Source organism: Methylobacterium nodulans ORS 2060 (genome assembly GCF_000022085.1).
Taxonomy (GTDB): domain Bacteria; phylum Pseudomonadota; class Alphaproteobacteria; order Rhizobiales; family Beijerinckiaceae; genus Methylobacterium; species Methylobacterium nodulans.
In genome coordinates this window covers 833,327-890,459 of sequence record NC_011894.1, presented here as the reverse complement: position 1 = coordinate 890,459, position 57,133 = coordinate 833,327, and the positions used below count along the sequence as shown (strand labels likewise).

Annotated in this window: 50 protein-coding genes, 1 pseudogene and 1 CRISPR repeat array (2 of these 52 cut by a window edge); of the genes and pseudogenes, 24 read left to right on the top strand and 27 right to left on the bottom strand. The window is 69.3% G+C overall.

Features of this window, described 5'->3' with window-relative positions; translation table 11 throughout:
• The 7 genes from acuR to MNOD_RS03900 all read left to right on the top strand — a co-directional run.
• Positions 1–106, top strand: partial view of an acrylate utilization transcriptional regulator AcuR gene (acuR, locus tag MNOD_RS03925; protein ID WP_015927543.1) — the 3' portion only. Its footprint begins 539 nt before the window's first position; 106 of the gene's 645 nt are visible here — the last part of the coding sequence; its start codon lies off the left edge, out of view; it ends in the stop codon at positions 104–106.
• Between the two features lie 24 nt (positions 107–130).
• The gene (gene acuI, locus MNOD_RS03920; RefSeq protein WP_015927542.1) at positions 131–1,114 is read left to right on the top strand and encodes an acrylyl-CoA reductase (NADPH); all 984 of its coding nucleotides are present in this window, start codon (positions 131–133) and stop codon (positions 1,112–1,114) included.
• A 192-nt stretch (positions 1,115–1,306) separates the two neighbouring features.
• Positions 1,307–2,515, top strand: a complete 1,209-nt coding sequence (locus MNOD_RS03915) for an ABC transporter substrate-binding protein (protein WP_015927541.1) — start codon at positions 1,307–1,309, stop codon at positions 2,513–2,515.
• A 185-nt stretch (positions 2,516–2,700) separates the two neighbouring features.
• Positions 2,701–3,522: an enoyl-CoA hydratase/isomerase family protein gene (locus MNOD_RS03910; RefSeq protein ID WP_015927540.1), complete on the top strand. Its 822-nt coding sequence runs from the start codon at positions 2,701–2,703 to the stop codon at positions 3,520–3,522.
• Positions 3,519–4,928 (top strand): class I adenylate-forming enzyme family protein, encoded by a 1,410-nt coding sequence (locus MNOD_RS03905; RefSeq protein ID WP_015927539.1) that lies wholly within the window; start codon positions 3,519–3,521, stop codon positions 4,926–4,928. The genes MNOD_RS03910 and MNOD_RS03905 overlap by 4 nt, the downstream gene beginning before the upstream one ends.
• Before the next feature lie 164 nt (positions 4,929–5,092).
• Positions 5,093–5,221: a hypothetical protein gene (locus MNOD_RS49875; protein WP_015927538.1), complete on the top strand. Its 129-nt coding sequence runs from the start codon at positions 5,093–5,095 to the stop codon at positions 5,219–5,221.
• A 3-nt stretch (positions 5,222–5,224) separates the two neighbouring features.
• Complete coding sequence (locus MNOD_RS03900; protein ID WP_015927537.1) at positions 5,225–6,472, top strand: MFS transporter; 1,248 nt, start codon at positions 5,225–5,227, stop codon at positions 6,470–6,472.
• 271 nt (positions 6,473–6,743) lie between these two features.
• Here the strand turns inward: MNOD_RS03900 and cueR are convergent, their stop codons facing one another.
• Positions 6,744–7,172 carry a Cu(I)-responsive transcriptional regulator gene (gene cueR, locus MNOD_RS03895; protein WP_015927536.1) on the bottom strand — a complete coding sequence of 143 codons (429 nt, stop codon included), beginning with the start codon at positions 7,170–7,172 and terminating at the stop codon, positions 6,744–6,746.
• Between the two features lie 81 nt (positions 7,173–7,253).
• Between cueR and MNOD_RS03890 the strand changes: the two genes are divergently transcribed.
• Positions 7,254–9,725 carry a heavy metal translocating P-type ATPase gene (locus MNOD_RS03890; RefSeq protein ID WP_015927535.1) on the top strand — a complete coding sequence of 824 codons (2,472 nt, stop codon included), beginning with the start codon at positions 7,254–7,256 and terminating at the stop codon, positions 9,723–9,725.
• A gap of 212 nt (positions 9,726–9,937) precedes the next feature.
• On the opposite strand, the gene MNOD_RS03885 is transcribed toward MNOD_RS03890, so the two are convergent.
• Complete coding sequence (locus MNOD_RS03885; RefSeq protein WP_015927534.1) at positions 9,938–11,803, bottom strand: M10 family metallopeptidase C-terminal domain-containing protein; 1,866 nt, start codon at positions 11,801–11,803, stop codon at positions 9,938–9,940.
• Positions 11,804–13,149: 1,346 nt separating this feature from the next.
• Here MNOD_RS03885 and MNOD_RS47900 point away from each other — a divergent pair.
• From MNOD_RS47900 to cas2, 11 genes are all read left to right on the top strand, one after another.
• Positions 13,150–15,159 carry a DNA/RNA non-specific endonuclease gene (locus tag MNOD_RS47900; protein ID WP_015927533.1) on the top strand — a complete coding sequence of 670 codons (2,010 nt, stop codon included), beginning with the start codon at positions 13,150–13,152 and terminating at the stop codon, positions 15,157–15,159.
• A 177-nt stretch (positions 15,160–15,336) separates the two neighbouring features.
• Positions 15,337–18,195 carry a lysozyme family protein gene (locus MNOD_RS41225; protein WP_015927532.1) on the top strand — a complete coding sequence of 953 codons (2,859 nt, stop codon included), beginning with the start codon at positions 15,337–15,339 and terminating at the stop codon, positions 18,193–18,195.
• A 105-nt stretch (positions 18,196–18,300) separates the two neighbouring features.
• Complete coding sequence (locus tag MNOD_RS46035; RefSeq protein WP_157091374.1) at positions 18,301–18,486, top strand: hypothetical protein; 186 nt, start codon at positions 18,301–18,303, stop codon at positions 18,484–18,486.
• A 265-nt stretch (positions 18,487–18,751) separates the two neighbouring features.
• Entirely contained in the window at positions 18,752–19,342 is a 591-nt protein-coding gene (locus MNOD_RS46030) for a Cas5 family CRISPR-associated protein (protein WP_198157578.1), read from the top strand.
• Positions 19,332–21,461 (top strand): hypothetical protein, encoded by a 2,130-nt coding sequence (locus MNOD_RS47895; protein WP_015927530.1) that lies wholly within the window; start codon positions 19,332–19,334, stop codon positions 21,459–21,461. The genes MNOD_RS46030 and MNOD_RS47895 overlap by 11 nt, the downstream gene beginning before the upstream one ends.
• Positions 21,430–22,314, top strand: coding sequence for a type I CRISPR-associated protein Cas7 (locus MNOD_RS03865; protein ID WP_198157577.1), 885 nt, complete (start codon positions 21,430–21,432; stop codon positions 22,312–22,314). The genes MNOD_RS47895 and MNOD_RS03865 overlap by 32 nt, the downstream gene beginning before the upstream one ends.
• Before the next feature lie 97 nt (positions 22,315–22,411).
• A complete protein-coding gene (locus MNOD_RS03860; RefSeq protein ID WP_050783273.1) occupies positions 22,412–24,562 on the top strand; it encodes a DEAD/DEAH box helicase in 2,151 nt (716 codons plus the stop codon).
• Entirely contained in the window at positions 24,555–25,184 is a 630-nt protein-coding gene (cas4, locus tag MNOD_RS03855) for a CRISPR-associated protein Cas4 (protein ID WP_015927527.1), read from the top strand. The genes MNOD_RS03860 and cas4 overlap by 8 nt, the downstream gene beginning before the upstream one ends.
• 4 nt (positions 25,185–25,188) lie before the next feature.
• Complete coding sequence (gene cas1, locus MNOD_RS03850; protein ID WP_244424657.1) at positions 25,189–25,941, top strand: CRISPR-associated endonuclease Cas1; 753 nt, start codon at positions 25,189–25,191, stop codon at positions 25,939–25,941.
• Positions 25,941–26,231: a CRISPR-associated endonuclease Cas1 gene (locus MNOD_RS48745; RefSeq protein ID WP_244424656.1), complete on the top strand. Its 291-nt coding sequence runs from the start codon at positions 25,941–25,943 to the stop codon at positions 26,229–26,231. The genes cas1 and MNOD_RS48745 overlap by 1 nt, the downstream gene beginning before the upstream one ends.
• A gap of 37 nt (positions 26,232–26,268) precedes the next feature.
• A complete protein-coding gene (gene cas2 / locus MNOD_RS03845; RefSeq protein WP_015927526.1) occupies positions 26,269–26,559 on the top strand; it encodes a CRISPR-associated endonuclease Cas2 in 291 nt (96 codons plus the stop codon).
• A gap of 180 nt (positions 26,560–26,739) precedes the next feature.
• Positions 26,740–27,490: direct repeats of the CRISPR family, unit length 31 nt; unit sequence GTCGCCCCCTCACGGGGGCGCGGATTGAAAC.
• Positions 27,491–27,689: 199 nt separating this feature from the next.
• On the opposite strand, the gene MNOD_RS03840 is transcribed toward cas2, so the two are convergent.
• Positions 27,690–28,847: a YncE family protein gene (locus tag MNOD_RS03840; RefSeq protein ID WP_015927525.1), complete on the bottom strand. Its 1,158-nt coding sequence runs from the start codon at positions 28,845–28,847 to the stop codon at positions 27,690–27,692.
• Positions 28,848–29,248: 401 nt separating this feature from the next.
• Between MNOD_RS03840 and MNOD_RS03835 the strand changes: the two genes are divergently transcribed.
• Entirely contained in the window at positions 29,249–29,656 is a 408-nt protein-coding gene (locus MNOD_RS03835) for an MgtC/SapB family protein (protein WP_050783272.1), read from the top strand.
• A 122-nt stretch (positions 29,657–29,778) separates the two neighbouring features.
• Here MNOD_RS03835 and MNOD_RS03830 read toward each other — a convergent pair whose 3' ends face one another.
• The 11 genes and pseudogenes from MNOD_RS03830 to MNOD_RS50270 form a co-directional block, all read right to left on the bottom strand.
• On the bottom strand, positions 29,779–31,113 hold the full coding sequence (locus MNOD_RS03830; RefSeq protein WP_012631034.1) for an IS1182-like element ISMno38 family transposase: 1,335 nt from the start codon (positions 31,111–31,113) through the stop codon (positions 29,779–29,781).
• Between the two features lie 56 nt (positions 31,114–31,169).
• Positions 31,170–31,994 carry an anti-sigma factor family protein gene (locus tag MNOD_RS03825; protein ID WP_015927523.1) on the bottom strand — a complete coding sequence of 275 codons (825 nt, stop codon included), beginning with the start codon at positions 31,992–31,994 and terminating at the stop codon, positions 31,170–31,172.
• Positions 31,991–32,590, bottom strand: coding sequence for a sigma-70 family RNA polymerase sigma factor (locus MNOD_RS03820; protein WP_015927522.1), 600 nt, complete (start codon positions 32,588–32,590; stop codon positions 31,991–31,993). Before MNOD_RS03820 ends, MNOD_RS03825 begins: the two co-directional genes overlap by 4 nt.
• The gene (locus MNOD_RS03815) at positions 32,590–32,832 is read right to left on the bottom strand and encodes a hypothetical protein (protein WP_043748000.1); all 243 of its coding nucleotides are present in this window, start codon (positions 32,830–32,832) and stop codon (positions 32,590–32,592) included. The genes MNOD_RS03820 and MNOD_RS03815 overlap by 1 nt, the downstream gene beginning before the upstream one ends.
• On the bottom strand, positions 32,829–33,239 hold the full coding sequence (locus tag MNOD_RS03810; protein WP_015927520.1) for a cupredoxin domain-containing protein: 411 nt from the start codon (positions 33,237–33,239) through the stop codon (positions 32,829–32,831). The genes MNOD_RS03815 and MNOD_RS03810 overlap by 4 nt, the downstream gene beginning before the upstream one ends.
• 18 nt (positions 33,240–33,257) lie before the next feature.
• Positions 33,258–34,220 (bottom strand): metallophosphoesterase family protein, encoded by a 963-nt coding sequence (locus MNOD_RS03805; RefSeq protein WP_015927519.1) that lies wholly within the window; start codon positions 34,218–34,220, stop codon positions 33,258–33,260.
• 116 nt (positions 34,221–34,336) lie between these two features.
• A complete protein-coding gene (locus MNOD_RS03800) occupies positions 34,337–35,047 on the bottom strand; it encodes a DUF2270 domain-containing protein (protein WP_015927518.1) in 711 nt (236 codons plus the stop codon).
• Positions 35,048–35,115: 68 nt separating this feature from the next.
• Positions 35,116–35,610, bottom strand: a complete 495-nt coding sequence (locus MNOD_RS03795; protein WP_015927517.1) for an HD domain-containing protein — start codon at positions 35,608–35,610, stop codon at positions 35,116–35,118.
• A gap of 437 nt (positions 35,611–36,047) precedes the next feature.
• Positions 36,048–37,601, bottom strand: a complete 1,554-nt coding sequence (hpnR, locus tag MNOD_RS03790) for a hopanoid C-3 methylase HpnR (RefSeq protein WP_015927516.1) — start codon at positions 37,599–37,601, stop codon at positions 36,048–36,050.
• A 235-nt stretch (positions 37,602–37,836) separates the two neighbouring features.
• Entirely contained in the window at positions 37,837–38,235 is a 399-nt protein-coding gene (locus MNOD_RS03785; protein ID WP_015927515.1) for a hypothetical protein, read from the bottom strand.
• Positions 38,236–38,771: 536 nt separating this feature from the next.
• Positions 38,772–39,374 (bottom strand): annotated as a pseudogene (locus MNOD_RS50270) (AAA family ATPase); the annotation flags it as partial.
• A 1,843-nt stretch (positions 39,375–41,217) separates the two neighbouring features.
• On the opposite strand from MNOD_RS50270, the gene MNOD_RS03770 reads away from it, so the two are divergent.
• Positions 41,218–41,574: a hypothetical protein gene (locus MNOD_RS03770; protein ID WP_043747994.1), complete on the top strand. Its 357-nt coding sequence runs from the start codon at positions 41,218–41,220 to the stop codon at positions 41,572–41,574.
• On the top strand, positions 41,571–42,929 hold the full coding sequence (locus MNOD_RS03765) for a UDP-glucose dehydrogenase family protein (protein WP_015927511.1): 1,359 nt from the start codon (positions 41,571–41,573) through the stop codon (positions 42,927–42,929). The genes MNOD_RS03770 and MNOD_RS03765 overlap by 4 nt, the downstream gene beginning before the upstream one ends.
• 123 nt (positions 42,930–43,052) lie before the next feature.
• Here the strand turns inward: MNOD_RS03765 and MNOD_RS03760 are convergent, their stop codons facing one another.
• Entirely contained in the window at positions 43,053–44,186 is a 1,134-nt protein-coding gene (locus tag MNOD_RS03760; RefSeq protein ID WP_083786299.1) for an acyltransferase family protein, read from the bottom strand.
• Positions 44,187–44,309: 123 nt separating this feature from the next.
• Between MNOD_RS03760 and MNOD_RS03755 the strand changes: the two genes are divergently transcribed.
• Together MNOD_RS03755 and MNOD_RS03750 are read left to right on the top strand one after the other, a co-directional pair.
• Entirely contained in the window at positions 44,310–44,789 is a 480-nt protein-coding gene (locus tag MNOD_RS03755) for a histidine kinase (protein ID WP_043747992.1), read from the top strand.
• Positions 44,786–45,475: a response regulator gene (locus MNOD_RS03750; protein ID WP_015927509.1), complete on the top strand. Its 690-nt coding sequence runs from the start codon at positions 44,786–44,788 to the stop codon at positions 45,473–45,475. Before MNOD_RS03755 ends, MNOD_RS03750 begins: the two co-directional genes overlap by 4 nt.
• 148 nt (positions 45,476–45,623) lie before the next feature.
• Here the strand turns inward: MNOD_RS03750 and MNOD_RS03745 are convergent, their stop codons facing one another.
• The 12 genes from MNOD_RS03745 to MNOD_RS03690 all read right to left on the bottom strand — a co-directional run.
• Positions 45,624–46,562, bottom strand: a complete 939-nt coding sequence (locus tag MNOD_RS03745) for an alpha/beta fold hydrolase (protein WP_015927508.1) — start codon at positions 46,560–46,562, stop codon at positions 45,624–45,626.
• A gap of 15 nt (positions 46,563–46,577) precedes the next feature.
• Complete coding sequence (locus MNOD_RS03740) at positions 46,578–49,004, bottom strand: PAS domain-containing protein (RefSeq protein ID WP_157091373.1); 2,427 nt, start codon at positions 49,002–49,004, stop codon at positions 46,578–46,580.
• Between the two features lie 61 nt (positions 49,005–49,065).
• Positions 49,066–49,707 carry a chemotaxis protein CheX gene (locus tag MNOD_RS03735; RefSeq protein ID WP_015927506.1) on the bottom strand — a complete coding sequence of 214 codons (642 nt, stop codon included), beginning with the start codon at positions 49,705–49,707 and terminating at the stop codon, positions 49,066–49,068.
• On the bottom strand, positions 49,704–50,087 hold the full coding sequence (locus tag MNOD_RS03730; RefSeq protein ID WP_015927505.1) for a response regulator transcription factor: 384 nt from the start codon (positions 50,085–50,087) through the stop codon (positions 49,704–49,706). Before MNOD_RS03730 ends, MNOD_RS03735 begins: the two co-directional genes overlap by 4 nt.
• A gap of 86 nt (positions 50,088–50,173) precedes the next feature.
• Entirely contained in the window at positions 50,174–50,443 is a 270-nt protein-coding gene (locus MNOD_RS03725) for a hypothetical protein (RefSeq protein WP_015927504.1), read from the bottom strand.
• Entirely contained in the window at positions 50,440–52,662 is a 2,223-nt protein-coding gene (locus MNOD_RS03720) for a chemotaxis protein CheA (RefSeq protein WP_015927503.1), read from the bottom strand. The genes MNOD_RS03725 and MNOD_RS03720 overlap by 4 nt, the downstream gene beginning before the upstream one ends.
• Entirely contained in the window at positions 52,659–53,051 is a 393-nt protein-coding gene (locus tag MNOD_RS03715) for a response regulator (protein WP_015927502.1), read from the bottom strand. The genes MNOD_RS03720 and MNOD_RS03715 overlap by 4 nt, the downstream gene beginning before the upstream one ends.
• Positions 53,044–53,904: a CheR family methyltransferase gene (locus tag MNOD_RS03710; RefSeq protein WP_015927501.1), complete on the bottom strand. Its 861-nt coding sequence runs from the start codon at positions 53,902–53,904 to the stop codon at positions 53,044–53,046. The genes MNOD_RS03715 and MNOD_RS03710 overlap by 8 nt, the downstream gene beginning before the upstream one ends.
• A gap of 9 nt (positions 53,905–53,913) precedes the next feature.
• A complete protein-coding gene (locus MNOD_RS03705; RefSeq protein WP_015927500.1) occupies positions 53,914–54,519 on the bottom strand; it encodes a HEAT repeat domain-containing protein in 606 nt (201 codons plus the stop codon).
• A complete protein-coding gene (gene cheB, locus MNOD_RS03700) occupies positions 54,519–55,586 on the bottom strand; it encodes a chemotaxis-specific protein-glutamate methyltransferase CheB (protein WP_015927499.1) in 1,068 nt (355 codons plus the stop codon). The genes MNOD_RS03705 and cheB overlap by 1 nt, the downstream gene beginning before the upstream one ends.
• On the bottom strand, positions 55,583–57,010 hold the full coding sequence (locus MNOD_RS03695) for a chemotaxis protein CheW (RefSeq protein ID WP_015927498.1): 1,428 nt from the start codon (positions 57,008–57,010) through the stop codon (positions 55,583–55,585). Before MNOD_RS03695 ends, cheB begins: the two co-directional genes overlap by 4 nt.
• Positions 57,003–57,133: the 3' end of a methyl-accepting chemotaxis protein gene (locus tag MNOD_RS03690; RefSeq protein ID WP_015927497.1), read on the bottom strand. Its footprint extends 1,804 nt past the window's final position; 131 of the gene's 1,935 nt are visible here — the last part of the coding sequence; the start codon falls outside the window, past its right edge; the stop codon is at positions 57,003–57,005. Before MNOD_RS03690 ends, MNOD_RS03695 begins: the two co-directional genes overlap by 8 nt.

The following is a 57,133-nucleotide window of genomic DNA, read 5'->3' as shown; positions in this document are numbered from 1 at the left end:
TTTCTGGATCGGCTGGGAGGGCGCGGTGCTGCGCGCCAAGCTCGAACGGAGCTCTGCCCCCCTCGTTCTCTTCGCCGACACCTTCCTGGCCGGCCTCACGCGCTGACCGCCCCGTTCGTGGAGGAGATAGATGTTCAAGGCGATCCTGATCGAGAAGGACGAGGCCGGCTACCGCGCCGGCCTGCGAGAGATCGACGAGGGGCAATTGCCGGAGGGCGACGTGACCGTGGACGTCGCCTACTCGACGCTGAACTACAAGGACGGGCTCGCCATCACCGGGAAAGGGCCGGTGGTGCGCAAGTTTCCGATGGTGCCGGGCATCGACATCGCCGGCACCGTGCGGGAGTCGCGCCACCCCGACTACCGGTCCGGCGATCGCGTCATCCTCAACGGCTGGGGCGTCGGCGAGACGCATTGGGGCGGGCTGGCGCAGGTCGCGCGTCTCAAGGGTGACTGGCTGGTGCCGTTGCCGGAGGCTTTCACGCCGCGCCAGGCCATGGCGATCGGCACGGCCGGCTACACCGCCATGCTCTGTGTGATCGCGCTCGAGCGCCACGGCGTGACCCCGGACAAAGGCGAGATCGTGGTCACGGGCGCGGCCGGCGGCGTCGGCAGCACGGCCGTCGCCCTGCTGTCGGGCCTCGGCTACACCGTCGTGGCGGTGAGCGGGCGACCCGAGGAGGCGGCCTATCTGCGCAACCTCGGCGCGGCCGAGGTTCTCGACCGTGCCGGCTTCTCGGAGCCGGGCAAGCCGCTCGGCAAGGAGCGCTGGGCGGGCGCCGTCGACGTGGCCGGCAGCCATACGCTCGCCAATATCTGTGCCACGGCCAAGTACCGCGGCGTCGTCACGGCCTGCGGCCTGGCCCAGGGCATGAGCCTGCCGGCCACCGTGGCGCCGTTCATCCTGCGCGGCGTCACCCTGGTCGGCATCGACAGCGTGATGTGTCCACGGCCTGAGCGGCTGGAGGCCTGGAGGCGCCTCGCCCGCGATCTCGATCCGGCGAAACTCGATGCGATGACGGGCGAGATCGGTCTGTCCGAGGTCGTCGCGACCGCCGAGCGCCTGATGGCCGGACAGGTGCGCGGCCGCATCACGGTCGACGTCAATCGATAGGCGACCGGCCGAGGGTCCGGTCGCCGCCGGGCCGCCAGGAGAGACCTGCGGGTCTGCAATCCTCGACCTTTGTTCGACCATTGCGTCGTACTCAATCGAAGCAATCAAGTTTTCGTCCGACATGAAAACGTGATGCATCTCAAGTTCGGCCAACCAGATAAATAACTGGGCCGATTATATGGAGGAACGACCATGCGAGGAATTTTTGTGCTCGCGATGCTGGTCGGCAGCCTGTCTGCTGCGCGGTCCGAGGATCTTCCGATCTTCCGCATCGGGGTGATGAACGATCAGTCTGGCCTCTATTCCGATATTGCGGGCCCGGGATCGGTTGTCGCAGCAAGGATGGCAGTCGAGGATTTCAATCCTGAAAGCCGGGGCTTCAGGGTCGAAGTCATCGCCGCCGACCATCAGAACAAGCCGGATGTCGGTGCGGCCATCGCCCGCAAGTGGTTCGACGTGGATCGCGTCGATGCCATCGTGGACGTTCCGACATCCTCGGTCGCGCTCGCCGTCTCCGCGGTCTCGGCCGAGAAGAACAAGGCCTTCCTGATCACGAGCGCGGGCACCTCCGACCTGACCGGGACCGCTTGTACCCGCAACAACGTCCATTGGACCTACGACACCTGGGCGCTCGCCAACAGCACCGGGCGGGCCGTCGTCAAGCAGGGCGGGAAATCCTGGTATTTCATCACGGCGGACTACGCCTTCGGGCATGCGCTCGAACGTGACGCCTCGGAAGCCGTGAAGAACAACGGCGGCAAGATCCTCGGACACGCGCTCGCGCCATTCCAGAGCGGTGATTTCTCCTCCTTCGTGCTGCAGGCGCAGGGGAGCAGAGCCCAGGTCGTTGCGTTCGCGAATTCCGGTGGCGACACGATCAACTCGATCAAGCAGGCCGCGGAATTCGGCCTCAAGGAGTCCGGCCAGAGGCTCGTCAGCCTGCTCGCCTTCATCTCCGACGTACACGCCATCGGCCTGCAGACCGCACAGGGGCTGATGCTCACGGAGGCGTTCTACTGGGACCTGAACGAGGGCACGCGCGCCTGGACCCAGCGCTTCGCGCCGCGCAACAGCGGCCGCTACCCGACGATGAACCAGGCCGGCACCTACGCGGCCGTCCTCCACTGGATGAAGGCCATCGACGCGCTCGACAAGACGAAGGCGCGCGACGGAGGCGCCGTCGTGACGCAGATGAAGGCCATGCCGACCGACGACCCGCTCTTCGGCAAGGGATCGATCCGGGCGGATGGGCGCACCATCCACGATCTGTACCTGTTCGAGGTGAAGGGCCCGGGCGAGTCCAAGGCTCCGTACGACTACTACAAACTCATCGACACCATCCCGGGCGATCAGGCCTTCCGGCCCCTCGCCGAGGGGCGCTGCCCCTTCGCCTTGAACTGAGGCGGGGGCCTTGTGTGCCGAGCGTGGCCGGCACCGCCATGTCGAACCACGCCGGACCGGAGCATTTTCGAAGAAGGGCAGGCCGGTCCGTTGCAGATGATGCGGCGAGATCAAGCAGAGCGAGAGCCGGATCCGGTCCACCGGGACGGATCCGCCTCCAAAGAGAAGAAATCGGAGGAAACGGCGTGAGCTACGACACTCTCCTCTACGAAACATTCGACGGCGTCGGCCGGATCACACTCAACCGGCCGGGACGCACGAATGCGATCAGCGCCACGATGCTGTCCGAACTCGACGCGCTCATGGACGCGATCGAGCGGGACGATGCCGTCCGGGCCGTGATCGTCCGGGGCGCGGGCGAGGCCTTCTCGTCGGGCTTCGACCTCAAGGACCAGATGGAGCTGAAGCCCTCCGGCGTGGCGCAATGGCGCGATATCCTGCGCAAGGACTTCGACGTCCCGATGCGGTTCTGGCATTGCCCGAAGCCGACCATCGCGGCCGTGCGCGGCCCCTGCCTCGCGGGCGCCTGTGAGCTCGCCCTGGCCTGCGACATGACCATCGCGGCGCAGGACGCCTTCTTCGGCGAGCCGGAGCTGAAGTTCGGGGCCGGCATCGTGGTGATGATCCTTCCCTGGATCGTCGGGCCCAAGGTCGCGAAGGAGATCATCCTGACCGGGCAGGACAGGATCAGCGCCGCGCGGGCTTACGAGATCGGCATGATCAATCGGGTCGTTCCCCCTGAGGAGCTCGACGCGGCCGCCCTGCGGCTCGCCCGACACGTCGCGGCCATCGATCCGGTTCTGGTCAAGGAAACCAAGCGGGCGCTCAACCGGTCGATCGAGATCCGCGGCATGCTCGAGGGCCTTGAGGCCGCGCTCGACATCGATCTGCTCATCGAGGGGCAGGGCTCGCCCGACAAGAAGGCTTTCTTCGAGGTCGCCCGGGCGCAGGGCCTCAAGGCGGCGCTCGCTTGGCGCGACGCTCGCTTCCCCGGAGAGGCGTCATGACGGCAGCGCTTGCAGAACGGTTGATGGCGTGGCTGCGCAACTCTCGCGCGGACCTGCGCGAGACGGCCGGCCCCGGCGCGGCGCCGGCCGACATCGCCGCTTTCGCCGAGTCGGTGCGCGACCGTCTCCGGTCGGCAGGCGTGCAGCCGCACGAACCTGTTCAGTTGACCATTGCAAACCGGGCGACCGACATCGGCGTGATGCTGGGAATCTGGCTGGCTGGCGCCGTCGCCGTGCCGATCCACCATGCGGCCTCCCCGACGACCCGCGAGGCCATCGGGCGGGCCACGGGCGCACGCTTTCAACTCGATGGCCTGACGATCACCAGGCTTGCCGATCACGCACCGCGGCCGCGCGACCTTCTCGCATCCGCGGCGCTGATCGTGTTCACCTCGGGAACGACAGGCGTCCCGAAGGGGGTCGTCCTCGGCCACGACGCGCTCGCGGGAAAGATCGAAGCGCTCGATCGCCTCCTGTCGTTCCGGCAGGACGATGTCGTGGTGATGCCGCTGCAGCTGATCTTCATTTTCGGCATCTGGGTCAGCCTGCTGGCGATCCGGTCGGGGGCGACTCTCGTCCTCGTGCAGAAGTTCTCGCCCGAGACCGTGGAGGACCTGCTCGCGCACGAGGCCACAATTCTCGCGGCGGTGCCATCGATGCTTCGCGTCATGGCTGCGCGCGCGCTGCCGCGGGCGGCCCGGCTGCGGATGGTGTTGACCGGCGGCGAGAGCCTCGGACCGGCCCTCAAGGAGACGCTCGATGACGCTTGGCCGGACGCAGGTGTGTTCGATCTCTACGGATCGACCGAGACGGGCTCGTGCGATTTCTGCCTGCCTCCCTGGCGCGAAACCGGCGCAGGCACCATCGGCTACCCGACGGAGAACGTCGCCTTCCGGATCGTCCGTGATGACGGAACGGTCGCAGCCATCGGCGAGACCGGAGAGCTGCAGATCCGCACGCCCTACGGGATGCTCGGCTACCTCGACAATCCGGCGATGACATCGGCCGCCTTCGATGGCGACCACTATCGTTCGGGCGATCTCGCGCGGCTTCGCCCGGACGGCTGCACGGAACTCGTCGGCAGGCTGAAGGAAATCGTGTCCCGCGGCGGGAACAAGATCTCTCCCATGGAGATCGAGACCGTGCTGTGCCGCCATCAGGATGTCGCGGCGGCGCTCTGCGCGGGCGTTCCCGATGCGCGCTACGGCGAGGCCATCCACGCGGTGGTCGTCCCGAAGCCGGGCACCTGCCTGACGCCCGACGCGCTGAAGCGCTGGGCGGGCACGCAGATGGAGCGCTTCAAGGTCCCGGACGTCGTGGTTTTCAGCGAGACCTTGCCGGTCGGCCCCACGGGGAAGGCGAGCCGGGCCGGCGTCCGGCAGCTCACGGCATCGTTGTCGGGGTGAGCCGCAATCCGGCTGCCGAGTCCTCGGCAGCCTGCGGTCCCTCGACCCCGGATCCTGCCGGGGATTCCGCTCCACGCCCGACTGGTTTCTGGCTCGGATGACCTGCTCTGCCACCTGCGCGGCTGGCTTTGCGGCGTGTCCGGCCTCGTCCGAGGAGAGGCTCCATGACCGACCCGAATCCGAGGCCCTCCGCCTGGGCCCTGACCCCGCAGACCACGGTCGTGAACGAGCGCGGCGGGCTCTGCCAGGACGGAACCGCCCCGACCTGCACCGTGCCGTTGAAGAGGCCCTGAGCCGTGGCGGCGACGACCCCTCTCTCCGACGGCGCCGCGCTGGCCGGGGCTGCTTCCGGCCGGCGGATGCTGGCTCTCGTCTGCGCGGCCCTGGTCCTGTCGATGACGACCTGGTTCTCGGCCACCGCCGTCACCGCGCCGCTCGCCGCGAGCTTCGGCCTCGACGAGGCCCAAGCCTCCTGGCTCACCAACGCCGTGCAGATCGGCTTCGTGGTCGGGGCGCTCGGACTCAGCATCTCGGGTCTGGTCGACCGCGCGCCGTTGCACCGGATCATGGCTGCCAGCGCCGGACTGGCCGCCCTGGCCAACCTGGCCCTGCTCTGGGCGCCGGGGCCGGCGAGCGCCCTGCTCGCGCGTTTCGTCACCGGCCTCGCTCTTGCCGGCATCTACCCGCCGGCCCTGAAACTGATCGCGACCTGGTACCGGCGCGGCCGTGGCCTCGCGCTCGGCGCGGTCATCGGGGCGCTGACCCTCGGCTCGGCGCTTCCGCATCTGCTGCGGGCGCTGGCCTCCGGGCTGGACTGGCGCACGGTGGTTGCGAGTGCCTCCGCCCTCACCCTGGCGGGTGCGCTCCTCCTCGGTGGTTTCGCGACCGAGGGGCCGTATGCCTTCGCCCGGATGCCATTCAGGGCTCGGCAGATCGGAGTTGTCCTGCGCGACCGCGGCCTCTTCCTGACGAATCTCGGCTATTTCGGGCATATGTGGGAGCTCTACGCGATGTGGAGCTGGTTCCTCGCCTTCGCGGCCCATGCCCTGCCCCGGAGCGGACTGACGGATCCGAAGCTCCCGTCCCTGGCGACCTTCGGGGTCGTCGCGATCGGCGTGGTGGGATGTCTCCTCGGGGGCGTGCTGGCCGACCGCATCGGGCGCACCGCCACCACGGCCGGGATGATGGCGGTGTCTGGGGCTTGCGCTTTCCTGATCGGCTTCACCTTCGATGGGCCGGCCTGGCTGTTTCTCCTGATCGGCGCGGTCTGGGGCATCAGCGTGGTCGGCGATTCCGCTCAGTTCTCCGCGATGGCCACCGAGATCGGCGATCCCCGTCTCGTGGGCACGGCACTCGCCCTGCAACTCGGGATCGGCTTCGCCCTGACGGTCGTCGCCATCCGTGTCCTGCCGCTCGCCGTGGATGCGATCGGGTGGCAGTGGAGCTTCCTCATGCTGGTGCCCGGCCCGATCATCGGCGTCGCGGCCATGCTTCTGCTGCGGCGAAGACCCGAGGCCGAGAGGATCGGCGGGGGCTTGCGATGACATTCCTGGATTCCCCGCCCCTTTCCCGGACGACTGCAGCGCCAGCGGAAGGAGATCCGGGATCCAGCAGAAGAAGTCGCGAAGCGACCGCCCTGCGCAACGGTGCCGGAAGCCGGAGCCGCTACGCGGCAAGTCTCGTGCTGGGTCCGGGGTCGCATTCCGCTGACGCTGCATGCGCCCGGGACAGGGGAGAGCGGGCGACGGGAGGCCGGGTGAGCCGATCATCAGGAGCCCGTCTCGGCGCGGCGGGAGCTGCCGGCAGAGGGTCGGCCTAATGCGGTGCGGGGCGTTCGCCATGACAGGCCGGCGCCCCGCCGCTCTCCAGGCTCCTGATGATCGGGCAGTCCGGCCGCCCATCGCCCTCACAGGCATCGGCCAGGGTGCGCAGGCTGTCGGCCATCTCCTGCAGCTGGCGCGCGCGCTCCTCCAGCTCGTTGATGTGGGTCAGTGCAATCGCCTTCACCTCGGCGTTACTCCGGTCCTGATCGCTCCACAATTCCAGCAGGAGCCGGATGCGTTCGATCGAAAACCCCAGGTCGCGGGCCCGGCGGATAAACCCCAGGCGGTGCAGGTCGGCCGGGCCGTAGGCGCGGTAGCCGCTCTCGCGGCGGCCGGCCGGCGGCACCAGGCCGATGCTCTCGTAGTAGCGGATCATCTTCGCCGACACGCCCGAGGCCTGCGCCGCCTGCCCGATGTTCATCGTTCCCTGCTCCCCTGTTGACCTTCCCATGATGGGAGGGTGCAGGCTGCCTGGCAAGAGGATCACGACAGGACCCCGGCGATGACCAACCGCGCACCCCTTGCCGAATCTGGAACCGGCCACGCGCAGAGTGCCCACAGCTGCTGCGGCGGACCGGACAAGCCCGCCGCGTCAGCTCCGGCGGCGCACAGCCATGCCCATCACGGGCACGATCATCCTGCGCCTGACCAGCACGGCGGGGCGGCGAGCAAAGCGGGCGGCGCGATCAAGGACCCAGTCTGCGGCATGAGTGTCGACCCGCACACGGCCAAGCACCGGGCCCAGCACAACGGGCACCCGTATTATTTCTGCTCGGCGGGCTGCCGGGCGAAGTTCGAGGCCGATCCGGCCCGCTACCTCGACCCGGCGAGTGCCGCGGCCAAGGCCGAGCCGGTGCCCGAGGGCACGATCTACACCTGCCCGATGCACCCCGAGGTGCGCCAGGTCGGCCCGGGCGCCTGCCCGATCTGCGGCATGGCCCTGGAGCCGGTACTGGTCGGTGCCGAGACGGGCCCGAGCGAAGAACTGGTCGACATGACCCGGCGGTTCTGGACCGGCCTGGTGCTGACCCTGCCGGTCTTTGCGCTGGAAATGGGCGGTCACCTGACCGGCCTGGTCGACCGCCTGGGCCAGCAGAATTCCAATTGGCTGCAGCTGGTGCTCGCCACCCCGGTGGTGCTGTGGGGCGGCCGGCCGTTCTTCGAACGGGCCTGGGCGTCGGTGAAGAGCCGCAACCTCAACATGTTCACGCTAATCGCCATGGGCACCGGCGTGGCTTGGCTCTACAGCGCGGTCGCCACCGTGGCGCCGGGGATCTTCCCGGCCGCGCTGCGCGGCCATGACGGTGCCGTGCCGGCCTATTTCGAGGCCGCGGCGGTGATCACCGTGCTGGTGCTGCTCGGCCAGGTGCTCGAGTTGCGCGCCCGGGAGAGCACCAGCGGGGCAATCCGCGCCCTGCTCGACTTGGCGCCGAAGTCTGCGCGCCGCATTAGGCCCGACGGTTCAGAAGAGGAGGTGCAGCTCGACGCCGTCCAGGTCGGCGACCGCCTGCGCGTGCGCCCCGGCGAGAAGGTCCCGGCCGACGGCACCGTGGTCGAGGGCCGCTCGTCGGTGGACGAGGCGCTCGTCACCGGTGAAGCCATGCCGGTGAGCAAGGACGTCGGTGCGGCGGTGATCGGCGGCACGCTCAACCGGAGCGGCGCGCTGGTGATCGAGGCCAGGAAGGTCGGCCGCGACACCATGCTGGCGCGCATCGTCCAGCTGGTCGCCGAGGCCCAGCGCAGCCGCGCGCCGATCCAGCGCCTGGCCGATCGGGTCTCGGGCTGGTTCGTGCCGGTGGTCATCGGCATCGCCGTGCTGGCCTTCGTCGCCTGGTTCGCCTTCGGTCCCGAGCCGCGCTTCACCTACGGCCTGCTGGCGGCGGTCGCGGTGCTGATCATCGCCTGCCCGTGCGCGCTCGGGCTGGCCACGCCGATGTCGATCATGGTCGGCGTCGGCCGCGGCGCTCAAGGAGGCGTGCTGATCAAGAACGCCGAGGCGCTGGAGCGGATGGAGAAGGTCACCACGCTGGTGGTCGACAAGACCGGCACTCTCACCGAGGGCAAGCCGGCGGTGACCCGGGTGGTGTCGGCCGAGGGCTTTTCCGAGCCGGAGATCCTGCGGCTGGCCGCCAGTGTCGAGCGGGTGAGCGAGCACCCGCTGGCCGTGGCGATCGTCGCCGCGGCCGAGCAGCAGGGCCTCGCCCTGGCCTCGGTCGGCGATTTCGACAGCCCGACCGGCAAGGGGGTGCTGGGCACCGTCGAGGGCCGGCGCATCCGCCTCGGCAATGCGCAATTCCTGGCGGAGGAGGGCATCGGCACGGGGCCGCTCGACGCGCCGGCCGAGGCGCTGCGCCAGGACGGCGCCACGGCCATCTTCATGAGCGTGGACGGCCGGGTTGTCGGGGTGATCGCGATCGCCGATCCGATCAAGGCCACCACGCCGGAGGCGCTGAAGGCGCTGCGCGCCGACGGCATCCGGATCGTGATGCTGACCGGCGACAACCGCACCACGGCTCAGGCCGTCGCGCGCAGGCTCGGCCTCGACGAGGTCGAGGCCGAGGTCCTGCCCGACCAGAAGAGCGCCGTCGTCAAAGCCCACCAGGCCCAGGGGCAGGTGGTCGCGATGGCCGGCGACGGCGTCAACGACGCCCCGGCGCTCGCTGCGGCGGATGTCGGCATCGCGATGGGCAGCGGCACGGACGTGGCAATCGAGAGCGCCGGCATCACTCTGCTCAAGGGCGATCTGACCGGGATCGTGCGGGCACGGCGGCTGTCGCGCGCCACGATGAGCAACATCCGCCAGAACCTGTTCTTCGCGTTCATCTACAACGCGGCCGGCGTGCCGGTGGCGGCCGGGGTGCTCTACCCGGTCCTGGGGATCCTGCTCTCGCCGGTCATCGCGGCGGCCGCGATGGCGCTCTCGTCGGTGAGCGTGATCGGCAATGCCCTGCGTCTGCGCAGTCTGGACATCTAGAGCCGTGCCCGTTGGTTGAAACGGCCACGGCTCCCAAGTCTTTGACTTTTCGCGCTCCCTTGCGCCGAACCGTGGGACATTTCGGTGAATGATGCTGAGAGTCTGTCGGGCCCTTCGAGAAGCGCCTGACAGACTCTCGGTCTGTGATGTGTCGGATGTCCGGACGGAGAAAAGGTGCCGGAGAACCGGTGTCCTCTTCTCCTGGACGTACTCTAGAGCACGAAATCGGAGGGTTTCAGCGGAATGGCGCCGGCGAGCTCCACGGCGAAATCGGCGACCTTGTCCCCGGTGATGTCCGCCTGGATCAGGGTCGAGCCGGCCGCGGTGGTGCCATAGCGCAACTCCCCCGCCCGGCCATCGAACGCGCCCGTGCCGAGCCAGGTGAAGGCCTCGTTCGCCGGCGTGCCGTCGACCGCATCGATCGCCGCCAGATCCAGCTGATCCTGCCCCTGCGTGAAATCGGTGAGGTAGTCCCGGCTCTGCGGCAGGCTGTCGGTGATCGTCTCATAAACCAGGCGGTCGCGCCCGGCCCCCGTCGCGATGATGTCCTTGCCCGCGCCGCCGAGAATCGTGTCGTCGCCATCCCCGGCCTTGATCGAGTCGCCGCCCGCGCCGCCCTGGATCAGGTCGGCCTGCGCGCTGCCCGTCAGCACATCCGCCCCGTCGGTGCCCGTCAGCGTGTTCACCGGCACCGCCGCCGTGCCGATCCCCAGGATGAAATCCGCCGCCGTGAAACTGTGCTGGCCCGAGAACTCGATCTCGAAATCCGCCGTCATGTCGCCGTCGCGGTCGAGCTCGACCATCGTGGTGCCGGTCGCGGTCGCCACGGCGCGCAGTTCCCAGGGGTTGCCGTCGAAGCGCCGCTCGCCGAGCCAGGTCCAGGACGACGCCTCCTGCGGCGCGCCCGGCAGGTCGACCAGCCGGATCTTGTCCGCGCCAGGCACGAAGTCGCTGATCAGGTCGCGGCCGTCCGTCCAGGCCCGGTACAGGAAGCTGTCCGCTCCCGCATCGCCATACAGGTAGTCGCGCCCGGCGCCGCCCTCGATGACGTCGCCGCCGCCGCCGGCCGAGATCCAGTCCTGCCCGTCGCCGCCCTGGATGAAGTCGCGCCCGGCGCTGCCCAGGAGCGCGTCGTTCTGGGCACTGCCCACCTGCCGGGTGGTGCCGTCGGTCAGGGCCGCGAGCGTCGGACCGGTCGAGGCGGTGCCCGCCCGCGGCGGGATCCCGAACCTGTCGTGGTTGCCCGCATAGACGAGGTCGCCGGGCCGGTCGCTGAAGAACAGGTTGCCCCACTGCCCCTCGTCCACGACGTTGCCCGTGACACTCACGCCCGCGACGTTGCCGGCATCCGCCCCCGTGTCGGTGACCGAGACCGTGTAGCTGCCGCCGAGCAGCACGTTGTTGCGCACCGTCACGTTCGAGACGTCGCCCTTCTCGGCGGTGATGCGCAGGGCATTGTTGGTCTGCACCTTGGCGTCCGCCGCCGAGCGCCAGTCGAGCAGGTTGCCCTCGATCGTGATCGGGCCGGTGGACTTGCCGATCCAGATCCCGTCGGCATGCGCCCCGGTCTGGTAGCCGCCGCCCGCGATGTAGTTGCCGGCCACGCGCCCGGATTCGAGATAGAGCGCGTCGCTCGGCGCATTGAGGAAGGCGTTGTTGGTGAGGGTGGTGTTGAGGCCCTGCGCCACCACGAAGTCGTTGTAGTACTTGTCGAGCTTGAGCCCGTCGAAGGTGGAGTGGTCGATGGTGAGGTTCGCGTAGCCCGGGTAGCCCACCACCGCCGCCGCCCCGACCGCGGCGTCGAACAGGGAGTTCCTGATGGTGACGTCGTTTGCCTGAACGAAGACCGTGGTGCCGCGGAAGTCGATGTTGTCGAGGGTGACGCCGGCTTGGTAGATCACGACGGTGTTGAGCGCCTTGTTGTAGTAGACGCCGTCGGCGGCGCCGAGCGTGGCGGCCGATCGCGGCGGCGTGTCGCGCGCGATATAGCCCACCGGCGCGTCGATGCCCGGGATGGGCGCGACGTCGGGATTGGCGGCCCGCAGCGCCGCATAGTAATCCGTGTCCGACAAAGCCATTCTCATACTCCGCTATTCGGCGCGGCGATTGCATCATCCCGCGCGGGCACGAAGGATGAATCCTTCCTTTCAGGCTTATATTTTGATAGATTCTTACTGAGTTTGGGAGCGTTCAGTCGCTCCGGCCAGCAGCGAATGCATGGCGTTGCCTGCGATGAGGCAGTCGTTTGGCCCGAACAACGCGGTGGCGTGGAGGTTTGTTCCGTCCGGTAAGGATTATTGTCTTCGTAGATGATGCTGAACTCGTCATGCGGCTTCGGAAAAGGCGTGCCGGCAACACATCTGCGCTCGACGAACGGCTCCGCATCGGTTCAGAGGCCCGTCCAAGGTGCTTGCCCGGTTCCGCGCGCCGCCACGGCTCGATCGGACCGAATCAGCCGTCGATCCGCTCCGGCACTTCGTCCAGCCCGCACGCCCAGCGCGGCATCGGTTCGCCTCACCAAGGTCGGTACTCCGTCCAGACAACGCCCGCAATTGGGCTGTAATACTAGGGCGTCAGGGAAAGACGATATGTGGTAATGTGGCAGGAGTATGAATGATGATTTGTGGGTATGAGAAAAGAAATACGGTGCTAAAATCATGATTGATATCTGATAGTACAATAGATGTGCATGTGTCGGTCTCATCGCGGGAGTTTGTGTCTGGCTGGTCGCAGGTATTCCATTCTGATCGTAGGCGGCAATAGATCATTTGCCGATCCTTGCTTGATTTCGTGCCTGCAAAGTGAGAATCTAATATGGCCGTCCGCAGATGGCAGGCGGAAGAGGATTGTTCTTGCGAGGTTTCAGAGCCCGTTGGGAAAGAGCTATTTCATAGTGAACTTCCCGAATGGGATAGGGCCGTGGTCGCCCAGTCCCCGCTGCAACTGGAAGCAGTGGCGCCAATGTCAGCCACTCTTCATTCGTCATACGCAGGGATAACTTTGATCGCGGCGGTCATATTGCGGCCTATTTTCAGTGGTCCAGACCACGGAAGAGCCATCGATTCATTCAAGAAGGGCAGACATCCTCTAGCATCTCGGATTTTCTCTTGGTCACCCTTTCCCAACGGACTCTCAGACTGGTATAACATATATTTAATTTCATGATAAAGCATTTGACATGCCCATCAAAGGTATGATCTGGTCGTATAAGAGAGAATCTCAGATCAATTCGGAGATTAATAATGCGCGTAAAATACTTATTGTTCTAAGTTTTAGTAGAAACTGAGTATATGTTTTACGTAAATTTATTGATTTCATCGCACGAGGCTCTGATTGCGAATTTCATAATTCAATATAAAGATAGAGAAAAATAAAAAGAATTGCTTTGCTCATGACAGGGGCAGCAATATCACAGGAGGATCTTATGGCGACCGATGAGGAACGGCTCGAACGCGTCCAGCGACGGCTGACTCCAGCAGTTCGGCAGGCGATCGAGAAAGCCATCGCGCTCGACCGGTTGCCGGCGCCGCTCCGATCCGTGATCGCGCAGCCCGCCCTGGAACGCCTCCGCCCGAGCGACCGCATGGCGCCAGAAAGCCTCGGCCCTGCGGCTGCCCCGCGGGGACGCTCCGGCCCGGCCTCCCCGCTCGCCGCCATACCGATCGCGGGTCTCGAAGCCATCGTGCAGCGGACGGGCCGCCCGCCCCTCCTCGTCCGCGACGATCGCGTGGTCATGGAGGACCTGCCCGACTTTCCCGAGGGCACTGATGGGCTGATCCGCGAGGTCGAGGGCCGGATCCCGTCGGTCGGCCGCATCGAGTTCATCAACCACGCGATGACCTGGGGCGGCACCGGCTGGGTCGTGCGCGAGACGGGCGGCCGGTCCCTGGTGATCACCAACCGCCACGTCGCCGCCCTGGTGGCGAAGCGCAAGGCCGATGGCCGGGCGATCTTCATGCGCAGCCCGTTCGGCCAGCCCTACAGGGCCTCGATCGACTTCCTGGCCGAGGCGGAAAGGCTGGAGGACGCGACCCGAACCGCGCGGCTGACGGAGGTCGTCTACCTCGCCGACGATGCGGCCGCGGACGTCGCTCTCCTGCGGGTCGAGGCAACCGGTTTTCCGCTTCCCGGTCCGCTCGACCTGCATGACGGGCCGGTCCATCGGAACGACCTCGTGGCGGTCATCGGCTATCCGGCCTTCGATTCCCGCAACGATGCGGACGACCAAGCCCGCTACTTCCGTGATCTCTACGACGTCAAGCGCTTCGCACCCGGCTTCGTGATGCAGGAGCCGGAAGCCGGAGCGGTCTTCTCGCATGACTGCACCACCCTGGGCGGGAATTCGGGCTCGCCGCTGATCCGCCTCACGGATGGCAAGGCGGTCGGCCTGCACTTCCAGGGCCTCTACGGCAGGAACAACTCCGCTGTCGGTGCAGCCACGGTCGCGGCTCTGCTCCGCGGCGAGAGGCCCGTCGCCGTCCTCCTGCCCGAGACGCTCGAGGAGAGGGCGGACGGGCACCATCCGGCCGAGCATTTCCGCGGCCGCGCCGGATTCGACCCGCACTTCCTCGGCGACGCGCTCCCCACGCCCTGGCCCGTCCTGCCGGCCGAGACCGTGGCCGACCTCGCCGCCCCGAGCGATGCGCCCCCCGAGCCGAACGAGCTGCGCTACACCCATTTCGGCGTGAAGTACTGCGCGCGCCGCAAGGTGCCGGTGGTCACGGCCGTCAACATCGACGGCGGCCGCTCGGTCCGCATCAAGCGCGGCGCCGACCAGTGGTTCACCGACGGGCGCATCCCGCGTGAGATCCAGCTCGGCCAGGCCAACTTCGCCGACAGCGCCATCGATCGCGGCCATATGGTCCGCCGCGAGGACCCCAACTGGGGGGAGGACGCCGAGGCACGCCTCGCCAACGGCGACACGTTCCATTACGTCAACGCCGCCGCCCAGCATGCCAGCCTCAACCAGGGCAAGACCCTGTGGCAGGGCCTGGAGAACTACATCCTCGAGAGCACCCGCACTCACGGCCTGAGGGCCTGCGTGTTCACCGGCCCGGTGCTGCGCGGTCCCGACGAGGAGGACGAGACCGTCATCGACAGGGCCGTGGTTCCCCTCGAGTTCTGGAAGCTCGTGGTGACGCTCGACGCCGAGGACCAGGGTCTCCACGCCACCGCCTACCTGCTCAGCCAGGGCGAGCTGATCCGCCGGCTCCTGGAGAAGCGGTCGCGCCGCGAGGGCCTCGAGGGCTTCACGCTCGGCGCCTACCGCACCTTCCAGCTCGCCGTCTCCGACCTCGCCGAGGCGACCGGCTACGACCTCTCGGCTTACGTGGATGCCGATCCGCTGCGGAAGTTCGAGGCCGCCCGCGAGGCGCTGGCGAGCAAGGAGCCCGTCTTTCTGCCGGTCGAGGTCCCGACCGACATTCGCCTCTGATACCAACGGGCCTTGAAAAGGACCGTTGGTTCCGTTCTCGAATTTTCGCCAAGTCTTTGGCTTGGCATCGGGAATTCGAGACAGGTCAACGGCCCGCTGCGTCAGCAGCCTGGGCCGTTGGCATGATCTTCTCGCGCATCCGACCGGCCTCTCCACATCCAGCCTCGAGGTACGCCGATGGGTCTTCTCGCGGATTTGATCGCGCGGCTCTCCGGTGAAGCCGCCAAGGATTACGGCCACCGTTACGTCGGGCCCGCGACCGACCCGATCGTGCCGGACGAGGATTACGTTCGCGTCTGGCTGCGCAGCGCGCGCATCACGGATGTGCGGCGCTGGACGCAGAAATTCTACCCCACCGTCCACGCCCGCTTCGTCCATGCCGACCCGGTGACCGGCATCCGCGAGGTCATGTCGGTCATCTCGCCGAGCAAGACCTTCCAGGAGCTCGATTCCCGCCACCTCGACCGGTTCATCACCGTGAACCAGTCGCTGCTCGGCCCGATCCCCTATCGGGGCGAGCTCACGAGCGAGATCGCCCTGTTCTCGGTTGCGGCCGACGATCTCGCCAAGCCCTATCTCGACCTCCTGTCGGAGCTGACCGCCTCGGCGGCCGGCTCGTACCTGGCGGCGGTGGAGCCGCTGATCGCCCCCCTGCGGCGCGGCGCCGAGGTCCTGCTGCTCGATTCCAGCCGGGCCGAGCTCGAGATCGGACTGGCCCGGACCGATACCGGGCTGACCGCCGGCAACATCGTGGTCGCCCGCACCGAGAAGGGCGGCCCGGGCCTGAACGGGCTCACCATCGACAAGGACGATTTCCGCCTGCTCGACGGCAGCGGGCGGCCGGTCGCCGATTTCCCCTACATGGTGATCGGCATCGAGCGCCTGCGCGCGCGTGCGGATTTTCGCAATATCCCGGAGATCCGCGCCGGCTGGAAGCGCATCTGGGATGCCGCCCAGCGGGGCGACGAGGCGGATACCGTGCTCACCGAATTCCGCACCCTGATGCGGACGATCCGGTTCAGCCCGGACCTCGTGCAGCGCGACCGGACGCGCGTGATCGGCGTGCTGGCCGAGGAACTGCGCCAGGCCGGATACTCCCTCGACGGCATCCCGGGCCTGCCGCCGGCCGCCGGCGCGCAAGGCCCGGCCGTCGCGGCCGCCGAGGTGCCGGTGCCCCCGCGGCTCCCCGAGAGCATTGCGGCAGCCTCGGCCTGGAACCCGGCGGCGGGCCGCATCCCGCTCGCCGAGGCGCGCCGCATGATCATGGACCCGAGCGTTCCCGAACCAGTGGTGCGCCAGCTCCTGATTCCCGACCCGGCCGCATCGCGCCCCTTCGCCCCTGCGGTCAAGTTCAATCCGGCCGTGGTGGCGATCGAAACGCCGCAGATCGGCCTCGAAGGCATCCAGCTGATGAGCTGGGCCAACGAGCTCGCCGAATGGCGCCGGCAGAATGCCTTCCTCCGCCGCATCGATGGCGACGATCCGCGCCCCGTGCTGGTCTCGGTCGGCGACAGCTGGTTCCAGTTTCCGGTCTTCCTCGACGACGTGATCGATCAGCTCGGGGCGGCCTACTCGATCTGGAGCCTCGACGCCGCCGGCGACACGCTGGACAACATGATCCTGCGCCAGAAGCGCCACATCGCCGGGCTGGAGCGCTGGAAGGACCGGGCCAGGGCTCTGCTGGTCTCTGGCAGCGGCAACGACATCGTGGGCGAGGATCCGGACGGCATCTCGGTGCTGACCAAGATCCTGAAGCCGTTCTCTCCGGGCAAGGAGCCCGCATGGTATCTCGATACCGGTGAGTTCGCCCGGCGCCTCGGCGCCCTGCGGGCCTGCTTCGACGGCCTGTTCGCCGAGGTCGCGCAGAAATTTCCCGGGCTCCCGGTGATCTGCCACGGCTACGACCACGCCATCCCGGCGCGCGCTGGCGATCCGCGTCATCCGCTCTGGGCGCGGCAGGACCAATGGCTGACCGGCCCGATGTCGGACCGGCTCGGCATCCGCGATCCCGACCTGCGCCAGGCGATCGTGCGCCTGCTGATCGACCGGCTGAACGAGATGCTGATCGGCTTGTGCGGCGGCAATCGCGGCGGGACCCACGCCAATGCCTGGCACGTGGATGTGCGCGGCACGGTGAGCGGGCGCTGGGCCGACGAGCTGCACCCGACCGACGAGGGCTTTGCGGCGGTCGGGCGGCTGTTCGGGGCGGTCCTGCACGAGGCGATCGGTGCGGGGGAGGGGGCCGGGCCGGAGGCCGTGTCAGCGGCGGCGCCCGCCGCCCTTGAGGCCGTGTTCCGCGAGCGGGCCGAGACGGAGTCCGAGGCGCCGGACCTGATGGAACTCGCCGAGGCCGGGCTGCCGAAGATCTCGGAGCGCGCCTTCACCCTCATCGTCGAGCATGAGACCGGCGGCCGGCGCTACTACGAGACCGTCTACCGCAAGCAGCCGGTCTGGCCCGCCGGCAATTCCGGCATCACCATCGGCTTCGGCTACGACCTCGGCTACGTCACGCCGGCGGAGTTCGACCGCGACTGGGCCGCCCTGCCGGGCGCCGTCCGGGCGCGCCTCGCGGAGACGATCGGTCGTCACGGCGGCAGCGACTCGGACGCGGAGATGCGGGCGCTGCTCGCGAGCGTGAGAGACATCCAGATCGAGTGGGAACTCGGCGAGGCGGTGTTCCGCGCCGCGACCTTGCCGAAATTCACCCGCGCCACCGTGGCGGCTCTCGGCAACACCGCGGAGCTTGCGCCCGACTGCTTCGGGGCGCTGGTGTCCCTCACGTTCAACCGCGGCGCCAGCTACCGCAAGGCGCGGGATCCGAACGATCCCAAGGACCGCTACCGCGAGATGCGCGGCATCCGTGCCGCCATGGCGGAACGCCGCTTTGCCGATGTTCCGGCGCTGATCCGCCTGATGAAGCGCATCTGGCGCGGTACCTCCATCGAGGCCGAGATGCTGCGCCGGCGGGAGGACGAGGCGGTTCTGTTCGAGGCGGGCCTTGCCGGAATGGAGGGGGGTGGGGTTCCCACCGCCTGAATAGAATTGGGATTGGCTTCGGCATGAGCGCTTCGCCGACCGGGCGGATCTTCGCCCACTCCGCCCCGGGCAGATCATTCGACGAGTGGGAGACCTTGGGGGAGCATGCCGCGCAAGTCGGCTGCACCGCCGCGCGATACGCTGCGCCGTTCGGCTTCGGACCGGCCGCCGGCCTGGCCGCCGTCCGCGGGCCGAACCATGCCTATGCGGGCGCGCTCCTTCGCGCTCGATCACGTGCCAGACAGGCCGAACGAGACGGATGTCCTTGAGCACTACGCGAGCTTCGACTGAGACGCGAAGCTGACCGCGCACGGCGCTCCCGGTGAGGACGGGCATGGATCAAGCCCGTGCGAACGCCTTGAGCGTGCAGCCGAGAACTGGGGCATTTTGAACCTTGCCGCTGCGTCGCCGAAGTATACTTGAATCCAGATTGGCGGTTTCCGTAGAAATTTTTTTCAGAGAAACGCAATGCCTTGTTGACGCTGTTCATAACGCACGCTAGTTTGGCTTTATGTCACATTATCCGGTATTTCTTGAAGTCGCTGGGCCTCTCGCGATGTTCGCGCGCCCGGATGCGGGCGGAACGCCGACGAGCTATCCCGCCCCGACTTGTTCTGCCGCAAAATCTATCTTCGAATCGATCGCAATGTTGCGGAGCGGTGATGCCTGGATTAGACCGAAGCGTGTCGAGATCTGCAAGAAGAAAGGCGAATCCGGTGGGTCGATTCGGTATCAGCGTTACACAACAAATTACGGCGGTCCGCTGCGCAAGGCAGATCTTGTCGGCAAGCGTGCCGGAATGCAGCTGTTCGCAACCGTGCTCGCGGACGTGTGTTTTCGCCTCTATGGCGAAATCGATGGCAAGCCGGCCCGCGCCGGAGTGAACCCTCGCCATCACCTTCAAGATCTGTTCAATCGCCGCATCGCACGAGGCCAGTGTTTCCGCACGCCCTCGCTGGGATGGCGTGAATTCACCTGCTCCTACTGGGGGCCGTTCCGACCAGAGTACGAGGTGGATGAGGATATAGAAGACTTCATTCCCTCAATGCTGCTGAAAACTTGGGACAAGCCGCGCGACGGCGCCTACGAGCCGATTTTCGCGCAGAACGTCTCGATCGTGCGTGGGGTGCTCGATTATGCTGAATGAGCTTCTGCTGATCAAGCGCGGTCTGACGCAAAACGGCTTCGATCTGTCCGAAATTCATGCCGATATCAAGGACGTCGGCAAGGATACTCCGCTGCGCGTCAGGCTTGCCACCAACGGGGCAATCGCCCGCATCGCGATGACCGAGAGAGGACAGGCGGTGCTCTGGACGTTGCGCGACGGCCAGCACAACAGCTTTCCGTTCACAAAGCTCGGTCGTCCCCTCCTGGCGCTGCCGGACGAGGAGAGGCCCACCGAGGCGGCCTGGAGGAAGATGACAGCGGGGGCGAAGCGGACCGAACTCCTACGGCTGATCGCAGCCCACCCGCTTAATGCCACTTGGATGCCGACTTGGCCGGGGACAGGTTTGCGCAAGCGCCTCCGTGAGCGGCTCGACCAGCTCACCGTCCTGGCCGCTACCGACAGCGCTGCCGTTCCGGCCACGTTCGAGCGCTTCCTCAAGGCTCTCGACCGAACCACGCCCATTCTCATCGATCTCGCCGATCACCTCGTCCGCGAGATCGAGGAAAGCGAGGCCTGGATCACGATCGCCCGAAGCCTCCTGCTCGAAGGAGGATCCCTCTACTTCGACGTAGATGACGATGATTTTGACAGAGATGCCGGAGATTCCAGGAACAAGGGCCCCATCAGCTCGGCACTGTCCGGCGACGGAACGGGTGGCATGACCGGCCGCTGCTCGCTCACGGGCGCCATCACACGTCTGCACGAGGGCAATTTTCCACAACCCAATCTGCCCTCCCTCGGCCAGACCTACCTCTTCGCCAAGAACAAGGAGATCCCCGCGGCCCATCGCTACGGGCGGTTCGCGGCCGGTGCCTTTCCGGTCGGGTCTCAACTTCTGAAGCGCCTCGGCGGCAGTCTGAGCGAGATCACCGAGAGTTCGCGGAAGGGGATCACCTGGCAGCTCATCCCGAGCGAAAAGCCGAAGCAGAGCGACCTTCTCCTGGCGTTTCTCCCCGGCGACCTGACTTTGCCGATCGCCGGCGTTGTTGCCTCCGAAACCCCGGATTTGGCCGAGCAAGCCGTTGAGGCTTTGAACAGGCGCCGCATCGCCTACGAAACGAACAGCCAACGCGCGCTCGCGGATCTCGACGGACGCGTCCGGCACCGGAGCGCGGTCGATGGCGTCCAGTTGTGCATCATCCGCAAGCTCGACCCGGCCAATCGGAAGGCGATCTTCTCCCGCCTCGTCACGGTGGAGGCGCTGCATGCACATGCGCTCCGCTGGCGTGACGGCTGCATCAATCATCCGCCCCTCGCCATGCTCGTGCCCGGGCCGAAAGGCGAGAAGGCGAGACGGGCACCGCCGCCGCCGATTGCGCCTGCCGATATTCCCGCGATGACGCGCAAGCAGTTCGTCGATGGCGGCCGGCGGACGAGCGACCTAAGCGGTGTGGGTGCGGCCGAGGTCTTCGCGCTGTTTCTGGAGGAAGGCGACGTCAGGCAGCGCGCCCGCATGGTGCTGCGCACGGTGCTTCAGCGCCACGGCAGCTTGCTTGCCGCTGCTCCTCACGCGCTGCGGCGGAGCCTCGAAGACGCCAAGGATTACGACCGGGCCGCGGCGCTCCGGTCCGTCACGCTGCTCAGCATTCTGCTGCACAAGGCCGACCGGCCCAAGGAGAGCTACATGACCGACGCCGCATTCAAGCTCGGCCAACTGCTCGCCGCTGCCGATGTGGTGCATGTCGGTTACTGCGCCGACCTGCGCGGCGGCAACGTGCCCCCCGTTCTCCTGGGGAACGCGGTGCTCAGCATGGCGCAATCGAAGCCCAACAGGGCGTTGGCAGTGCTGTGCGGCCGCTGGAAGCCGTACGGCGCCTGGGCCAAGGGCGGTACGGCCTGGAGACGGGCCGCGGAACTCAATGGGAAGGGCGAAACCTCCCGTGCCATCGCCATCAGAACGGCGATCGGGCAGGCGAGGCAGGTATCGGATCTCAGCAGCGATCTCAGCGCGGCGCTTCCGGACAAACCGGCACCGGACAGGGCGGACGTGTTCCGCGCCGAACTCCTCCTCGGCTATCTCGCAGGCTTGCCGCGGAAGGAAGAACAGGGCGCAGGCGCTCAATCAGGTGGGAAAGACGGGGGCAACGCCAGTGACTGACTTCAACCGTGGTTCGGGACTGCTGATCATCGAGGTAAAGAACTCGAACCCGAATGGCGACCCGGACGCAGAGAGCGAGCCGCGCACGCTCGACACGGACGGCCGTGGGCTGATCTCCCCAGTGTCGTTCAAGCGCAAGCTCCGCGACCTTGCGGCCGAGAAATCAGGTCCGGTCTGGGCTGCCGCGTCGTCGAGCCTGATGCTCGGCGCAAACGGGCGCGGCTTCGATATCCTTGAGGCCCGCGGCCGCGACCGCAAAAGCATCGCCGCGTTGGACATCGAGGCGATGAAGAACAAGTTCTGGGACGGCCGCCTTTTCGGCAATACGTTCATCGAGGAGGGCGACAAAGGCAAGTTCATCACGACCGGAGCGGTCCAGTTCGGGCCTGGCATCAGCGTCGCGCCGATCGAGGTTACCCGGCTAACGCTGACGAACAAGGCCGGCGTCGAGGGCGACAAGGACAGGGGCATGGCGCCGCTCGCGTGGCGGGCGGTCGTCCACGCCGTCTACGTGATGCCCTTCTTCGTCAACCCGACCGCCGCGCAGCGCAGCGGGTGCGATGAAAGGGATATCGATCTTCTCAAGTTTCTCATTCCGCATGCCTACCCGCACACCGCTTCCGCCATCCAACCCTTCGTCGAGATGCTCCACGCATGGTACGCCGAGCACAAGAGCCCGCTCGGATCCTGCCCCGACTCCCTGATCATCAACGCGATGACGCCCAGGCGCAAAGGCGATCCGAACGAGCCTTCGCGCAGCATCGAGGACTACGACATTCCGACCGAACTGCCGCCGGAGATCAGGTCGCGGCTGGCCTCTTTCGAGGACCTCTGCACCAAGAGCTGGGGCTGAGGCCATGTCGCATGGGGCTGAGCCGCTGGCGCATTCGGCCCCAACGGCTGACGCCGAGCCGCAGACTTATGCGGAGCATATCGGCGCCGTCGTAGAGATGGCCCGCGCCAACGCAGAAGCATTGGCCCTGTTCTGCATGGACGGCGCGGGCTTCGTCGAGACCGTGGTTGACGCGGCCACTTATCACGATCTCGGAAAGCTCGACCCCGCCAACCAAGACGGTCTCCGGGCAGGACGCCACGGTGTCCTGCCCTGGGATCACATCGACGCTGGCGTCGCACATCTCATGCGGGAGGGGGCCGAGGGCGCCGCCTGGCTGGTACGGGCCCATCACAGCCCTGGCCTGCCGTGCTGGGCGGAGCATTTCGTGGCCGACGGACGACGGCTCCGCGGCCGGCGCAGCGGCACCGACTATGAGCCGCACGACATCCAGACCGCGCGGACCGATCGTCTACTGGCGGATTACTTGGCGATCCACGAGACATGCCTCGGTCAGCAGCACGCTCCGTCGCTGCGGCCCGCGCGTCACGGCCTTGCCACCCGCCTGAAGCTCTCGTGTCTGGTCGATGCCGACCACACCGACACGGCCGGTTTCGACACGGGGCGCGGTCCGCCGCCCGAGGCGCCGCCGCCTCGATGGCGGGAGCGGCTCGAAGCTCTGGATTGGTACGTCGCGGCCCTTCCCTCCAGCGGCAATCCGGAGCGCGACCGCAATCGCGCCGATTTCTACGCGGCGTGCCGTACCGCCACTCTCGATGCGCCCTTCGTGGCGTGCAAGGGCCCTGTGGGTCTCGGCAAGACGACGGCAGTGACGGCCTTCCTGCTGCGCGCCGCCGATGCGCACAGGCTGCGCCGCCTCTTCATCGTCGCGCCCTACACCAACGTGATCTCCCAAGCGGTCAAGCGCCTGCGCGACGCCGTGACTTTGCCTGGCGAAGATCCCGAGGAGGTCGTCGCAGAGCATCACCACCGAGCGGATTTTCAGAGCGTGGACACGCGCGACCTTGCCGTGACGTGGCGTGCGCCGATCGTCGTCACCACTGCCGTCCAGTTCTTCGAGACGCTTGCAGCCAACGCGCCGAGTCGCCTTCGCAAGCTGCACGCGTTGCCGGGATCGGCCGTCTTCCTCGACGAAGCCCATGCGGCCCTGCCCACACCGCTGTGGCAGCAAAACTGGCGCTGGCTCCGCGAACTCGCAGGCCACTGGTCCTGCCGGTTCGTCCTGGCGAGTGGTTCGCTCGCGCGGTTCTGGGAGAAGGAGGCCGTGGTAGCGGAGGGCAAGTGCGAGTTGCCCGAACTCATGCCGTCGCCACTCGCTCAACGAGTCCTGCGTGCGGAAACGCGGCGCATTTCCTATGCCACCCTCGGCCGGCTCGCCGATGTCGACAAGCTCACCGATGCCGTGCTGGCCGCGCCCGGCCCGCATCTCGTCATCCTCAACACGGTCCAGAGCGCTGCGGTCGTCGCGAGGGCGCTGGCGAAGGAAGCGGGCGACCGCAACGTGATGCACGTCTCAACCGCGCTCTGCCCTCGCGACCGGAGCGCAGTGATCGCCAAGATCGCGACGCGCCTCGGGGAGCCGGATCGCGATTGGATGCTCGTCGCGACGAGTTGCGTAGAAGCAGGTGTCGACTTCTCGTTCAGGACGGCGTTCCGGGAGCGGTTTTCCGCAGCCAGCCTCATCCAGATCGGCGGGCGCGTGAACCGGCACGGCGAGTGTGAGCACGGCGGCTGCGTGTTCGACTTCGTGATCGACTCGGGGAACGGCCTCGTTCTTCACCCTGCGGCGACGGCTCCTGCCGGGGTGCTCGGCCGTCTCTTCAAGGAAGGAGCTTTCGCCGCCGATCAGATCGATCCCGCCGATCTCGTCACGCGAGCCATGGATCGCGAGCTTCGCGAGAAGGTCCAGGCTCAGGGCGATCCCCTGACCAAGGCCGAACGAGACCGTGACTATCCGAGCGTCGCGGCGCTCGGCAGGGTGATCGACGTCGATACCCGCCTCGTCGTCGTTGATCCGCAGCTCAAGCAGGCGCTCGAACATCGCGCGCACCTGCCGTTCCGCACGCTTCTCAACGGCAGCGTCCAGCTTTGGGCGAACAAGATCGATGCGCTTGGGCTCAGTCCGGTTCATCGCGGCCATGATATCTTCTGGTTTCCCTATCGGTACGATCCCGGCTTCCTGGGCTACATGGCAGGCGTTCTCGAACTTGAGGACTTCGCCGAGCGAGGCTTCGCGATCTATGATTGACCCCGCCGCCGAGGACGCGCTGATCCCGATCTCGGCGCTCCAGCATCACCTGTTTTGCCCGCGCCAATGCGCCCTAATCCACCTCGAAGGGCTCTGGGCGGAGGATGTGGCGACCGCGGAGGGACGGCTCCTGCACGAGCGGGTCGATGCCGGCGGGGCCGAGAGCCGGTCCGCCGTGACGGTGGCGCGCGGGCTGCAGCTGCGCTCCTTCGGGCTCGGGGTCGCCGGCCGGGCGGACGCGGTCGAGTTCCGCGGCCGCCCGCCCAGGCCCTATCCGGTCGAGTACAAGCGCGGGAAGCCCAAGGCGCACCGGGCGGACGAGGTTCAGCTCTGCGCGCAGGGCCTCTGTCTGGAAGAAATGTTCGGCGTGCCCGTGCCCGAGGGCGCGCTGTTCTACGGCACCCCGCGACGCCGCCAGGTCGTCGCCTTCGATGCGGCGCTGCGCGAGCTCACCGCGGGCGTCGCGGCCGAGGCGCGGGCGATGCTCGCCGCCGGGATCACGCCCCCGCCCCGGCGCATGCCCGCCTGCCGGCGCTGCTCGCTCGAAGCGCTCTGCCGTCCCGCGCGGCTGGAGAAGCCGCCGCGCGTCGCGCGCTGGCTCGCGGCGCAGATCGAGGCCTGATCCCATGCGCCGCCTGCGCAACACGATCTACGTGACGAGCGAGAGCGCATGGCTGCGCAAGGACGGCGCGAACCTCGTCGTCGAGGTCGAGGGCGCCGAGCGCGGCCGGGCGCCGCTGCACCTGCTCGACGGCGTCGTCAGCTTCGGCCGGGCCGGCGCCTCGCCGGCGCTGCTCGCCGCCTGCGCCGAGGCCGGCATCACGCTCTCCTACCTCGATCCGAACGGCCGCTTCCTCGCCCGGATCGAGGGGCCGCGCACGGGCAATGTCCTCTTGCGCCGGGCGCAGTTCCGCGCCGGCGACGATCCCGCCCGCGCCACCGTCATCGTGCGCGGCATCGTCGCCGCCAAGGCCGCCAACCAGCGCAATGTGATCCGCCGGGCGCTGCGCGACCACGGCGAGAGCTTGCCGCCGGACGCGGTCGCCGGTCTCGCCGCCGCCGAGGCACGGCTGACCGACATCGCCCGGCGCACCTTCGTCGCCGCTCATGTCGTTGCCCTGCGCGGCCTCGAGGGCGAGGCGGCGCAGGTCTATTTCGGGGTCTTCGGCGCGCTCGTGCGCGTGGACGATCCCGCCTTCCGCTTCGGCGGCCGCTCGCGCCGGCCGCCGCTCGATCGGCTGAACGCCCTTCTGTCCTTCCTCTATGCCCTGCTCGGGCACGATTGCCGCTCGGCGCTGGAGGCGCACGGGCTCGATCCGCAGGTGTCGGCTTCCTGCACGCCGACCGGCCGGGCCGCGCGAGCCTCGCGCTCGACCTGATGGAGGAGCTGCGCCCGGTGCTGGCCGACCGGCTGGTTCTCAGCCTCGTCAACCGCCGCCAACTCGCGGCTGACGACTTCGTGGTGGAGGAGGCGGGCGGGGTGCGGCTCACCGACGAGGCGCGCCGGCGCGTCCTCGTCGCCTGTCAGGAGCGCAAGCGCGACGAGCTGCGCCATCCCTTTCTCGACGAGACGATGCCGCTCGGCCTCGTCGCGCATGCGCAGGCCCAGATGCTCGCCCGGCACTTGCGCGGCGACCTCGACGGCTACCCGGCCTTCGTGTGGAAATGAGCAGGTCTGCCGGCCTGCCTGCGGGGGAGGGTGGCGCGTGCTGATGCTCGTCGCCTACGACGTCAACACGGAGACGCCGGCCGGGCGCACGCGCCTGCGCCGGGTGGCGCGCGCCTGCCTCGATGTCGGCCAGCGCGTGCAGAACTCGGTCTTCGAATGCGAGGTGGAGCCGGCGCAATGGACGGCCCTGCGCGCCCGGCTCATCGGACTGATCGACCCGGAGCGCGACTCCTTGCGCTTCTACCGTCTTGGTGCCGAGGGGCGACGGCGCGTGGAGCATGTCGGCGCCAAGCCCGCCCCCGACCTCGACGGCCCGCTCGTGTTCTGACCGCGCGAACCGCAAGCGCACGGCCCTGCGCGCACCCGTTCGCGCAAGACACAAGCTCCTGCCTTCGCGGCCGAATCCGGGCCGCGCCGGCTGGCATCCGGCCGGGTGAAGCTCCGATCGAAGGACGTTCGCGCGCCTGCGCCGATTTGCGCTTGGCAGGCCATCACTTAAGGTGGCGCAGTCGCCCCCTCACGGGGGCGCGGATTGAAACATCGTGCGGGGCCAGGAAGCCCACCTCGCGGTCCGGTCGCCCCCTCACGGGGGCGCGGATTGAAACTTGGCGTTCCAGGGCTCGAAGGTGACGCCCACGGCGTCGCCCCCTCACGGGGGCGCGGATTGAAACGTCACGAGGCCGATCGGATTGAGCAGGGCGAGCAAGTCGCACCCTCACGGGGGCGCGGATTGAAACAGCGCCTCGGCCCGGTAGGCGGCCAGCGCCTCGGTCGCCCTCTCACGGGGGCGCGGATTGAAACTCCAGCGCGGAGAGCTTGTTAGCGAGCTTGAACGTCGCCCCCTCACGGGGGCGCGGATTGAAACGTCCACTGCGAAACCGCGATGCTCGTGACCTGCGTCGCCCCCTCACGGGGGCGCGGATTGAAACACCGCCGCTCCCGGGCCTCCTCGGGCGTGGCGCCGAGGCCGCCCCCTCAGGGGGGCGCGGATTGAAACAGTCGAGAGCGAGCGCAGAACGCGCAAGCGAGACAGTCGCCCCCTCACGGGGGCGCGGATTGAAACGCGGGCTGCGACTGGGTTCACTCCGCCAGGTCCAGTCGCCCCCTCACGGGGGCGCGGATTGAAACGGCAGCGAGGCGATCGGCCTCGGCCGCTCGCCGCGTCGCCCCCTCACGGGGGCGCGGATTGAAACAGCAGTCGCTCGGTTGTGCGGACCAGCGACACGCCATCGCCCCCTCACGGGGGCGCGGGTTGAAACGCGGACATGGTCACGAGCGTGACGCGTGGCGAGCGGCTGGAGGTGCCGATCGGCCAGATGGCGATCGATTGGGACGGCGATGCGCGGCGGGCAGACCCACCGCAGGTCAAGGCCGCGGGAGTGGCTGATGAGCCTGGAAGTGCCAAAGCGGCTCGCACGTGCGAGCCGCTCATGCCGAGATTGCGTCGGCGCCAGCCAATCATGGCTCGGCGGTGCGGAACCCCGCACCACCGGCGCTCAGCGCGATCGGCTCCCGGGCAGCCAGGGTGGTGCCATCGAAGTGGAATGGCTCGATCCGGCGGTCCACCATGCACTGAACCAGCACGGTCCTGCTGTCCTTGGTCCAGACCGCCCCCTGACACCAGCGCCCGATCGGAGCCTCGGCCACCTTCCTGAGGTCCGTGCCCGAGAGCGCATAGATCCGAAGCATGCCTTTGTCGCTGAAGAAGGGCGACGCCTTGGCGAGGTTGCTGCCGTTCTCGATCACCAGCGCAGCATAGCGCCCATCCGGTGAGAGGCGGATGCCCTCCGGCGTCGGGCCGACCGACACCGTGTTGACCACGCGTGACGGCTTGGCGCGGAGATCGATGACACTCACGGTGTCCTGGTCGCCGCTCGACGTGCCCACATTGGCCACGAGCGCCACGTCACCGGACGGGGTAATCTCGATCCCGTAAGGACGCACGCCCGCGGTCAGATCGCGTTTCGCATAGGCGACCTGGCTGCCCTCGACCGTGAGCACCGAGACTTTGCTGTCGCCGTCCCTCGTCACGTAAGCCTCGCGACCGTCGCGGGTGAACACGACATGGCTCGGTCCCGCCTTCTCATTGCCGAGGTCGATCTTGCCCGCCGGGGTGAGGTCCTTCCCGGCGATCCTGAAGACTGAAACGGTCCCCTCCGCCCGGTTCGCCACCAGAGCCAGCGAACCCTCCCGATTGATCGAGACGCCAGCCGCCCCTTTGCCTGCGCGCAGGGTGGTCGAGATTGTCGGCGGCATGCTCTTGAGGTCGATGACGGTGAGGCGATCGTCCGGCACGATCTTGCCGGCGTCGTTGGGATCGATGCGCGTGGAACTGGTGACCAGGGCGAAGCTCTCATCCGGCGCGACGGCAACGGATTGCGGAGGTCCGACGACGCTGGCAGGTGCGCTCACCTCGCCGATGACCTTGGGCGGCGACGCCGACAGGTCGAGCACCGTGACGGTGTCGGGTGCGGGGGGTGAGGCAGCAACCTGAGCCCCTGCATCGGTCAGAACCGTGTGGCCGTCATTCGCGGAGACGGCGATCTCGGCGCGGACGGGCATTCCGGCGAGGCTTGCTGCGGACACGAGTGCAAGGGCGTGCAGACGCAGTCGCATGGTGACGATCCTCCCGAGGAGCGTGGTCGTTCGTCGCCACGCTCAACGAGATCAATGTAGCCTCGAAGACGTGCGAGTATAGGCACCGAGATGCTGTTTGTGGGGACCGACACACGCCCACTCGGTTTGGAAGCAGAGTGTTCGTTTGAAGCCTCGCCGCCGGCCCGCACCGGTGGTGCGTCGTCCGGGCCGCTCGACGCCGGGATCGCCGTCGTCCGGCGAAACGGCGGGATTGGGCGCTGCTCCGTTGACGGCTTTGACGATCCGGGTCGCGAATGCACGGGCGATGTAGTCTGCGACCTGTTCGCCGATCGGCGGCGAGCAGCGCGGGAGAGGGCGACGTGAGCGGTGGACTGACGGACCTTGCGGAGCCTCTCGTACGGCTTGGGACGGCCGCTCTCGTGGGAGCGCTGATCGGCCTCAACCGCGACCTGTACGGCAAGCCCACGGGAATTCGGCTGCACGCGCTCGTGGCGGTCGGCAGCGCACTGTTCGTCATGCTGGCGAGCCCCTTCGGCTTCGGCAGCTTCGATCAGGCGGCGGCCAGCCGCATCATCCAGGGGATCGTCGGCGGCATCGGCTTTCTCGGTGCGGGGGTGATCCTGCGCAGCCCCGGGGGTGATCGCATCCAGCACATCACCACGGCAGCGACCATCTGGGTCACGGCGGCGCTCGGCAGTGCCTGTGGCCTCGGTTCGTGGGCGCTGGGGCTGGTGGCCGCGCTGTTCGTCCTGTTGATCCTGACGTTCGGGCTCAAGCTCGATCGCAGGTTCCACCAGCGGTCCGAACCGGACGATCTCGGTCCCTAGAGTTTGTCCGGGAGAAGTGGACGCCGGTTCTCCCGAACAAACTCTAGGAGCCCGTCCGAGTAACGGTTTGATGCGTTGGGACTAAGGTTGAGATCTGGGCGGATGGCTCCTGCGCCACAGGCTCAGCGCGCGGCCTGCGCCAGCTTCAGGAGGTTATGGGCGGTGCAGATCATCGCCCACTCGCCGCGGACCTGATCGAGCCCACGTAGCAGGAACTGTCGGAAGCCTCTGGCCTGCTTGATCTGCCCGAACACCGGCTCGACGACCTGCTTCCTGAGACGGTAACGGCTCCGGCGCCCAGCCCGCTTCAGGCGGACGGCCATCGCGCTCATCAGGGGCATCTTCGTCAGCCTCCGGCGACCTGCTGCATCCGCCTCGCCGTGACGGGCACGGCCCGGAGCGAGATAGGCTGTGATCCGTCGCTCCTGCAGCGCGGCCAGGTTCGCCTCGGTGGCAAAGCCGGCATCTCCGGAGACCTCCCGCGGCTTGCGCCCGAGATGGGTGCAGACGCCGTCGACGAGCGGCACGAGAGCGCGCGAGTCGGCGGGGTTCGTCACGAGCCGATGCGCGACGATCACCTGATGGGCCGCATCAACCGCAATCTGGCCGTTGTAGCCCTGCACGAACCCGTCGCGCGTGGGCAGGATGCGGCTGTCCGGGTCGGTGAAGTTGCGCTGCGCCCGGTCGGGCGGACCGCCGTCCTCGCCCCGCAAGGGCCGACCTTGCCAGCGCATGCCCGACGAGGCCCCCGGCCCGTCCTCGTCCTCCGGATCGGGCGGATCGGCAGCCTCTGCCTCCAACGCGGCCTTGGCGGCGCGGATCGTCTCCAGCCGCCGCTGCTTGTCGGCCATCCAGGCCGGTGTCTCGTCGCCACGATGGTCGGTCCCATGAGCCCGATCCTCCGCCGCGTCGGCCTCGCGCGCTTGATCCAGCCAAGCCTCGACCTCGGCGGCCAGCGTCGACTCGGCCGCCTTCATCCGGCCGTAGCTCATCGCCTTGTGGCGCGAGGCGTTGGCCTTCAGCTTGGTGCCGTCCACCGCCACGTGGGCAAAGCCGACCAGCCCGGCCGCCCGGCACAGCCGCAGCACCTGCACGAACAGGTCCGAGAGCGCCGTCAGATGCCGCTTGCGGAAGTCAGCGATGGTGCGGAAGTCGGGCCGGTTCAGGCCGGTCACGGCCATGAAGTCAACCCGCTCCTCGCAGGCGCGGGCGAGCTGACGCGACGAGTACAGACCGCGGCTGTAGCCGTAGAGGAGCAGGGCCACCATCATGCCGGGATGGTAGGGCGGGTAGCCGCGCTCCTCGGTGTAGGTGTCGAGAATGGCTGAGAGGTCGAGCGCCTCGCGCACCGTATCGCGCACGAAGTGCGCCATGTGCCCGGGCGGCACGAACTCATGCAGCGAGGGTGGCAGCAGCCAGCCCTGATCGACGTCCCAGGAGCGAAACACCTTGGCCATGAGCCGAGTGAATCATCCCAAAGCGCCGCCGTCGAGGTACTTACTCGGACGGGCTCCTAGCTGGGTGCGCGGGCCGCGAAGTCCTGCTCGAATTCCTGCAGCTCCGTCGGGTTCAGATCCGATACGGCCCAGAAGGTCAGCCCGGCTTGGGTCCAGTGAAGGAGGCTGTAGCCCTCGCGCGACGTCCGGGCCGACCGAGCCCCTTCCGCCACCGACGATCCCGGCCAGACGAACAGGTTAATGACGTGCTCGCGCCGCTTGTACACGATGGCCGCGACGACCTGGCCGCCGATGTAGTCCAGGCGTCCGCCGACGAGCGCGAAGCCGCGATCCGAGAGGTCGATCACGGGCGGCGCGAAGCCGACCTTGCCCGAGAACCACGGTTTGACCCCGTGCTGATCCGAGGTCGCCACGTCGGTCAGGTGGCTCACCAGGAGCGAGCGCACGTGACCCGAGACGAGTTCGTCGGGCAGTGCCGGCCCGCCGTGATCCCCGCCGCGCGGCAGAACCGCGATCACGGCCAGACACGCCGCGAGCGCGAGGGCGATCGCCCCGCGCTCCACGAACCTGCGGCGCCGCTGCGGGCCTGCATCCGGCATTGCCGTGATGACGGGAGAGGCCGCCGGGGACGCCGCCGCCTGCGCCGCGACGGCAGCCCGCACGCGATCGCGCAGGGCGTCGGGTGCGCGATGGCGCACGCCCTCCTGTCTTCGCCGCTGCCGCCCCGCTTGCAGGCGCCCGTAATAATCGGCGCAAGCCCGGCAGTCGCGGAGATGGGTCTCGGCCTGCAACGCGTTGGCCGCGTCGAGTTCACCGTCGAGAAGACCCTGCAGCAGGGGGACCTGATCGGCGCAGGGCTCGCAGGAAGCGGCCGTCCTCATCGCAACTCGCGCTCCCTTCGCGGATCAGTCCGGGGGACGTCGTCGCCGAAGCACCGCTGCCACGACGCCTCGAACAGGCTGCGTGCCCGGGCGAGGCGCGACATCACCGTGCCGAGGGGCACGCCCGTGATCTCGGCGATCTGCCGGTACGAGAGATCCTCCATCTCGCGCAGGACGAGGGCCTCACGGAACGGCTCCGGCAGCATCTCGATCAGGCGCCGCACGGCGGCAGCCTCGTCATCGCGAAGCAGCACCGCTTCCGGCGTCGCCGGCTCGCGATCCCAAGGGTCGCTCCGAGGCTCGTCGCTCCGGGGCTCGTCCCCGGCCTCGCAGTCCCGGCAATCCACCCGACCCGCGGGAATCGTTCCGATCCGCGTCGCCGCCCAGGTCAGGAAGCAGTTGCGTACGATGGCGAGCAGCCACGCGCGGGGGTCGCCGCCCCGGTAGCCGTCGAAGCTCCGCAACGCCCGCAGAACGGCCTCCTGGACGATGTCCTCGGCCGCGTCCTGATCCCGGGAGAGGAAGCGCGCGACATTGTAGGCCGCATTGAGGTGCGGCAGCACCACGTCGTTGAACCGGGCCGCCGCATCCGACATCAGCACCCAGCCCTCTGCATCACCGCAGCGCCGGAGCCGGGGGGCGAAGCCGGCGCCTCCCGGGCGATCGCCGGGAGTGGAGCCGTCCGCTCCGGCAGGGCCGCGAGGGCGCCGAGCAGGCAGGCATAGAGCACGAGGCCCATGACGGCGTCGGCCCGCGACACGGTGTGATTGCGCGGATCGTAGGACGAGTCGCGATCCGCCGACCAGTCCCCGCGCCGTCCCATCAGGCGCGACGTCACGGGCCCGACCCTGCGGCGCCGCGGGGAGCCGCCTCGACCACCACCGTGCCGACCATATGGGGATGCAGCGAGCAGAAGTACCGGTAGGTTCCCGCCTTCTCGAATGTCACGGCGAAGCGGTCGTCGGTGTCGAGCGCCCTGGAGCGGAAACTCCCGTCGCCGGCCGCGACGGCGTGGGGGATGTCATCCGCATTGACCCAGGTCACCCGCGTGCCCGTCGCGACGGTCAGCGTCGCGGGCGAGAAGGTGAAGTTGTCGATTCGGACCTCCGCCTCGGGCGCTTCGGCTGCGCAGGCCCGATGAAAGGTGCCGCCGGCCAGGAGGGCAGCGGCGAGCACCGCGAGGACGGCCTGCCGCCCAGGGCTCGGACGGAGGCAGGGCCGACGCCGCAGGATTGCGATGTCCATGGCGTTCTCCGTCTCGGCTCAGGATTGCAGGGGCGTGTCGACGATCGCGAGCGGCTGGCTGCCCTGGACCAGGGCGACGCTGGCGACGCCGAGGAGGCGGCGCAGGTCGCCAGCCGGGACTTTCATGGGACCCGGCGAGGCCGCCGTGCCAGGGGCGGGCTGCGGGAAGGCCGTGGATCGCGCCGTGTGGAACGCGACCGTGCCTTCGACCTTCTGCATGACCTGATGGATGTGGCCGTTGAGCACCGTCACCGAGCCGAAGCGCCGCAGGAAGCTCAGCGCCCGGGCGCCGTCCTCCGTGCCCCAGCCCCATGCGGGATACACGGTCCAGAGCGGGATATGGGCGAACACCACGATCGGGGTCGAGGAGGACAGACCCGCGACATCCCCCTCCAGCCACGCGAGTTGCTCAGGCCCGAGATTGCCGAGGCCGCCCGCCCTGAGGTCGACCACGTTGACAAGGCCGATGAAGTGGACGCCGCCGTGATCGAAGCTGTACCAGCCCGCCCCGCGCGTGAAGCGGCCGTAGCGGTCGAGATAGGCACGGCCGCGCCCGTCGTCGAGCAGGTCGTGCTCGCCGGGCACGAAGAACACGGGCAGGCCCGTCTCCCGCAGGACCTGGTCGGCATCGTCGAACTCGTGCTCCTTCGAGAGATGGCTGATGTCGCCGGTATGCAGGATGAAGGCGGGCTTGCCCGGCAGCGCCCTGATCCGCGCGACGGCCTCGCGGAGCGTGCCGAGCGCGTCGGGGTTGGCGGCCTTGTCGAACCCGACGTGACTGTCGCTGATCTGGAGGAAGGCGAGGCCCTGCGCGGGGGTGTCGGCCGCAAGCGCCCGGGGCAACCCGATCGCACGGGGCAGGCCGCCCGCGGCGCTCCACAGGAGGCCCGTCCCGGCCCAGGTCATGCACTCCAGAAAGCCGCGGCGGTCGATGCCGTCCGCGTCCCGTAACGGATCGCTGCTTTCGATCTGCCGGATCATCGCGAAATCCTCGCGTTGCCAGGGCAGCAGACTGCGCCCTCATCCGTCAGGACCGGGGCGGACGCCCGTTTATTCCCGCTCGCCTGCGCGGCGGCACGCCGGCGCCATGGATCTGCTCACACGTGAACGGACCCGTCGTCCGTCTCCCGGTCGCTTCGGCGCAGGATCACCATCAGCAGCAATCCGTAGAAGATCATCACGGCGCAGAGCACCAGCCAGCCGGGGAGGGGGCCGAGGCTGGCATTGTCGATGATCTCGCCCACCGAGTGGACGAGCTCGCCGCGGCCGGATTCCTGGAGGCGCGCCGAAGAGATCTTCAGCAGCCACGCCAGCAGGAGGATGAGGAACATCCAGCCGTAATTGCGTCGCAGGCGTCGCCGGAAGGCCTCGGCCAGGGAGATGTAGAACACCGGATGGCGCAGGCTGGTGCTGAGCATCTCCGTCCAGGCATCGCTCGGATCAGGCTGGGAGGCGAAGACCTGGGCGTAGTAGTGACGTTCGAGGCGTCGCACGCGGCGTCGGAAGACGTCGAAGAAGCGGTAGCGGCGCGCCTCGATGCCGAGGAGAAGCAGCACCAGCAGCATGGCGAACAGCAGCACGCCGTGATGCGCCGTCGGCGTCGACAGCGACACGGACAGCATGGCGGCGATCACCGTAATGGCCCAGTTCGTGGTGCGGTCGATCCGATCGCGCCAGCCTGCCATGCGGCCGATCTCGGCGCGGTGGTAATGGGCAAGAACAGTGATGGCCTCGGCAGGGGTCTTGGGGAGGGGAATCGGCACGGCGGTGTCTCTGCCCGTGGCATTGCGCGACACGATTGCCGTCACATCTTCCTCGCGAACGCAACGGTCCTCGTGCACCGCCACGAAATCGCCGCGGGTGAGAATGCGGCGGCTCAGGGTCCGGAGTAGCCCAGCGCGGCCGCAGCGCGATGCAGGCGCACCATGGAGGCCGTGTACTGGGCGGTGAGGCGCTCGGACCCCTCGGGCAGGCCGCGGACGGGATCGTTGTTGTCCTCGTTGTCCGACAGCTTGATCAGGATCGCGCCGAGATTGCCGCTGTCGATGATCGTCGCGATGCGCTCCTCGTAGGTCTGGTGGCCGGGCGGCTTGGTCAGCAGCTCCACCATCTCGATGACGGGCGTCGCGTAGCCCAGCCGGCGCAGGTCGTCTGCCGTCGTCCCGGTGTCCTCGATCACGTCGTGCAGCCAGGCCGCCTGGGCGACGGCCTCGGGATCGAGGTCGAGCCCGGCCTGCTGCGCGTGGCGCGCCCGCATCTCGGCGGCTGCCGCGACGCGCTCCAGGTGCTCGATATAGGGTGCTCCCGCTCTGTCGGCCTGCCCGGCATGCTGGACCCGAGCGAAGGCTTTGGCATCTGCGCTGGTCATCATGGCTCAATCACCCTCGCCAGTCGGATCGCGGTCCTCACCGCCATCGGCCGCTGTGCCGCGGGTGCATTCTCGCGCATCGGCGCGTCGGGCGTACAGGGGCGTGCCGGGGCGGCCGCCTGAAGCGCCGCTGCCGGGCTGTCGGGCCTGCCTGCGATGGGGCCGGGGACCTCGCCCGGGAGAGGGCAGCGGGCCGGATCATGGAAGAGTGCGATCAGGTTGCCCGGCCCGCTGGCGACGCTGTGAACGGGGTGATCGCAGCGCCGCACCCCCATGTGGCATCGGCCGGCGCGGGTCGTCTCTCACCCAGGATAAGCGTGGCCTGTCGTCACGGGGGCCGTGCCCAAGGGATGGCGGGCAGGACGCCGCCATGCGTGCCCACCGCCGCGATGAGCGCGCCGATCCGCCTCCCGGTCCCCCTGGGCCACGCGGCCTGAGCCTCACGGCGACGCCGTGCCCATCCGGGTCTCCTCGACGAACCGCTCACCCGCGTCATCCAGGGCGGCGCGGCCCCGCCGCCCCAGGGGCGGGTGGATATAGAGCGCCTTCGGATCAAGCTTCGCCACGCGCTGCACGGGCGGAGGCGCCATCCGGTAGCGCACCTCACGGGCATGGTCCGCCAGCTGCAGCCGCGGATCGAACACGCTGTTGAACTTCCACAGCATGCGCAGGAAGTTGGTCTGCCCGCGCAAGAGGTGGCGTGCCGAGATGCCGGCCGTCTCCGCCAAGACCCGCCAGCCGAGATGCTTGCGGTTGAGCACTTGCTGAGTTCGCACCAGCTCGGCGTAGAATTCCGGCAGCGGCAGCCTCGTCGGCAGCACCGCATGCTGGATGTCGTAGAGCCGGTAATCGAGGCTCTGCAGCGGACGCGTCTCGGTGCGCCAGATCTCGGTTCCGGGATAGGGCGTGTTGACGCTGATGTTCACGATCTCGGGGATCTCCAGGCACCATTGCCGGATGGTCTCGAAGCGGTCGCGATCCCAATCCGGATCGGCGATGAGATTGATCGCCACCGTGATTCCGAGCGAGCGGGCGAATTCCAGCGCCTCGAAATTCTTGTCGAGGCCGACCCGCTTGCGGAAGCGCTTCAGGCCCTCCTCGTCGATGGCCTCCAGGCCGATGAACATGTACTTGAGGCCGATCTTGCTCCAGAAGCGAAAAACGTCCTTGTTGCGCAGGAGGACGTCGCCGCGGGTCTCGAGGTAGTACTCCTTGCGCACGCCGCGCCGTGCCAGGCCCTCGCCGATGGCAAGCCCGTGCGCCTCGTGCACGAAGGCGACGTCGTCGACGAGGAAGATGCCGGGCTCCCGAATGCCCGCGACCTCCTCCACCGCGCGCTCCGGGCTCATGGCGCGGTACGAGCGGCCATAGAAGGTCCAGGCCGAGCAGAAGGTGCAGTCCCATGGGCACCCCCGCGCGAACTCGACGGACGCGCAGGGGTCGAGCATGCCGATGAAGTATTTGCGGCGATGTCGGAGGAGATCGCGCGCGGGACGCGAATCGTCGAGCGAGGTGATGAAGCGGGGCGGGGGGCCGGCTCCGTCGAGGGTCACGGCACCGGGCACCTGCGCGACGCTCGCGCGGTCCTGCGCGACGGCCTCCAGAAGCTGGGGCAGCACGGCCTCGCCCTCGCCTTTCAGCACGCAATCGACCGCGCCGTTGCCGTGCTCCAGCAGCTCCTCGGCCGTGAAGGAGGCGCTGTGGCCGCCGATGACGACGAAGCAGCGCGGGAGGTCCCGCTTGGCCGATTTCGCGAGATCGATGATCTCCGGAACATTCGCCAGATAGTTGCACGAGAAGGCGATCACGTCCGGGCGAAACGAGCGCAACAGACGGTCGAAGTCGGCGTGGGACTCGACCTGCAGGTCGATCAGCGCGACCTCGTGCCCGGCGGCACGAGCGGCGCCCGCAACGATCTCAAGCCCGAGCGGCTCAAGGCGCAGGAAGATCTTGGTGTACATGAGCCCGCTGGGATGTACGGCGAGAAGCTTCATCGGCTCGCTCCGTGAAGTCTTGAGGGCTGTCGTAAATTCTCTGGACCGGCAGTTTGCCTCAAGGTCATGTCGATGAGCGCCTGAACGCGCGAATGGTCGAAGAATACGGCCTCAAACCTGGCCGGATTGCTCTCTGGTGCAGCTCGCATCGGTTGCGGGGTTGAGCCGTCTGGAGCCGAGCCCGTGAGGCGGTCGCGCCGGGACAAACCGCCGAGGCCAGGGCCCGACGCCATCCTCAGCTGAGAGGAAGGTGCAGCCCTCTTGGCTGCACCCTTGGCCGCACCGCGCCGATATCGGACGGAACGGGGCTGGCCATCTCGATGGCACCGGTCCACAGCCGCCACGGCATCGTGGTGTCGACGAATTCCGTCTCGTCCAGGCGGCACAGGCGTTGACCATCGGATGTCACCACCATGCGGAATGGCGCCCGCGCGCAGGGTCCGATCAGCACGACCGTCAGAACGTTGCGGCCAGGATGCAGCCACTGCGTCACGTCGTAGGTGAAACCGTCCTCGGCAGGATCTCTGCCTTCGAGGGCAGGTTCAGTGACAGCAAAGGTATTGAGGCAGACGATAGCGCGGTTTCCTACACCTGACATCGTCAGGTGTATCCGCTCTCCGGCATGAAGATGCATGGATCAACCTCGCGGTTGAGCCATGTTGAGCCGTTCCTCACGATTTCGACAAGCAGAACAATCAGCGAACAGGCGAGTTTCATGCCAACCTTCAAACATTAACAAGCTTATTCAACGAGTTAGGTGTGCGACATTCTCGCGCTTCCGGGAGACGGACGATGCCTGTGCGTCCGGTCGGAGGGCACGCAACCCGATCGCTCGAATTCGGTCATGGCCAAGCCGGTCCGGTGCTGTCCGGTCTCTGCCGCCTGGTCAAGGTCTGCCAGGCGCTTCTCGAAGTGTCCGGCAGACCTTGAATGCTCCCTTCTGTGGCAACCAACCCGGCCCTCATGCCAAGGCGCGTGGCAACTTCCACGCATGTCAGGTTCGATCGAGGGGCACCCGCGCTCCGGGACCCGTCCGGCAGGGCCCGGCTGCTCGGGACGGACGAGCTACTCGGCGGCGGCGAGCCTCTCGCCAGACGCGGTCGGGCTCCTCGCAGCCTCGGTCCCGCTGCGCTGGTGGCGTGAGCGCTTGCCGGCGGCCGGCTGCTGCGTCTCCAGCTCCGAGCGGATCAGCCGCCGCAGCTCGCGGGCGCCGAATTCGGGCCGGAACCCGGCCGCCGCCAGGTGATCGACCAAGCTCGGATCCGTCGCCAGTTCGACGCCCTGGCCCTGCGCCGTCCGCCGCACCCGCTCGAGCTGCAGCGCCACGATCGCGCGGATCTCCGCCCGGCCGAGCGCATGGAAGACGATGATCTCGTCGATGCGGTTGATGAATTCGGGCCGGAAATGGCCCCGCAGCACCTCCATCAGCTCGCGCTTGAGCTTGGCGGAATCGTCCGCCTCCGTCCCGCGCAGGCGCAGGTTGCGCTGGATGATGTCCGCCCCGAGGTTCGAGGTGGCGATGATCACCGTGTTGGTGAAGTCCACCACGCGGCCCTTGCTGTCGGTGAGCCGGCCGTCGTCGAAGACCTGCAGCAGGGTGTTGTAGACGTCCGGATGCGCCTTCTCGATCTCGTCGAGGAGCACCACCGCGTAGGGCCGGCGCCGCACCCGCTCGGTGAGCTGGCCGCCCTCCTCGTAGCCCACGTAGCCGGGCGGCGCGCCGATCAACCGCGCGACCGCGTGGCGCTCCATGTACTCGGAGTCGAGGCGGATTGCCTGATTACGGATCGGGCGCAGGTCGGCATCGAGCCCGGCCGCCTTAAGCAACTCGTCGGCGGTGCGGATCGCCTCTTCGCCGATCCGGCTCTCGCGCAAGCCCCCGCCCACCACGATCCGCTCGGTGCCCCGCCAAGCCTCGACCGAGAGGAAGCGGCGCACCACGTCCGCAATCGCGCCGGCGAAGTGACGGATGGCGTCCCGCAGCAGGCTGGAAGCGGCCCCGTCCAGGTCCGCCAGGCGGTCGAGCGCAGCGTGATCGCCGCTCGCCACCCCGCCGAGGGGGTCTTCCCCTGCCAGGCGCCGCGTCTTGCGCAACTTGTCCAGGATCATCGGAAAGGCCTGGCTGCGCACCCGGTCGCTGACAAAGCCCGTCTCCTCGCGCAGGGCGAGATTGTAGCTGTCGATCCGCAGACCCGCGATGAATTCGGCACCGTGCTGGCAAATCATAACGTCAAGTCCACCCTGGCGTGATCGCCGGCAGCGGAACGTTGCTGAAGCGGAGCGCTACGGGCGCAGTACGACAGGGGTGTGAACTTCGCCGATGATTGCGGGCAGGTGCTCCTCGTCGGCATCGTTGGGGAGCGCCCGGCGGTCCGAGCCAAGCGGACCTCGACTGGGCGACGGTTCCGGGCGGAGCAACGACGCGAGCGATAGACGATGCTGCGACCGCCGGCACCGTCACCGCTCGAGCGCCGCAAGCACGACACGAGGCGCCGAACTATGACCGTCCAGACATTGCGGTGCTCGACCTTTGCGCGAGCACGAGATCGAGTTCGCGGAGAATCGTGCACTTCGCCCGCAACTCGTTTGAGCGTTTCATGCGTTTCATGGTCGGCTCCTACCCACGAGCGGAGCGTGGATGGGAAATGATAACTGCCGGGAAAGGTTTTGGTTCAGGTGGCCTCGATCGAATCCAGATCCTCACGCGGGTGCCGGTGCGGGGGTCAAAGACTGTGAGGGTCATCAGGGTTCCTCCGGTTCGGGCCGGGCACGTCTCCGTCTTCCCTGGAAGGATCATCGCCGGGCTGGCCGCAAGGCGATAATGCCGTTCCGGCATGGAGGTGATGCAGAAAGCTCTGGTAAAGAGCCTCAATGGAAAAGCTTGAGATCCAGGCGGTCGGGTAGCGCCAAAGGCGCTGCATCGGGTCCATAAATTCCCCGCATTATACAGCGATCGCATCGTCGAAGATGCTGTTCCCGTCGGCCACGGAGATGATCTCCGGGGTTAAATCAAAGGAGCAGATCGATGCGCAGCCTGACTTTGGCGGCGGCGCTCGGCCGCTACGATTGGCCGGCGAGCCGGTTCGACCCGGGCCGCAAGCCGCCGGTGCCCCCGTGATCCGGGTTCCGGACGATCGGTTCGGAAACCGGATCACCAAGCCCGCGCGGCGCGGAGCAGAACTCCGCGCCGGCGTGAGCGAAGCCGAAATCCGCCTTGCCGCGCGATGGCGACAGCAATCGCCGAGCAAGCAATCGGATTTCGGATGAGGCCGGCCCCGGGTCGATGGGGCAGGCCGAGAGCAAGGCGTCGGCGCAGGGCGTGAGCGTCAGCATGTCGGCCGCGCTTGCGAAGGAACCTCTCGGCATCGCGGACCGGCGCCCCGGCGGCGCGGCCGGTGCTTCTTTCGCGCCGTTCCCTCTACTCCTTCCGGATAGGTTCGCCGTGCCGGCCCGCGCTGCACCCGCCTTCCCTAGCCGAAAGAGCTGATTTGCGGGCCTCGGGTCCCGAAATACCATTCAGCTGCGCTGGAAGCGATCGATGCCGACCAGAGATGATTTGGCGTTTTTCGGCAAGTCTCGCAGGTGCGGGGGCGATTCCTTGTCTCGAACGGGCATCATGTGCACGACGATTGGCGGCTGCCGGATCGCCGGGCCTCTCGGGGCGGCGCGGATCCGCGTGGTGACGCGTAACGGCGCGCTCTCCAGGGATGCCTGCGCGCGGGCGGGGCGCGTGCTGTCGCGGGTCGAGCCCCTGCATGGGCAGGAGATTCCAGCCGCGCTCGGCCGTTGCCTGCCGGCTGACGGCGCCCGCATGCGCCGCCCGCAACTCCGGGCCGGGCTGGCCGCGGCCGATATCCAGGTGCGCGAGGGAATCGTCCTCGACCGGGACCTCCGGCTCAGCGTGCCCGAGCGGGCGATCACCCCGCCGGTCTTTCTCGAAACCGACTCCAGCAGAGCAGGACTGGCATCATGAAGATCGCTATCATCGGTTCCGGCTATGTCGGTCTGGTCTCGGGGGCCTGCTTTGCCGATTTCGGCCACAATGTGGTGTGCGTCGACAAGGACCCGGCCAAGATCGAGGCGCTCACGGCCGGCCGCATGCCGATCTTCGAGCCCGGCCTCGACACCCTGGTGGCTGACAACGTCCGCCAGGGCCGGCTCTCCTTCACCACCGACCTCGCCGCCGGCGTGGCGGATGCCGATGCGGTCTTCATCGCGGTGGGCACCCCCTCCCGCCGCGGCGACGGCTTTGCCGATCTCAGCTTCGTGTTCCAGGCCGCCCGCGACATCGCCCAGGCGCTCACCCGCTTCACCGTGGTGGTCACCAAGTCCACCGTCCCGGTCGGCACCGGCGACGAGGTCGAGCGCATCATCCGCGAGAGCCGCCCCGCGGCCGAGGTCGCCGTGGTCTCCAACCCCGAATTCCTGCGCGAGGGCGCGGCCATCGCCGACTTCAAGCGGCCCGACCGCATCGTCATCGGCGCCGAGGAGGCCCGCGCCGCCGAGGTGATCAGCGAGCTCTACCGCCCGCTCTACCTCAACCAGGCGCCGATCCTGGTGACCAGCCGGCGCACCGCCGAGCTGACCAAGTACGCGGCCAATGCGTTCCTGGCCACCAAGATCACCTTCATCAACGAGATGGCCGATCTGTGCGAGCAGGTCGGCGCCGACGTGCAGCAGGTGGCCCGCGGCATCGGCCTCGACAACCGGATCGGGCCGAAATTCCTGCATGCGGGCCCGGGCTATGGCGGCTCCTGCTTTCCCAAGGACACGCTGGCGCTGGTCAAGACGGCGCAGGATGCCGGCAGCCCGGTGCGGCTGGTGGAGACCGTGGTGGCGGTCAACGACAGCCGCAAGCGGGCGATGGCCCGCAAGGTGATCCTGGCCTGCGGGGGCAGCGTGCGGGGCAAGCGGATCGCGGTGCTGGGGCTGACCTTCAAGCCGAACACCGACGACATGCGCGACGCTCCCTCCCTGGCGATCATCGCCGGGCTCCAGGATGCGGGAGCGCGGGTGGTGGCCTACGACCCCGAGGGGATGGAGCAGGCCCGTCCGCTTCTGAGCGGGGTGGAGTATGCGGAGGATCCCTATTCCTGTGCGGAGAAAGCGGACGCGCTGGTGATCGTGACCGAGTGGAACGCGTTCCGGGCCCTCGACCTCGCCCGGCTGCGGGCCGTGATGGCCGCCCCGGTCCTCGTCGACCTGCGCAATGTCTACGGAGCCGCAGAGGCGACCCGCCACGGTTTCCACTACCTCGGCGTCGGCGGCCGGCGGGAATTGCCGGTTGCGCCGCAGGCGGTTCCTGCCGCGGACGCCATCGACGCGTGATGGTGGGATCGGCGGGCCGGCCCGATCGCTCCTGGTCGCCCGGTCCGGCCTCCCGCGCCGGACCCGCACCCCCGCCTCACCCGGAGCCGGCTCGACCGTGAGCGAGGATCCGCCCGCGAGCCCTCATGCCGGCTCCGGCCTGCCCGCCAGGGAGATCATGGCCCGCGTCCGCCGACCCGGAGCGTGCACGCGGAGAAGCGCGAGGATCTGGCTCTTTCTTTTGAGAACCGGATGCTCGACCAGATGCCATGAGATGCAGGCGAAGACTCCCGCCACGATGACGCTGATGATCCCGTTCCAGTACCAGATCCGCAGATCGGGAAGTAGCTGCGCGATGAGCTGTTGCGTCGGATAGCCATACAGGTACAGGCCATAGGAGTAATCGCCGGTGGCGACGAACCAGATCCTGCGCGGATTCTTGGCGCCCAGCCAAACCGTGGCGTAGGCGACGGGAAGGGGGCTCAGCGACATCAGGTGAACATCGCTCAGGCAATACCACGACAGGGCCGCGGCCAGCACGAAGTATGGAAAGCGGCTGGGAACCTTGTCCTTCCACATATAGAGCAATATCCCGGCCAGGAACGACAGGATCAGCAATCGTGCGGGCGGGCCCGAGCCGATCAGCGCCTGCTGATCGCGCATCAGCCCGTATGCGCTCATGACGGCCAGCGCGAGCGCGATCAGGGCGGGTCGGCGGGTGAAGCCGATCAGAGCCAGCCCGGTGAGGAGGGCGTAGCATTCGAGTTCGCGGGGGATGGTCCACAGCTGAAGATTGACAGCCGGACCGGCCGGGTTGCTGCCGAAGACGCCTGGCAGGAAGTAGTGGATAAATCCGGTCGCGTTGAGCAGATACAGATATAACGATTCGTCCGTGAAATAAGCGCCGAGCGAATATGTGGTTATGAACGGCCCGATGATGATCGCAAAAGTCGTCACCTCGAAAAGCAGGGCAGGGTAAAGGCGCATGGCGCGCAGCAGCAGAAATCCGGCGATGGTGTTCCTGAGGGCGCTTGCCGCGACCAGGAAGCCGCCGAGCGCGAAGAATGCAGGGAGAATGAAGAAGATCGCGGGCCGAATCGGCCCCGTCCAGAACGGCGTCTCGGCCTCCAGCCCGTAGCAGACGATGACGGTGTGCCAGGTTATGACTGCCAAAGCCAGAAGCAGCCGGAGATAATTGAAGCCGGAAGGATTGTTGTCTGCCGTCTCCATTTCCTGTCCGAGACTCATCGCCATGTCCATGCCCGTTGCTTGCGGCATTTGCTATCTTGCTGTACTTTCTCAAAAGCGTGCCGCTGAGCATTTGGAATTCGGGAGGGTCGATCTCCTCTTTGGTATATGTCGTTGCTGGAAACTTGCAGCGAAGTCCGGCGGCGTGAATCCATGCCGCTGCGGGCGTTGATCGCCGCGCGCCCGGAGGGCAGGCTGCTCGGCGGCCCGGGTGGGCCCGGCGTGAAGGTCCTCGCGCTCACGCTCGCCCTCGATGCGCAGGGAGGCCGGTGCCGGACGGTCATGGAAGAGGAGTGGCGCGAGCGTGACAGGCGGCCGTCGCCCGACGCCCCGTGGGCCAGGGCCCGCCGGGAGAGGGGAGGGGGCCTGAAGATCTTCCGCGGCGCGGCGCCCGGGGGCTGCAAGATCTGCGAGATGCTCACCACTGCGCGGGCCCGGCATCGGGATGGCCTCGCCGTGGGGGCCTCCGCCGGCATTCCGGTGCGCGAGGCGGTGCCGGCTTCGACCCTCGACCGGGGCGAGGCCCTGATGCAGCGCCTGCGGGAGGGCGAGGTCTACCGGCCGCGCCCGGTCGAGCGGGCGCTCGGGCACGGCCTCTCGCCCGAACTGCCGGTCCCGGACAAAGCCGCATGAGCACCCGCCTGCGCATCCTCGTGATCGACGACGAGCCGCCGATCCGCAAGCTCCTGCGCATGGGGCTCTCGAGCCAGGGCTACGAGGTCGCCGAGGCCGGGACCGGTCGGGCCGCCCGGCAGGCCCTGGCCCAGGCGGCGGTCGACCTCGTGATCCTCGATCTCGGCCTGCCGGATATCGGGGGGCACGACCTCCTGCGCCTCATCCGGGAGGGCTTCCCGAGCCTGCCGGTGATCGTGCTGTCGAGCCGCGGCGACGAGACCGGCAAGGTCGAGGCGCTGGATCTCGGCGCCGACGACTACGTCACCAAGCCCTTCGGCATGAACGAGCTGCTCGCCCGCATGCGCACCGCCCTGCGCCACCAGCTCGCCCAGCAGGGCGAGCGGCCGGTCTTCCGGGTCGAGGACCTGACGGTCGATCTGGTGCGCCGCCTCGTGCGGGTCGGGGACCGGGAGGTGAAGCTGTCGCCCAAGGAATACGACATGCTGCGGCTCCTCGTGCAGCATGCCGGGAAGGTGCTCACCCATGCCTTCCTGCTGCGGGAGATCTGGGGCGCGGTGGCCGACCCGCAGTACCTGCGCGTCTACGTGCGCCAGCTGCGCCAGAAGATCGAGCCGGACCCGGAGCGACCGCGCTACATCCTGACCGAGACCGGCGTCGGCTACCGCCTGCGCGCCCCGGACTGATGGGCGGCCGCAACGGCCGCAATGCCATGCCGGCCGGACTCGGCCCGCCATGCGATCAGCTGGGCGTGTCCGATGGCCGTCTCGTTTAACCTGTCCTCTAACCTGTCCTTCCGGGCTGCGGAGCCGTGACGCCGATGCGCGACTTCCTCTAGCGCCCCGCGCTCATTCGGCCCGTGAAGAAGCGGGCGATCTCCGCGGCCGCCAGATCCGGCGACTCGACATGGACGAAGTGGCCCGCCTCCTCGGCACGGCCTGCCTCCAGATCGGTGAAGGTCTCGGCCAGCCGGTCCATCCAGACGACCCGGATGATCGGGTCGCGCGCCCCCCACAGCACCCGCGTCGGCACCGTGATCGGGGGCAGGGGCAGTGCCGTCCCCTCGATGACCTGGCGGCGCGACGGCGCCGCGGAGAGATACCAGTCGAACCCGCCCTGAAGGTTGCCCGGTCGCAGGAAGTTGTCGACGAACCGGTCGAGCAGGGGCGCGAAGGTTTCGGGATCGGCGCTCCAGTGCCGCAGGAAGTGGCCGATATAGGTCGCGCAGCTCTCCCGCGAGGCGCCGACGAGCGCCGCCGCGAAGGGCTGCTGGTGGAAGTACTGGTACCAGGTCTCCTTGAGATGGCCGGCCTCGGCCCAGCGCGGCCCGATTCCGGGCGTCGGGCAATTGAAGAAGAACAGCCCGGAGAGCCGCTCCGGATGCCGGCGGGCGAAGGCCTGCATGACGTAGGCGCCGACATCGTGCCCGACGAGCCCGACGCGGGCGAGCCCGAGCGCGTCGAGGAGCGCGAGGAGATCGGCCGCGTGCGCCTCGGCATCCACGGTCGGGTCGGGCGGGGCCAGCGGATCACGCCCGGTCTCTCCGAAGCCGCGCAGGTCGGGCGCGACGAGGTCGAAGCGGCCGGCGAGCCGCGCCATGAGCGGTTCCCAGGTCGCCCAGAACTCGGGCCAGCCGTGCAGGAGCACGAGGGGCGGGCCCTCGCCGCAGCGGGCGACATGCATCCGGATGCCGCGCACAGCGACGGTGCCGTGACGGATCTCCGGTCCCGGCGCGGACGGCGTGCCGCTCGCGGGCTCGGTCGATGGGCTCATGGGTCCCTCCGGCTCTCACGCCTCGAGCATAGCCCGGATCTTGGTGGCCAGCGCGTCGACCGCGAACGGCTTGGTGATCATCTGCATGCCGGGCCCGATCTGGCCGTTGCCGAAGGCGGCGTTCTCCGCGTAGCCGGTCATGAACAGCACCCTCAGATGCGGGCGGAACAGGCGGACCTGATCGGCGAGCTGGCGGCCGTTGATGCCGGGCAGGCCGACATCGGTGATGAGCAGGTCGACATGGACGTTCGACTGCAGGAGGCGCAGGCCGGCCGGCCCGTCCGGCGCCTCCAGGGCCTGATAGCCGAGCTCCTGCAGCACCTCGATGACGAGGGCGCGGACCGTGGCGTCGTCCTCCACCACGAGCACCGTCTCCCCTCGCTCGGCCCGCGGCGCCTCCCCGCGCGTCTCGGCCGGCGGCTCGACCTCGCCGCGGTAGCGCGGCAGGTAGAGCTTCACGGTCGTGCCCTGTCCGGGCTCCGAGTAGATCTTGACGTTCCCCTCGGATTGCGTAGCGAAGCCGTAGATCATCGACAGGCCGAGGCCGGTGCCCTGGCCGAGGGGCTTCGTGGTGAAGAAGGGGTCGAAGGCGCGGGCGATCACGTCCGCCGGCATGCCGGTGCCGGTATCGCTCACACTGAGGCAGACATACTGGCCGGCCTTCACGCCGATCTCGCGCGCCGCATGGGCCTCGTCGAGACAGGCATTCGCGGTCTCGATCGTGAGGTGCCCCCCGTCGGGCATCGCGTCCCGCGCGTTGATGGCAAGGTTGAGGATCGCGTTCTCGAGCTGGTTGGGGTCGCAGAGGGTCAGCCACAGGCCGCCCGCCACCGCGATCTCCAGGCGGATCTGCTCGCCGAGCGTCCGGCGCAGCAGCTCGTCCATGGAGCTCACGAGCCCGTTCACGTCGACGGGCCGCGCTTCGAGCGGCTGCCGGCGCGAGAAGGCGAGCAGGCGATGGGTCAGCGCGGCCGCCCGCTGGGCCGAGGCCATCGCGAGGCCCGCGTAGCGGGTGAGGTTCTCGGTCCGGCCCTCGCCGATGCGGGTCTGCATCAGGTCCAGGGAGCCGACGATGCCGGTGAGCAGGTTGTTGAAGTCGTGGGCGATGCCGCCGGTGAGCTGGCCCACCGCCTCCATCTTCTGGCTCTGGCGCAGCTGCGCCTCGGCCTGCTCGCGCTCCGCGATCGCCTCGCGGACGCGGGCTTCGAGCGTGTCGTTGAGCTCGCGGAGCCTAACCTCTGCCTGCTTGGTCGCCGTCACGTCGTAGATGACCCCGACATGGCGCAGGTCCGAGGTCTCGTTGTCGCGGATCGCCTCGCCCCGGCGGGCGAGCCAGCGGATCTCCCCGCTATCGGCGCGCCGCACCCGCATCTCGGTATCGGGCAGCTCGCCCACCTCGCTCAGGCCCGGATCCATGAGCGGCGGGTCGCCCTCGACCACCAGGGCGTTGACCGCGCTCGCCGCCAGGATCTCGGTCGGCATGAGGCCGAGGAGGCTGCAGAATTGCGGCGAGACCGCCACCGTGGCGAAGCCCGGCACGTACTCGAAGGCGCCGACCTGGCCGGCCGTCTGCGCGATGCGCAGGCGCTCCTCCATGCGCTTCTGGTCGGTCGCCTCCACGAGGACGCCCGTGAATCGCACCGGCGCCTCGTCCGGGCCGTAGTGGCAGCGCCCGCGCGCATGGACCCAGCGCACCGTGCCGTCGGGCGCGCGCAGGCGATACTCCTTGTCGAAGACCTCCGCCCCGTTGAGCATGGCGCTCACGGCGAGCCGGATGCGCGTCCGGTCGAGGGGGTGGATGCTGGCGAAGAAGGCGCTGGTCGGGACGCCGGCCGGCTCGACCGGCACCGCGATGCCGTTGAGCAGGGCGAAGCGCTCGTCGACATGCAGCCGGCGCCTCGGGATATCCCAATCCCAGGTGCCGGCGATCCCGGCCGCCGACAGGGTGAGCGCGAGCTGGCGCTGCACCTCGGCGAGACGGCCCTCGGCGGCGCTCAGGCGCGTCTGGGCGGCCTCGGCCTCGTGCGCCAGCGTCGCGTCGACCTGCGAGGCGAAGAAGTTGATCAGACGGCCCGCCTCGTCGAAGACCGGACAGACGAAGAGCTCGTTCCAGAACGGGCGGCCGTCCTTGCGGTAGTTCAGGATCGAGGCCCGGATCTCGCGGCCCTCCGCTATGGCGGCGCGGATCCGGGCGACCGTGGCCGGGTCCGTGTCCGGCCCCTGCAGCAGGCGGCAGTTGCGCCCGACGAGATCCTCCTCCGCATAGCCCGTCAGTGCCTGAAAGGCCGCGTTCGCGAAGACGATCGGGTTGTCGGGCAGGTGGGGGTCCGTGAGGATCATCGGCTGGCGCGTGCGCTCCAGGACCGTGATGAACGGACCGGCCTGCCGGTGCACCGCCGCCCGCGCCGTCGCGATGGACTGCTCGTCCGCGGCCGGAGGCATTTGACGGCCGTCGCTCATGATCGCGGCCCGGCGGGCATCCGCGGGATTGGGGTTGCGCGCATCAGCCGCCCGTCTCGCCGATGGCGCGTGCGATGAAGTCGTCGATCAGGACCCTCAGGTTCTCCAGCGACGGCAGGTCCATCAGCATCGCGATGTAGCCGCGGATGTCGCGCTCGCGCACCGAGAAGTTGATGTAGAGGAACAGGACGAGGGCGGTGGCGTCGCCGCCGGCCAGGGGCCGGAAGATCCGGATCCCGTCGCCGCGCAGCACCTCGGGCAGCGACATCGTCAGCGTGCGCTGGAGCATGTTCGCCATCGTGGCGAGGCAGCCGTTCAGGATGATGTTGCCGGTCTCACTGAGCGCCTCGTCCTCGAGCGCCGCCACCTCCTCGGGGGAGAGATCCTCGCCCGTCACGGCGCGGACGAGTTCGCGGCCGGTCTCCTGCGGGAAGATCAGGAGGGCGCGGCCCGAGAAGGCGCCCTTGAAACTCTGGTGGACCACCACGAGGTCGGTGGCCTCGCGCTCGGCCACGAGCCGCGCGGCGTCCGCCCGCGAGACGATCTCGATCGAGGGCACCGAGAGCAGCACCTGCACGCCGATCATCTTGCGCAGGCTCGCCGCGGCGCGGCTGACGCCGATATTGACGAGTTCCGTGAAGGCGTCCTGCTGGAGCGCGGAGAGTTCGACCGGCGCCGTGCTCACGGCGATCCCCTGCGCAGGCGCAGGGCCGCGCCCGAGACGAAGCCGGATAGGATCTCCTCGGTCAGGGGCTTGGGCAGGAAGGCCGCATCGACGCTGCGCGCCCGCGCGACGATCTCGTCCTGGATATTGGCCGAGATGACCGCGATGGGCATCTCGGGCCGCGCTGCGCGCAGATCCGCCGCGAGGGCGAGGCCGTCGCGACCCGGCATGTTGAAGTCGAGGAGCGCGACGTCGATCCGCTGGCCCGCGATCAGGGCCAGCGCCTCGTCCGCATTCGCGGCCTCGGCCAGCGCCCAGTCCGGTCTGATCTGGCGCAGGAGCTTGCCGACGACGAGGCGGGCAAGCTTGCTGTCGTCGACGATGAGGGCTGTAACGGACATAAGAATGATCACGCGGTGGGACGAAAAACTCGGCGATGACGCCGGATCCCGGCGTTTATGCGTCCGTGCCGGGTTGAGGTGAAGCCTCAATCGAGGAGCTTGTTGGTATTTCGGCCGAGCGGCGCGACGTCGAGCCAGCGCGCCGCGAAGGGATCGGCGCAGGATCCCCGCAGGGGCGGCCGCAGGCGCAGCAGCACCTGGAACACCGCCGTATGGAGCCGCGTGCAGGCGCTCCAATCGACGCTTGCCCCCGGATGCGCGAGGAGGAGTGCCGCCAGCGGCTCCGCATCCTCGACCGGGCAGACCCCTTCGAGCAGGATGAGATCCGCCGCTTCCGCGGCGCGACGCACGCTCATGCATCCCCTCCCGGTTCGTCTTCGCCGCAGGCCAGGCCAAGGAGCGCCGGCGGATCGAGCACGAGCAGGATCCGGCCGTCGCCCAGGAGCGTCGTGCTGGCGATGCCCGGCGCCGCGGCGGCAAGGCCGGTGAGCGGGCGCGTCAGGACGTCGAGGCGCTCCCCGAAGCGGTCGACTTCCAGGGCGGCCGTCCCGGTCCCGGCGCGCACGACGAGGAGGCGCGCCGGGGCGGTGCCGCCGGGTGCGGCATCCGGCAGCCCGAGCAGGTCGGCGAGCCGCAGCACCGGCAGAGTGCGCCCGCGCAGCACCGTCGCGCAGCCGGAGCCGCCGAGGTCGCGCAGGCGGCTGCGCGGCACCTGCGCCACCTCCTCCACCGCCGAGAGCGGAACGCCGTAGAGCTCGGGTCCGACCGCGACCAGCATGATCCGGGTGAGGGCGACCGTCTGCGGCAGGAGGAGGCGGACCGTGGTCCCCTGGCCCACCCGGCTCTCGACCGAGACCTGCCCGCCGAGCCGTTCCACCGCCATCCGCACCGCATCCATGCCGACCCCCCGCCCGGACAGGTCGCTCACGCTTTCCGCCGTGGAGAGGCCGGGGGTGAAGATCAGGTCCGTCGCTGCCGCATCGCTCATCGTCGCCAGCGCCTCGGCCGCGTGCAGGCCGCGCGCTTCGGCCCGCCGGCGGACCAGGGCCGGGTCGATGCCGCGGCCGTCGTCCGACACGGTGACGGCGAGGCGGTCGCGGATCAGCTCCGCGCGCAGGACGACCCGCCCGGCCGGCGGCTTGCCGGCGCGCCGCCGGTCGTCGGGATGCTCCAGCCCGTGATCGACGGCGTTCCGGATCACATGCAGCAGCGGCTCGAACAGGGCGTCGGCAACGGCCTTGTCGGCGCCGATCTGCCCGCCCTGCACCTCGAAGGCGACCTCCTTGCCGAGGCTCCGGGCGATCTCGCGCACCGGCCGCGCGAAGCGCTGGAACACGGGCGCCAGCGGCAGGAGCTTCAGGGCGGTGACGCCGCGATGCAGCTCCGCGACGAGACGGCCGATCAGGGCGTCGCTCTCGCGCAGGGCCCGGGCGAGGCCGGCCCCGTCCTGGCCGGCCTCGGCGCGGGCCGCGAGAGCGCCGAGCCGATTGCGGGCGACGACGAGGTCCCCCGCGAGCGCGACGAGGGCTTCCACCCGGGCGGCATCGATCCGCAGCGTGCGGCCGGCCTCCCCGGGCGCCTCATCCGCCGCCGGCGCCGCCCCGTTGCCTTCCCGCAGGCCCGCGAGCAGGCGCGCCAGCGCGTCGGGTCCCTCCCGGGCCGCCCGCAGGCAGGCTTCCGCCCCCGCCTCGCGGCCTGCCGCCCGCAGGGCGTTGGCGGCGGCGCGGGCGGCCGCCTCGCGCCGGCCGGTCTCGCCGCCCGGCTCGCCCGGGGCTGCGAGGAGGCGGAGCTGCTCGGCCAGGATGGCGGCCGTCAGCGGCGGCAGAGCCGCGGCGGGGCGCGCCTGCCCCGCCACGGTCGCGACCGTCACCTGATCGCGCACGAGGCGGAAGACCGCGTCCACCTCCTGCCGCGGGGCGGCCGTGAGGAGCGCGATGTCGAGGTTGCAGGTGAAGACGTCGACCTCGCCGTCGGACGGCCAGGGGGCGGTGGGCGCGATCTGCAGGGCGAGCAGACCCGGGAGCCGCCGCACGAGGCCGAGCGGATCCTCGCCCGAGTAGAAGCAGTCGGGACGCGGCCTGTAGCGGACCGCCACCAGGAGGGCGCCCGGCGGGGCCTCGTCCGCCTGCGCCAGGAGGGGGACGGCCCAGTCCGGCGGCGCGGCGGAAGCCGCCCCGTGCGGCGCGGCGCAGGGGGGCGGAGCGCCGCCAAAGCGCACGACGAGCCCTGCGGCCTCCTCGGCGGCCCCGGCCGGGAGGCACCCCGTCGTCTCGATGGCATCCGTCCAGCGCGCCGTCGCGTCGAGGGTCTCGAGCGATAGGTCGATCAGGGCGGAATCGACCGCCCGGGTCCCGGCGCGGGACGCGGCGAGCCCGTCCTCGGCGGCATGCAGCAGGGCCAGGAGCGGGGGGAAGTCGAACAGGCCGACCGACCCCTTGAGCGTGTGGAAGGCCCGGAAGACGCGGTTGAGCGCCTCCGCATCCCCGGGCGCCGCCTCGAGCGCGAGCAGATCCTCGGTGGCCGACTGGATCAGCTCCCGTGCCTCGATGAGGAACTGGTCGATGAGGTCGTTCACCGCCGCCACCCGCTCAGCGCCGCCGCATGCGCGACGAGGACGTCCTCGGACAGCGGCTTCACGAGGTAGAAATTGGCCCCGGCGGCCCGGGCGGAATCCCGGTCCTGCTCCCCGGCCTCCGTGCTCGTCACCAGGGCCGGGACGGCGCGCAGCGGCTCCTCGCGGGCTCGCAGGGTGCGCAGGAAGGTGAGTCCGTCCATCTTCGGCATGTTCACGTCCACGACCAGGAGGTCGTAGGGGCTGCGCAGCAGCAGCTCCAGAGCCTCGATGCCGTTGAGCGCCTCGTCCACCCGGAAGCCGGCCCGCTCCAGGGCGTCCCGGTAGTAGCGGCGCACGAGGCTCGCATCGTCGATGACGAGGATGCGGGGCGGCGCGGCGGTCTCAGGCATGCTCCCCCTCCGGCCGCTGATACACGATGGCATCCGCGTAGCGGCAGACGCGGAACAGGGGCGAGATCCGGCTCATCGATTCGGTGTGGCCGAGGCACACGAACCCGCCCGGCACCAGAGAGTCGTAGAGGTTGTCGGCGGCGATGCGCCGGGAGGCGTCGTCGAAGTAGATCAAAACGTTCCGACAGAACACGACGTCGAAGCGGCCCTGCGCCGCCATGGCCGGCGCGTCGATGAGGTTGCAGGGGGTGAAGCGCACGGAGTCGCGCAGGTCCCGGATGATGCGCCAGTGTGGGCCGGCCTCCCCGGTCACCGGCACGAAGTAGCGGCGCACGAGATCGCGCGGCAGCCGCATCAGCGCCCGCTCCCCGTAGCGCCCGGCCTCGGCCGCCGCGAGCGCCCGCGTGTCGATGTCCGAGCCGACGATCTCGACCTCGTACCGGTCCACCTCCGGCCAGTTCTCCAGAAGCCAGATCGCCACCGAATAGGGCTCCTCGCCGGTGGCGCAGGGCATGGACCAGATCCGCACGGTGTCGCCCGGCGCCTTGTCCGCGGTGATGCGCGCCACCAGCGAGGCCGTGAGGCAGCGCAGCTGGTATTCCTCGCGGAAGAAGTAGGTCTCGTTGACCGTCAGCGCGTTGATCAGGCTCTCGACCTCGCCGCCTGGGCCGGCCCGCAGGAGCGCGAAATAGACCGCGAAGGAGCGCGCGCCGCAGGCGCTCATCCGCTCCGCGACCCGCCGGGCGACGATCGCGCGCTTGGCCTGCGTGAACAGGATGCCGGTGCGCCGGTAGAGGAAGTCGCACAGGCGTGCGAAATCGGCATCCGACAGGGAAGGGGCGGGGGCAGCCACGCGGCGTCTTCAGGATGCGGCGAGGCGGGCCAGCACGGTGTCGATCGCGCCGGGCAGGAAGGGCAGGGCGGAGAAGCGCGCCCGGGCGATGCGCAGGGCCGGCGCGGCGTCCGGCGTGCCGCTCTCGGCGAGCACCTCGACGGCCGCCCCGCAGACATTCGGATGCGCCTCCCGCTCCAGGAGCCGGGCGAGCAGCGCGGTCGCGATCTCGGGCGGCTGCGTGCGGGCGACCTCGGTGGCGAGCAGCCGCACGTCCGGATCCGGGTCGGCGAGCAGGCCCGGCAGGAGGGGAAGCACGCAAGAAGGCATGTCCTGCAGCGCCTCGACGCAGGCATTGCGCAGGGCCGGCTCCTCGGCGCGCAGATGCGCCGCGAGGGACGCCGCGCCCTCCTCCCCGCAGGCGATGAGCGCGCAGAGCAGCGCCTCGCGCACCCGCGGGGCCGTCTCGGCGCCGAGTGCCGCGCCGAGCGCCGCCGCGGCCCCGGGGCGCCCCGCGAGCGCCTGCGCGGCGGACAGCCGCCGCTCGGGCTCGGGCGCGCGGAGATCGGCGGGCGAGGCTTCCGGTCGGGACGGCGCCGCGGGGGCGCCCGGGGGATCGCGGCGGACGAGGGGCATCAGGACACCCATGCGAGGAGTTCGGGGGCGATGGCGTCGAGCGGGACGACGCGGCTCGCGCCCCCCGCCCGGACGAGTTCCCCGGGCATGCCCCAGACCACCGCCGTCTCCTCCGCCTCGGCGATGGTGTGCCCGCCCCGGGCCCGCATCTCCGCCATGCTGCGCGCGCCGTCGCGCCCCATGCCGGTCATCAGGATGCCGACGAGGCGGGCGGCCTCGACATGGTCGAGGGCACTGGCGACGAGGCGGTCCACGGAGGGGTGCCAGGGATGGTCCGGATGGGCTGGGGCCGGCGCGGCCACGAGGCCGGAGGGCCGGCGCGCGATGATCACGTCGGCGTCGCCCCGCCCGATATAGACGTGGCCTGCCGCCAGGACGGTCGGCCGCGTCACCTCCTGCACCGTCACGGCGCAGAGCCCGTCGAGGCGGTGCGCCAGCGTTCCGGTGAAGCGGCCCGGCATGTGCTGGGCGACGACGACCGGCCAGGGGAAGTCGGCGGGCAGCCCCGACAGCAGCGCGTCGAGAGCGGGCGGCCCGCCCGTCGAACTGCCGACGAGGACGAGGCCGCCGCGGGAGCCGGCGGGGTCGCGCGCTACGGGCCGAAGCGGCGCCGGGCTGCCCAGGGCGGTGTGGCGGGCGCGCAGGCGCTCGGCGAGGCGCAGGGACGGTCGCGGGCGCGCCCGCGAGGCCGCCCGCACCTTCTGCACGAGGAGGGGCGCGAGGTCGTCGATGGCGAGAGAGACGGCGCCGGCCGGCTTGGCGACGACGTCGACGGCCCCGCGCGCCAGCGCCTCCAGGCTCGCTTCGGCGCCCTCCGCGGTCAGCCCGGAGAGCATCACCACCGGGCAGGGCCGCTCCAGCATGATCCGGTCGAGGCAGGCGAGGCCGTCGAGCCCCGGCATGGCGACGTCGAGGGTGATGACGTCGGGCTGGAACCGGCCGAGCGCATCGAGCGCCTCCATCCCGTTGCGGGCGAAGGCGACCTCGAAATCGCCCTCGGCCGCGAAGATCCCGCCGAGGAGCTTGCGCATCAGCGCCGAGTCGTCGACGACGAGGAGGCGGATCATGAGGCCGTCCCGGCGGCCCGCGCCCATCGGCGGAGCCCGCCCGGTCCGCGCCCGGGGCTCTCGCTCCAGGCCGCATCGAGAAGCCCGGACGGGTCGAGGAGCGGGAGGAGGTCGCCCGTCCCGAGGGCGGCCGCCCGGGTCACGGCCGCATCCAGGCCCTCCGGCGGCGGGCGGATCGCGCCCGTTTCGAGGTGCCGGAGACGTGAGACCTCGTCGACGAGGAGGCCCATGCGCTGGCCCCCGACCTCGAGGGCGATGATGCGGCTGCGCGGATCCGTCCCCGCGGGTCGGCCGAGCCGGCGCCGCAGGTCGATGACCGGGACCGCGGCGCCGCGCAGGGCGACGAGGCCCGCCACGCAGGCCGGCGCGTGCGGCAGCCGCGTGATCGCGGCGGGCAGGCGCAGGACCGCGGTCACCGCGGCGGCGGGAAGGCCGTAGCGCTCGCCCGCCACTGCGATCACGAGAACGGCCTCGGGCCGCGCAGCGCGGGCCTCCCCGTCGGTCTGCCCGCTGCGGGCGGCCTCCGCGGCGGGCACGACCCCCGCGAGCAGGCGGTCGAGCGACAGGATGGGCACGAGGTCGCCGTCGCCGAGACGGGCGATCGCCGCCACCGTCCCCCTGCCGGTGCGGCGCAGCACGGGGGGAAGCGGGTCGATCGCCTCGGGCGCGAGCCGGAAGACCGGGCCCAGGGAATCGACGACGAGCCCGACGCCCCCGGACCGGACCACCACCACGCGGGCCCCGGCCGCCGCGTGGGTGCCGGCCGCCGGCCCGTCCGCGGCGATGCCGAGGAGGCCCGCGAGCCACAGGAGAGGCAGCCTGCCCCCGCGCCATTGCATCGGCCCGAGCGCGACCGGGCCGGCCTCGGGGTCCGGCTGCCAGTCCGGCGGCAGGGTCGTGACCTCGGCAACCCCGTCCAGGGGCAGCGCGTAGGGCCGCCCCGCCACCCGCAGGTCGATGAGCGCCACCCGCCCGGCCGCGCTGCTCTGCCCGGTGGGGGCGGCGCGGCCGGTCTCGGCCCGCCAGGGCCGCGCCGGATGCGGGAAGGCCGCTGCAACGAGCTGCGGCAGGTCCAGGAGCTCCGCGCCGGCATCCGCGTCCGGAGAGCGGCCGGTCAGGCCGATGACGCGATCGACCATGAGCCCGACCGGCTCTCCCGCATCGGCCACGACCATGCGTCCGGCGGCGCCCGCCGGATCGTCCTCCCGATTCAGGAGCCGGCGCAGGTCGAGCACCGGCAGGGGCAGGCCGCGCAGATGCGCGAGGCCCGCCAGGGCGGGCGGCAGGCCGGGCAGGCGCGTCAGGGCGGGCGGGCGCAGGATCGCGCGGATGCGGGCCCCGGGCAGGGCGAGCCTGTCGCGGCCGAGCGCGACGACGAGCGCGCGCTCACCGGAGCCGGGGCTCGCCTGCGCGGGGTCAGGCATCCGCGTCTCGCAGCTCGGCGGAGAGCGCCGCGATCTCCTCCACCGCGGCGGCGAGATCCTCCGCGCCGCGGGCCTGTTGCCGGGCGGCCGTCGCGGCCTCGGCGGCGGCGCGGTCGGCCTGCT

Bases quoted from the DNA above. Each gene is read 5' to 3' on its own strand.
- acuI (WP_015927542.1), top strand. From the start codon at position 131: ATGTTCAAGGCGATCCTGATCGAGAAGGACGAGGCCGGCTACCGCGCC.
- MNOD_RS03915 (WP_015927541.1), top strand. From the start codon at position 1,307: ATGCGAGGAATTTTTGTGCTCGCGATGCTGGTCGGCAGCCTGTCTGCT.
- MNOD_RS03905 (WP_015927539.1), top strand. From the start codon at position 3,519: ATGACGGCAGCGCTTGCAGAACGGTTGATGGCGTGGCTGCGCAACTCT.
- MNOD_RS49875 (WP_015927538.1), top strand. From the start codon at position 5,093: ATGACCGACCCGAATCCGAGGCCCTCCGCCTGGGCCCTGACCCCGCAG.
- cueR (WP_015927536.1), bottom strand. From the start codon at position 7,172: ATGAACATCGGGCAGGCGGCGCAGGCCTCGGGCGTGTCGGCGAAGATG.
- MNOD_RS03890 (WP_015927535.1), top strand. From the start codon at position 7,254: ATGACCAACCGCGCACCCCTTGCCGAATCTGGAACCGGCCACGCGCAG.
- MNOD_RS03885 (WP_015927534.1), bottom strand. From the start codon at position 11,803: ATGGCTTTGTCGGACACGGATTACTATGCGGCGCTGCGGGCCGCCAAT.
- MNOD_RS47900 (WP_015927533.1), top strand. From the start codon at position 13,150: ATGGCGACCGATGAGGAACGGCTCGAACGCGTCCAGCGACGGCTGACT.
- MNOD_RS41225 (WP_015927532.1), top strand. From the start codon at position 15,337: ATGGGTCTTCTCGCGGATTTGATCGCGCGGCTCTCCGGTGAAGCCGCC.
- MNOD_RS46035 (WP_157091374.1), top strand. From the start codon at position 18,301: ATGCCGCGCAAGTCGGCTGCACCGCCGCGCGATACGCTGCGCCGTTCG.
- MNOD_RS46030 (WP_198157578.1), top strand. From the start codon at position 18,752: ATGTTCGCGCGCCCGGATGCGGGCGGAACGCCGACGAGCTATCCCGCC.
- MNOD_RS47895 (WP_015927530.1), top strand. From the start codon at position 19,332: ATGCTGAATGAGCTTCTGCTGATCAAGCGCGGTCTGACGCAAAACGGC.
- MNOD_RS03860 (WP_050783273.1), top strand. From the start codon at position 22,412: ATGGCCCGCGCCAACGCAGAAGCATTGGCCCTGTTCTGCATGGACGGC.
- cas4 (WP_015927527.1), top strand. From the start codon at position 24,555: ATGATTGACCCCGCCGCCGAGGACGCGCTGATCCCGATCTCGGCGCTC.
- cas1 (WP_244424657.1), top strand. From the start codon at position 25,189: ATGCGCCGCCTGCGCAACACGATCTACGTGACGAGCGAGAGCGCATGG.
- MNOD_RS48745 (WP_244424656.1), top strand. From the start codon at position 25,941: ATGGAGGAGCTGCGCCCGGTGCTGGCCGACCGGCTGGTTCTCAGCCTC.
- MNOD_RS03840 (WP_015927525.1), bottom strand. From the start codon at position 28,847: ATGCGACTGCGTCTGCACGCCCTTGCACTCGTGTCCGCAGCAAGCCTC.
- MNOD_RS03830 (WP_012631034.1), bottom strand. From the start codon at position 31,113: ATGGCCAAGGTGTTTCGCTCCTGGGACGTCGATCAGGGCTGGCTGCTG.
- MNOD_RS03825 (WP_015927523.1), bottom strand. From the start codon at position 31,994: ATGAGGACGGCCGCTTCCTGCGAGCCCTGCGCCGATCAGGTCCCCCTG.
- MNOD_RS03820 (WP_015927522.1), bottom strand. From the start codon at position 32,590: ATGTCGGATGCGGCGGCCCGGTTCAACGACGTGGTGCTGCCGCACCTC.
- MNOD_RS03810 (WP_015927520.1), bottom strand. From the start codon at position 33,239: ATGGACATCGCAATCCTGCGGCGTCGGCCCTGCCTCCGTCCGAGCCCT.
- MNOD_RS03805 (WP_015927519.1), bottom strand. From the start codon at position 34,220: ATGATCCGGCAGATCGAAAGCAGCGATCCGTTACGGGACGCGGACGGC.
- MNOD_RS03795 (WP_015927517.1), bottom strand. From the start codon at position 35,610: ATGATGACCAGCGCAGATGCCAAAGCCTTCGCTCGGGTCCAGCATGCC.
- hpnR (WP_015927516.1), bottom strand. From the start codon at position 37,601: ATGAAGCTTCTCGCCGTACATCCCAGCGGGCTCATGTACACCAAGATC.
- MNOD_RS03785 (WP_015927515.1), bottom strand. From the start codon at position 38,235: ATGCATCTTCATGCCGGAGAGCGGATACACCTGACGATGTCAGGTGTA.
- MNOD_RS03770 (WP_043747994.1), top strand. From the start codon at position 41,218: ATGTGCACGACGATTGGCGGCTGCCGGATCGCCGGGCCTCTCGGGGCG.
- MNOD_RS03765 (WP_015927511.1), top strand. From the start codon at position 41,571: ATGAAGATCGCTATCATCGGTTCCGGCTATGTCGGTCTGGTCTCGGGG.
- MNOD_RS03760 (WP_083786299.1), bottom strand. From the start codon at position 44,186: ATGCCGCAAGCAACGGGCATGGACATGGCGATGAGTCTCGGACAGGAA.
- MNOD_RS03755 (WP_043747992.1), top strand. From the start codon at position 44,310: ATGCCGCTGCGGGCGTTGATCGCCGCGCGCCCGGAGGGCAGGCTGCTC.
- MNOD_RS03750 (WP_015927509.1), top strand. From the start codon at position 44,786: ATGAGCACCCGCCTGCGCATCCTCGTGATCGACGACGAGCCGCCGATC.
- MNOD_RS03745 (WP_015927508.1), bottom strand. From the start codon at position 46,562: ATGAGCCCATCGACCGAGCCCGCGAGCGGCACGCCGTCCGCGCCGGGA.
- MNOD_RS03740 (WP_157091373.1), bottom strand. From the start codon at position 49,004: ATGCCTCCGGCCGCGGACGAGCAGTCCATCGCGACGGCGCGGGCGGCG.
- MNOD_RS03730 (WP_015927505.1), bottom strand. From the start codon at position 50,087: ATGTCCGTTACAGCCCTCATCGTCGACGACAGCAAGCTTGCCCGCCTC.
- MNOD_RS03725 (WP_015927504.1), bottom strand. From the start codon at position 50,443: ATGAGCGTGCGTCGCGCCGCGGAAGCGGCGGATCTCATCCTGCTCGAA.
- MNOD_RS03715 (WP_015927502.1), bottom strand. From the start codon at position 53,051: ATGCCTGAGACCGCCGCGCCGCCCCGCATCCTCGTCATCGACGATGCG.
- MNOD_RS03705 (WP_015927500.1), bottom strand. From the start codon at position 54,519: ATGCCCCTCGTCCGCCGCGATCCCCCGGGCGCCCCCGCGGCGCCGTCC.
- cheB (WP_015927499.1), bottom strand. From the start codon at position 55,586: ATGATCCGCCTCCTCGTCGTCGACGACTCGGCGCTGATGCGCAAGCTC.
- MNOD_RS03695 (WP_015927498.1), bottom strand. From the start codon at position 57,010: ATGCCTGACCCCGCGCAGGCGAGCCCCGGCTCCGGTGAGCGCGCGCTC.